The organism is Pseudoalteromonas xiamenensis (assembly GCF_030994125.1).
Taxonomy (GTDB): domain Bacteria; phylum Pseudomonadota; class Gammaproteobacteria; order Enterobacterales; family Alteromonadaceae; genus Pseudoalteromonas; species Pseudoalteromonas xiamenensis_B.
The window spans coordinates 2,300,001-2,357,671 of record NZ_CP099917.1 but is presented as its reverse complement, the minus strand read 5'-3'; the positions used below and the strand labels follow the sequence as shown (position 1 = coordinate 2,357,671).

Below are 57,671 nucleotides of genomic sequence, written 5' to 3'. Positions count from 1 at the left end.
AATCTGCTGCGACGCACGATTGAAGCCTTCAACCCCATTACTAAAAGCATCACCAATTGGCATAGCTCCCCTCCTCACACTTTTACACTGTTTAATTATTACTCAAAACAAGCTCAAATGAAAGGATGAGTTTCATTTTTTATTCCCATCCTCTTTGCTTAATTTTAAAGCATTGATTTCAATATGCTTACAAAATCTTCGCGGTGAGAAATAAAGGGGGCATGAGACGCTTTTGGCAATATTTCTGCACGAAACGCCGGATTGAGCTTATGCAACTCATCCACAACTTTCACGGGTACAAGGGCATCTAATCGACCAAAAATTCCTAAGATAGGCATCTTTAATGCCGCAAATTGGAGGCGTAAATCACATTCTTTAAGGAGGTTTAAGCCACCCGCCAACGCGATAGGAGACGCTGGTGCTTCTTGCGAAAGCCACGTGCGCAAACATTTTATGTCGTCTTTTGCGTGCTCACTCCCCATCGCCTGAATCGCTAAAAATCGCTCCACTGTCTTCGTTGGATTTGTCGTCAATGCTTCCATAAACTGCTGAAGCACGTCAGGCTTAATTCCATTCCATTGAGCAGAACCGAGGAAGAACGGTGATGATCCCACTAAAATAATTTTCGCTACTTTTTGCGGATAACGAGTTGCGATGTCAATCGCGAAAAGACCGGCCATGGACCATGCCACCAAAATTGAATCGTCTTCAAGTTGTTTTGCCAATTCATCCGCTGCCGCCGTTAACGTATAACTATCTTGCTCCCAATCCGCACCACCAAAGCCAGGTAAATTGAGCGCCTTGACGTGTAAATCCGGATTAGATTGCAACGCATCGTTCACTAGCTGCCAAACAGCTTTATTCATGCCCCAGCCATGGAGCAAGACGATATTTTTTTGCATTTAGTCCATCCTCTGTAAAACTTGCCACATGATAACGGCTCTATAACTGGATTCAAGGAATGTATCCACAATGAATTGGATTTCAACTCTCATACCAAACCGCTGTGTGTTGTGCCAACACACGCTGCCAGACGGCTCCGGTATCTGTGCTTACTGTTTACCGACAATAAAGTTATTTGACGTAGCACAATGGCCAAATTTACTCCTTCGGCCAGATATACAACATCAGACACAACTTAGCGACTGCGATGGCTTATTCAGTTGTGCTTGGTATGAAGGAAGTATTGCGACGTGGCTCAGTGCATTTAAATTTCAAAATCAAACCCACTATTTAGCCGCGTTACATACAGTGCTATCCCGACAATACAACCGTTGGCAGATGCTCGATTCTGGACGTGGGATTGATTCGATGCACACTATCCCACTGCATCCCATTCGTTACTTTTTCCGCGGTTACAATCAAACGGCGCAGATTTGGCAACCCGTCATCCCAAAAGCAAAGGCCAGCACAACGTTACATCGCACGCATTACACAAAGCCTCAGACTTCGCTTGGCAAACAGGCTCGTGCACTAAACACCTACGCCGCGTTTACCGTCAAAGGCGATTTAAGAGGAAAGACCGTCGCGATTCTTGATGATGTGATCACCACAGGCGCAACGATGAATGCTGCGGCGCGAGCTTGTAAAGCAGCAGGAGCTAGAACGGTATGGGCGATGAGCTTTGCGCTCACCCCCATTTCACCATGATTTATTCCTTTTCGACACTATTTGGCTTGCGCACTTAATGTATGTCCAAAGAACAAGGCGTTCGCAAGTAATCGACTTGTACCATACCAATAACCACGAAACACAGGGTTGTCGGTCATGCCAATCACAGTGCCACGACCTTTTCGGTGTGCAAGCAACGCGGCACTCTGGCTAATCGTATTGATGTTAATCGGATCAGCATAACCTGCTAAAAGGGGTGAAGCCGTATAGTTTGCTACCGTGACAAATGGACTAGTAGAGGGTTGCAACAACCAAGTCGCGTCTTTGAACATCGGAAGAGTGTCATCCTTCATTCCAAATGTTAAAGGGTGGGTTATATCAAGATGAGTGTTGAAAATGGCCCCCGCTATTCGTTGTTTAGCAGCCAACGCTTCTTGATCCACGTAGCGAAGATTTTGTGTCTCAAATTGAGCGCGCAGCTCGGCTTCACTGATCGCCGTTGCATTCAGCCAATTATTTTCTATTAGTAATTTGGCTCCTCGCTTGTGCCCCCAAATCACCCCGCCTTTGCTCACCCATTCCCCCATGTTTTGTTTAGCCTGCTCATCAAAGCGGTACTGGCCATCTACCAGAATAACATGGGTGTAATCACTTAAGGTCAATTTAGCAAATTGCTCTTGAGTCACTATCGTCGGTGCAATTCGCAGTCGCGTATCTAAAAAGTGCCAAACTTCACCCAATTCGTATTGGCTGATCCCCTGTCCACCAACTAACAACACTTTTGGGAGTTTTGCCACCGCAAACTGCCGTGAACCTAAATCAATTCCAGATTGAGTTAATCCACTGTCTATAGCGCTAATTTGGATAGCAAAGGCCTGCGCAACCGCATTCAACTCACTAAACCAATCCGCACGAGTTTGCAGACCTGCAGGGATCACAACCGCCCCAGCTAAAAACGACTTTTCTCTGCCACTCGATCGAGCTGAAAAACCATCAAGCGCTAACCGCGCTTTTATCCCGCGGGAAAGCAAAGCATTGAGTAACGCGGGCGCTTGGCTATCTTGCCAAGAAAACGCATAAGCGTACGAACCTGATTTTAAATCGAATGACGGAACTGAAGACGTCTGCCATTCCGTCGCCGAAACCTGTGCATCTCGCACACGTTTAAGCTTTTTGAACGGTAAATCAAACGCATGGGCAATGGTCCATCCGGACACATCATAAAAGGTATTATTTTCAAACCGTGTTTGTTCTGAAAATAACGCTTTGATTACTCTATATTGCGGCTGTCCAAGTGGAACATAAACGCTGCTAGCAGCATCGAATTCATGCCCATCAACTGCCGTCGTTTGCGCCAAAGGATAGGCATGGACTTGGTGTTGTTTTAAAATCGCCATAAAAGCATCACCACGTGATTTGTCATTTTCTAAATCAATGACATAACCTGCAAAATCTTCTTTTCTCGCTTCAGCAATCGCGCTGTTGTAAAAGGTCTGCTGATAAGCTTTTAAACTTTGTTGATTCGCCAATAATGCATCGAAAGAAGACAACGTCGTCGTCAGCTGATTTTTAATCGTTGCAGCAAACGATAAGGGACCATTAATCGTCTGTTGTAAATGGCCTCGACTACTCGCTTGCTCAAACAAGATGCCCACAGCACCATTGATGTCTGGGTACGTTGACCCTTTGCCATAGTAGAAATCATCAAAACTTTCTTTGGTGAAATACAATTGTTGTCGTTTATCAAGCGCCGCTGCATGAAAAGTCGCGATTTCTTCGGTTAGTTTCACGTTTTGTTTTGGCGTAATAGGATTCGTACGTGATGGTACGCCAGGCTGAAAGAAGTACGTACTATTCGGACCCATTTCATGAAAGTCCGTCAGCAAATTGGGCTTCCAAGCATGGAATGCGTTCATTCTTGCTCTCGACTCCGGATGCTGAAGCGGTAGCCAATCACGATTTAAATCGAAAAGGTAATGATTCGTTCGGCTTGAAGGCCAAGATTCGTTGTGTTCTCGGTGTTTAGGATCGAGTGATGGAGTTAAACTACGCGTACTGTTTACCCAACTTGCAAACCGATTTAAACCATCTGGATTCAATGACGGGTCGAGCAAAATGATGGTATCGGACAACAATCGTTCAATTCGGGCATCCTCTGCGGCGGCAAGGTAATACGCCACCAATAATGCCGCATTGCTACCGGACGACTCATTACCATGAACGCTGTAACCCATCCATGCAACCGCAGGTAGCTCACTTAGTCCTTCACCATTGGCGATCGCGGTCAGGCGTTGCTGACGAATGTTATCCAGCGATTTGCGTCGAGCGGGAGCACTAAACGAAAGCAACAACAAAGGTCGTTGTTCATACGTACGCCCAATTTCGGTAATGGAAAGCCTATCGCTTTTTTCCGCGAGAAGTTTTAAATAGTCCACCAGCTGGTCGTGGCGTACATGCCAATCACCGACCTCATAGCCAAGCACAGAACTTGGGGTTGGAATTGTTGGGTCAAACTTTACTGCACTTTCAAAATAATAACTCAACGGTGCCGCCATGCTCGCACTGCTGAGCGTAATTGCCGCCAAACTCAACCATTTTCTCATTTCTTCGCCTTGATGCTTTTTCGTTTTTTCTACGCTATCAACCTTACTCTGAGGATTCCAAAAAATTTCGTTCAACACTAGCGACAATAAGATGAGCGGAGTATGATAGCGATTAACCGAGTAATTTAGTCAAGTATAGTCGTCAATATGATCAAGATCTCTGAAACCGCACAAATCCATTTTGGTAAATTGCTTTCAAATCAAGCTGAAGGCACGAATATCCGCGTGTTCGTGGTAAATCCTGGCACATCGAAAGCAGAGTGTGGCGTATCTTACTGCCCTGCTGACGCAGTAGAGCCAACTGACATCCGTTTACCGTTTAATGGTTTTGATGCCGTTGTCGATGAAGAAAGCGCACCGTTTTTAGAAGAAGCAGAAATCGACTTCGTCACCGATAAAATGGGCACGCAACTTACCCTTAAAGCTCCGAATGCCAAAGCGAAAAAATTGGGTGATGATGCGTCTCTAAATGACCGAGTCCAACACATGTTAACGACGGAAGTAAACCCACAATTGGCTAACCACGGTGGCCAAGTGAGTTTAGTCGAGATTACAAAAGACGGTATAGCGGTGCTTCAATTCGGTGGCGGTTGTAACGGCTGTTCAATGATAGATGTCACGCTTAAAGAAGGCATTGAGAAAGAAATGATCGCTAAGTTCCCTGAAATAAGCGGCGTTCGCGATATCACTGAACACGCTCACGGTGAGCATTCTTACTATTAATCGCGAGTCGATTGATGCTGAAAGAATGGATTTTTCGCTTGGGGAGTACCCCCAAGCGAAGCATGACACGATTTTTTATCGGCCTTGCATTATTTGCCTTGGGTGCAAGCCTAATTGCCTTGGGGTATCTGTATTGGCCGTGGTTGCAATTACCAGGTCTTGTCATACTCCTACCGGGAGGAATCTTTGCCGCATGGGGCTACACCGGTATCTTTGCTAATCGGTTTGCACAAGTGCTTGATCGAAAAGCCCTCGACCCATCACTGTTCGATAACGAAGACCCAAAGTAATACCTCTTAGTACCATAAAGCAACTCATCGCAAACCAAAGTGCATGATTTCCGAATGAAGAGGTCAGTATAAATGGTACTGCAAACCCCACCACACCAGAAATAATCATACTGTTACGCATGTCTTTTGCACGCATAAGCCCAACAAAAATCCCATCGAATAGAAAGCAACTGGTTGCAATCAATGGCATCACGACAATCCACGGTAAATATTCAGCGGCATTCGCTTGTATTGTATCCAATGAAGTTAAGCTGGCGACAAACACCGGCCCAAGCATAGCAAACGTGAGCGTATAGCCAAGCGCAAAGACTGCGCCCCAAAAAATCCCACTTTCACCCAACGATGAACGGCGGCTTGAGATTTTTGACCGACCGCTTCTCCAACCTTTGCCTCTAGCGCATAAGCAATACCATCCATCGCAAAACTGATGAGCAATAGGAAGTTTAATAACACAGCATTTGTTGCCAAGGTGATATCACCTAATCGGGCACCGTAGAACGTCATAAAACTAAAACACGCTTGAAGTACCAATGATCGAAAAAAATGTCTCGATTTAAATTCAGCAAATGAGTAATTTGGCGTAGATTGATGGGAAACCATTTCATTGTGATATTGGCCCTAGCCAATGATTTTATGACTAATCCGATAGCCAAAGCACAGGACAAATAGTCCGAGATGCACGTGGCCCAAGCAGCCCCAACTACATTGAGATCAAGACCAACAACAAACCACACGTCTAATACGATATTCAATCCATTACTAAACAGCACCACATAAAATGGCCCTTTGCCATTTTGTAATCCAAGTAACGCGCCTAATAACACCAAATTCATCATTGCTGCGGGTGCACTCAGCAGACGTATCTCAATGTAACGCCCTGCACTTGCCATCACGTCGGGAGAAGCACTGGATAGGTTAGCGACGAGCGCTATGATTGAACCTTGCAACAACAGTAACAACACAGACAAACCGATTGCTATCGCGGCACTCGCATAAAGTTGGCTAAGTAACGCGGCTTCATTGCGTTCGCCAAATCGCTGAGCGACAAGCCCTGTTGTACTCATACGTAAAAAGCCCAACAACCAAAAAATCAAGCTAACGCTACTTGAACCAAGAGCAATAGCCGCGAGAAAATAGGCATTTGAAAGGTGACCTATCACCGCGGTATCAACAAGTCCTAGTAGTGGTACGGAGATGTTTGCTAACATCATAGGCCCACTTAGACGCAGTAACTCAAGGTGTTGTAACTTATGGTTGGTAAAAAACGCGCGCATCTCAGTCTTAGCTTTCTTTTCGGTTTGGCAATGCCTGCTCACAGTGCCGTTATCTTACAGTATCACCATGTAAGTGAAACCCTTCCTCCTGTGACAAGTATTTCGAAAGAGACGTTTAAACAACATTTAGCTTTTTTAAAAAATAATGGGTTTAACGTCATCGGTTTGGATAAGCTATTCGCTTCATTGCAACAGGGTCATTCATTACCGGACAAAACTGTCGCAATCACCTTTGATGATGGCTACGACAACAATTTCGATACAGCTGCGCCTATTCTCAAAGAATATGGTTTTCCCTACACGATTTTTGTAAACCCGCAACTCATCGACGAGCATAAAAGTTACGTGATGACATGGGAGCAATTGCGTAAATTGAGCAAAGAGGGAGCGATAATTGCCAGCCACTCTTCACAACACGACTATCTCCACGAAAAGCGACCTAGTGAAAACGATGAACAGTGGCGAGTTCGCATCCGCGCTGACCTAACTAATGCACAAAACCGCATTGCAGAAGAAATTGGTCACAATTACCCTTGGGTTGCATTTCCTTATGGCGAATACAACAAAGCGTTACAACGCCTCTTAAATGACATGGCAGTAATTGGAATTGGCCAACAATCCGGTGCGGTAGATACAACAACCGATTGGACTGCAGTCCCTCGTTATCCAGCTTCGGGCATTTATGCCAATATCGACACGTTGAAGTACAAACTAACCTCTGCCGCTTTTCCGCTAAAATCGGTCGATTACGAAGATACGGTGACAGATAACAAGGAACCCGTTCTTACTTTAAATTTTAAAGACAAACCGTTTCATCAAAGTCAATTTGCTTGTTATGTGTCAGGTCAAGGCCAAGCAAAAACCGAATGGCTGTCCGAAACCGAAGTAAAGGTGTACACCCCCACGCCACTGTCTAAAGGCAGAAGCCGCTACAACTGCACATCACCAATGAAAGACAACTCAGCTCGCTACTATTGGTATTCTCAGCAGTGGTTAGTACAATAGAAAAACGAGTCTAAGGCTTGGCAGCACTCGCAAGCAGTGTTTCGGCGACATGATGTAAAGGTACTAAACTCAACGCGGCGCCCAGTTCATGCGCCGCCCTTGGCATTCCCCACACAACACTCGTCTTTTCATCTTGAGCGTAGGTAACCGCTCCAGCGTTTTTGAGTGCAAGTAGCCCCCTAGCCCCATCACTGCCCATACCCGTAAGCAAGACCGCACTGACGTTTTTTGGATTGCAATCGATTAGTGACGCAAATAACACATCAACGGCTGGTTTGTGCCGATTAACAGGCTCACCATTATCAAGCACGCACACAAACTGACTACCTTTGCGCATCACTTTAAGATGCTTATCGCCGGGTGCTATATACGCCGTGCCCGGTTTTAATACATCGCCCTCTGCTGCTTCTTTGACAGAGATAGTACAACTTCTGTCCATTCGTAGTGCAAATGACGTACTAAACACCGGTGGAATATGTTGCGTGACGACTATAGGAGGACAATTCGCTGGCATGCGGATCAACACTTCTTTAATTGCTTCTGTACCACCAGTACTTGCTCCTACCGCTAATATCCGTCCGGGCAAGAAATGCTCATATTTGGAAACGACCCCAGAAGCGCCTCCTTGATCAGCGGCTTTGAATGGCCGTAAACGCGCGCGATATGCCGCTCGTACTTTTTGGTGTACCACTTCCATGTAATCGTTTAATTCTTTCGCGACATTCACAGAGGGTTTCGCAATAAAATCAACCGCTCCAAGTTCCAATGCTTCAAGCGTTACAGGCGACCCTTGCTGTGTGAGTGTGGATATCATAATCACAGGCATGGGTCGTAAACGCATAAGATTTTTCAAAAAACTGATCCCATTCATCTTAGGCATTTCAATGTCGAGTGTTAAGACATCAGGGTTAAGCTGTTTTATTTTATCACGTGCTTCATAGGGGTCTTCCGCTACGCCAACAACGGTAATGTCATCAGCCTGCGTGAGGATCTCTGTCAGCAATTTACGAATCAACGGTGAATCATCCACCACCAGCACTTTAATCATGGCATTCTCTTAAAACAGCTCAATATCCGTTTTCTTATCTTGCGCCTCAATTTCGTGCAAGTACCGAACTTCGCGTTTTTCAATTGTGTCGTTGTGCATTTCACGAAGCTTCTTTACTTGCACTTTCCCGGATTGTGGGTTGAATACGATTTTTCGAGGCCACGGCCCACCTACGTCGTGTGAAATAAGCTCCAGCTTCTCTTCTTGAACGTAGTCGTAGGCAAATCGGATATTCCCTATACCAATGTCTGTCATGGAACGTATTATTTTCCCACCGCCAAACAGCTTCACTTTCAAATTTTTGCGAGCTGCACCATTTTTCAACAGCTCATTAATCAGAAACTCCATCGCCCAGTTTCCATACCGACAACTCAGATCATTCGCATGCAAATTGTTCGCATCTTTCACCCCTGGCAACATGAAATGATTCATCCCACCAATGCCCATAACTTCATCATACACACACGCAGAAATACACGAACCAAGCACTGTAGAAATCAGCTCATCATTTTTTGAAATATAAAATTCACCAGGCAACACTTTAGCCACCACTTTATGACGAGTCGAATCCCAAAAACGTTTTACATGCTCAAAGCCATGAATAACTGGTTTAAAATGCTTCATAATTCGCCTTGCGATACATCGTTTTGCCTAAACTTTTGTATTCAACATGCTCTTTGCCCATCGACTCCGAGTGCCCAATAAATAGGTGACCATGACGAGCCAAAATATTGTAGTAGCCTTGAAAAAGTCGGTCTTTCGTCTCTTTATCAAAGTAGATCAAAACATTACGACAAAAAACCACATCAAATGGGCCTTTCATGGGCCAAGGTTCAAGCAGGTTTAAGCGTTTAAAATGCACCATTTGCTGCAATTCCGGTTTGACCTTAAACAAAGTTCCATCATTACTTTTTAGAAAAAACTGCTTCAAATGGCTATCGGACAACCCCGTCACGTTGCTTGCTGTATATTCACCTCGCCGAGCTCTATCTAACACATTGGAGTCTAAGTCGGTCGCTAAAATTTTAACGTCCCAACTCTTTGGAAATTGCCCCGCAATCGTCATTGCTATCGTGTAGGGTTCTTCTCCCGTTGAACAGCCTGCTGACCATATTCGGACGCGCTTAGATTGTTGGTTGTGTTTAAGTAACAAGGGAATCACCTCGTTTTGCAGATAGTCAAAGTGATGTGACTCCCTAAAAAACGACGTGAGGTTTGTGGTAATTGCATTGATAAAAGAACTGAACTCCGCTTCTGGATTGTCTTCAAGATAAGACAAATACTCCTCAAAGGAACTCAGTCCGGTAGCACGAATCCGCCGTGCTAACCGGGAATAAACCATTTCACGTTTGTGGGGGCCTAAAACGATACCGCAAGCCTTGTAAACTTTTTCTGATATCGCCTTAAAATCCGTGTCCGATAATGCAAATTCCTTCATTTAGGCCCCTACTCATTTGTCTAGGTTAGAACTCTTCCCATTCGTCCGCTTCATCCGAAAATTTATTTCCTCCTGCTACAGGTGCAGGTTGTTTAACTCTCGGTTGATGTTCTATTGCCGCCGCTTTTGGTGCATGCCCATTTAACTTCGGCATAGCTAATGGCTCAGCATCCGAACTAACGTTAAAGAAATTCAACAAACGTCGCATGTCTCTGGCTTGCTCCGCCATCGATTCACCCGCTGCGGATGCTTCTTCAACTAACGCCGCGTTTTGCTGTGTCATTTCATCCATTTGTGACACGGCTTTGTTCACTTGCTCGATGCCTGAACTTTGTTCCTGAGAGGCTGACGCGATGTCGGAAATCATTTCTGTCACGCGGCGTACTGAGGCCACAATGTCTTTCAAAGTCATACCCGATTCGTTAACCAACACGGTGCCATCTTCTACTTTACTCACACTGTCTCGGATCAAGTCTTTAATTTCTTTTGCAGCTGCTGCCGAGCGCTGTGCGAGGTTACGCACCTCACCCGCGACAACAGCAAATCCGCGGCCTTGTTCTCCAGCTCTTGCAGCTTCTACCGCCGCGTTTAACGCAAGGAGATTAGTTTGGAAGGCAATTTCATCAATAACACCAATGATATCCGCAATTTTCTTACTCGATTCGTTGATAGCCGACATACTATCAACCGCACGACTAACGACGGCTCCACCCAATTCCGCTTTATCACACGTTTCTGCTGCTAATTGGTTTGCGACGCGTGCATTGTCGGCATTCTGACGAACCGTACTTGTCATTTCTTCCATACTGGAAGCCGTTTCTTCCAAAGACGAAGCCTGCTCTTCAGTACGTTGACTTAAATCCGCGTTACCTTGTGAAATTTCTTCTGCCCCACTAGCAACCAAAGCGGCTGACGTACTAATGCGATTGATCACTTCCGTCAATTTATCCGCGGTGGCATTGGCATCGCGTTTTAGTTGGTCAAACGCCCCTTCATAATCCTTATTCATCCGGCGAGATAAGTCTCCGCCAGCAAGTGCTCCGAGCATTTCGCCCGTATCTTCAATTGCTTCAGCAATATTACTAAGTAAATCGTTAAGGCCGTTTGTTAAGTTCAAGAAGAACCCTTCTTTTCCTTTTTCACTGACACGAACACTGAGTTCACCACTGCTCGCCGAACTGACCAAATGGGCAATTTCTTCTTCCATTTTGACTTCAGCAGTGCGGTCATTCCACTCGACAACGGTACCCACGTATTCTTTACTTTCTGTGAAAATAGGATTTGCTATAAGTGAGAAGGTTCTACCACCCACTTTAATCTGGGTTTTATACGTGTCTTTTAATGTGGCGAGTAAACTACGTTGGTGCGCTGGATTTTTGTGAAATTCATCGATGTTCTTACCAACGAGATTCTTTGCATCAAAGTTAGGTAGATCTTTTCTCAAGTCAGATTCAGCAATACGCATCATTTCTCTGACCGAATTGTTCATATACACAATCACGTTGTTGTTGTCCGCTATCATGGCATTGGCTGCCACATTATCTAGCGCTCGACGAACACGTAAGTTTTCTTCCGCTTGAGCCCGTATCTTTTCTTCTTCAGCTAGCTTTTCGGTCAGATCGTACCATTCCACAACCGTACCCAATCGTTCACCCTCTTTACCAAGCCAAGGTGTTGCAATTAAATCGAACGTCAAACCCGCCAATTTAATACGTGTTTTGTACGCTTGGGTTAACTTATCAAGTAGGCCTCTTTGATGAGCTGGGTTTTTATGGAAAAAATCGACGTTTGTTCCAACAAGTCCATCTACATTGAAATTAGGCAACACCGTTTGAAGCGTTTTTTCATGCGTTTTCAGCATTTTTTCCACTTCACGATTCATAAAGACAATTTCTAAATTCGCATTTGCTATCATCACGTTTGCTTGGCAGATCCGCAAAGCATTGGCCAAATTCGCGTCTTGTTTTGCTATTTCTTCCAACTTTTTGCGTGCTGTAATGTCATTTGCGTACTTTACAACTTTTACAACTCGGCCAGTGTCATCCAATATGGGGGTGTACGTCGCCTGAATCCAAACAACTTTTCCACCTTTGCCGATTCGCTTAAACTCACCAGAATGGAAATCCCCACGACCCAACTTATCCCAAAAGTCCCGGTATACATCACTTTTGGCAAACTCTTCTTCAATGAACATTCGATGATGTTTTCCCACCACTTCAGATTGCTCATACCCCATGACGTTCAAGAAGTTGTTGTTTGCTCTGAGAATCTTGCCTGAAACATCGAACTCAATAGTCGCTTGCGTCCGGTTGATGGCTGTTACCTGCCCTTTAAACTCAGTAATTTCTTGCTTCATCTTCGCGTGGTCAGAACAAAGTGCGATGATTTTTGTGTTTTGTCCCGTATCATTGAGCGCTGGCAAAAATTGCATGCTAACCCAAGTATCAAGACCGCTTGCACTCACTAACAAGAAATCCGCTTGTGTCGCGTTGCCACCCGCAATTTTTGGCCACGCCGTTTGAAATTCTCCCGATTCTCTTGCCGAAGGCGCAAGCAATGAAGAAAAAGGCTGGCCCTTGATGGCATCAGGCATATACCCTAATAAGTTGGAAAAGTTGTGATTTGCAGCAATGATTTGACCTTGTGGTGAAAGTTCCAGTACAGCTTGCGCTCGTTTTAACGCATCCAATACATAATCACCTTCTGTCTTCACTGGTTTCGAACTAGAGAACCACCCCATATTATTCACCTTATCTTCTTGCTATATCTGTAACGTCTTTTGCAAATTCAAAAGCACGACCATTTTTTCACCGACATTAACCAATCCATCGACATACTGAGAACTGGAGGATTCTTGGAAATCAGGCACATCTTTCGCGGTGTCTTCACTAATGCTGTAAACATCCGACACACCGTCAACAACGATCCCCATGGTTTTCGACTGCTCTTTAAAATCCACCTTAACGACTATCACCACAGTTAAAGGGCCATAAGCAATTGGCTCGATACCAAATCGCAGCCGTAAATCGATGATAGGGACAATGGTACCTCGTAGATTGATGGCACCTTTTACAAAACTGGGAGAGTTAGGAATTGCGGTGGCACTGCTCCAGCCTCGGATCTCTTGGACGGATAAAATGTCCACACCGTATTCCTCGCCTGCCATTAAAAACGTTAAGTACTGCTTTTCATCATGCGCTTCACCATGGCCCAAGCGTTGATTTAGCGCAGTTTGTAATGCTGTTTCATTCAACATTAGGATATCGCCTCCGCTAAATTAGGATCTAAGACCAATTCCTGCGAACCGGGTTTACGCAACCCGCTTAGTTTAACTAAACCGCTGATGTCGATAATTAACGAAACTCGTCCATCGCCTAATATCGTTGCACCCGAAATACCATCCACTCGTTTGTAATTGGCTTCTAAACTCTTAATTACGACTTGTTGCTGAGCCAGCAAATCATCAACCAGTAAACCGACTTTTTGATTGTCAGATTCAACAACCACAAGAAGAGACTTGTCTAACTCTTCAATCGCCCCGTCGTGATTGAAAATATCGAATAGTCTTAAGATTGGAATGTATTCATCACGCAGCCGCAAAACGTCTAAGTTTTTGCCGACCCGGCTCACTTTTTTTACATCAATTTGCAAAGACTCAACGATAGAAATGAGTGGAATAATGTAGGTATGCTCAGCCACTTGGACAAGCTGTCCATCGAGGATTGCCAGTGTCAATGGCAGTCGTATCGTGAATGTGCTGCCAACACCTCGAGCAGAGGAAACTTCAACCGAACCATTTAGTGCTTGGATGTTGCGTCTTACTACATCCATGCCGACGCCTCGTCCGGAAATATCACTTACGGTATCTGCAGTGGAAAATCCAGGTCTAAAGATTAATTCGTTTACTTCTTCACTTGAGAGTTCATCGTCTTCGTTAATTAGCCCATTCGCAATGGCTTTTTGTTTAATTTTGTCGGTATTTAAACCCTGCCCATCGTCCATGATTTCAATAACAATATTGCCGCCTTGATGAAACGCATTGAGTGTAAGTGTGCCCACTGGGTCTTTACCCGCAGCAATGCGCTGTTCCGGCGTTTCGATACCATGGTCTAACGAATTTCGAACCAAATGCACCATGGGATCAGAAATTTTCTCCATGACGGTTTTGTCGAGTTCAGTTTGCTCACCTAAGAGTTTCAACTCGACTTGTTTATTGAGTTTTTGAGAAATATCTCGAACTAAACGTGGAAAACGACTGAATACGAAACTAATGGGCAACATGCGAATACGCATCACACTCTCTTGTAGATCTCGCGTATTGTGCGCCAGTTGAGCGAGCCCTTCTTGCAAAGCCGAAATTGTCGAGTCCGTCATATCCTGCTCGCCGAGTTGACTTAGCATAGCTTGAGTGATCACTAACTCGCCGACCATATTAATGAGGGAATCCACTTTATCGATACCCACGCGAATAGAAGTAGAGGTATTATCTTGGGTTTTAGGTGTGCTGGTGCTAGGTTTAGCACTAAGCGCCGGTTGGGCTGCAGCGGTTGCACTTGGTGCCTTTTCTTCTTTTACTTGCGCTGTGATATTTTCCGCTGGCTCATGTTCAATAGTTTCTACACTTTTGGGGGTGTCTTTCGACGAAATTGTTGCCGCAATTTCTTTGTCTAGATCATCGTCGAATTCTTCAAACAAACCACCACATAATTGCACACTGATGTCGGCATCGTCTTCGACCCACTCAAACACTTCGTGAATAGCCGTTTCAGGCGCGGTTGTTGTTAAAAAAAATCGCCATGCCAGATAGCAGTCTTCTGCATTAAACTCATCAAATGGAGGTATGCCATCATGAAACGCCTGCGTTTCTAAATCGCCGAGTTCAGCCAACTCGCCAATCATATAAAGCGGTTCGTTTCCCGTTTTGAACAAATGGGCATGAGGTTTGAAATCGATTTGAAAGGTGAGTTTATCCGGCTCGGCTTCGCTTAATACTTCCTCACCACCAGCCTCAGATTCAATGCCCAATATCGCTTCAAACTGTGCTTTTAGCTTCTGACTTTCTGTTGGGTCGGGCTCTGACTGATTTTGCAACGCAGAAAGCATGGCACGCAAACAGTCCACAGATTGCAATAACAGATTGATGTGCTCAGACGTTAGCTTTCTGCGACCATCACGTATCTGATCCAAGAGAGTTTCAAGTACGTGCGTAAAATCAGATACCGATGTAAAACCAAATGTTCCACTGCCTCCCTTAATGGAATGAGCAGCTCGGAAAATGGTGTTAATCGTCTCCGAGTCTTCTTCACCAGGGCGGAGGTTTAGTAACTCCGCTTCCATCGCATCAAGTCCTTCGAAGCTTTCCTCAAAGAAAACTTCAAAGAATTGGCTCAGATCGATACTCATGGTCGCTCCTTAAATTTAGCGAATCACTTTCTTCAATACAGCCAACAGTTGTTCTGGGTTGAATGGTTTCACAATCCACCCCGTTGCACCCGCAGCTTTGCCCTCAGACTTTTTATCTAATCCAGATTCAGTCGTCAGCATTAACAACGGCGTAAATTTATAGCTAGGGAGTGCTCGGAGCTCTCTGATGAGGGTAATGCCATCCATCACCGGCATGTTTACGTCAGAGATAACCGCGTCATAGCCTTGTTGCTTGGCTAGACTCAATGCTTCACTGCCATCCTTTGCTTCAGTGACATCGAAGCCCGCCTTCTTTAGGGTGAAACTTACCATTTGACGCATAGATGCCGAATCATCCACCGCTAAAATTTTCTTCATACCAACCTCTTAGAGTTCTATTTGCAGGTTTAAGAATTCGCTAAGCCCTAAATCTTTTACTGATTCACTAAGTGCTTCACTTTTCCCATGCCAAACCACTTTATGTCCGACAGAAAGCAACTGTTTTTGTAACGCACAAAGCAATTGAACCGTCGCCGTATCGACTCGAATAACGTCAGAAACATCAACGGTTATATCCCGCACATCGTGAATTTCATGCAAGAGCTGCTGATGTAATTCTTCCACGTGCGAAACTGCTAATTCTGAAGGAAGTTTTAACATGAGTGCTGCACTTTCCTTGTAAAAGTTTTATATAAAATTAGCTTAGACTGAGATCGTAAAATTGCCACAAAAGATCATTGAAAAGCTAAAAACAATTAACGTGTTAGCACAATAATACGCAGTAAATCAGTTAATTTGAGTGAGGAAGATCAATATTGCGAAGAAATGCTGTTAAAATCTTTGACTAATTTAGAATTATCGACCAATGGAACTTGGCCAACAGCGAACTCTGGCTTAAAAATAGCCGTAAGCTCGCCTTTTGGATTGATTAAGGCGATAGATGCACTGTGATCAACAGCGTACTGTTCTTGAGTCGTATCCCCTATAGCGTAAATTAGCCCCAAACTACGCACAAATGGGAATAACACCTCATGCGCCGCCGTAGCAGCGACAATACCTTCACCAAAATATGCTGCATAGTCAGCACGCTTTTGTTGCGTGTCTCGATGTGGATCAACCGACACAAACCAAATTTGTACATTTTTTTCTTTTACTTGTTTTTTAGCTGCCGCTAACTTCGCCAGTGTCATTGGACAGATATCTGGGCAACTTGTATACCCTAAAAATAGCCACGTCCAGTGTCCTTCTAGCTGGGCATTTCCAATCACGTTTCCTTGTTGATCGGTTAAAGAAAATTCAGGGACAACTTTAGGTTGCGAATAGAATAAGGTCGTTTCAGCCAGTTCAGGTTGTACTTTTGTACAAGATGCCAAAACTAATAATAATAACGCCCATATTCCTTTGCTCACAGTCAAACCCATTTATCAACAAACAGAGCAATAAAGAGTACCAGTAAATGAACAATCGAAAAACGGAAAAGTGACATTGCCATCAAATCAGTGCCATTACGGTACAATTCAAATGCTTTAAGTAAAAACATGCCATTTAGAATGCATGCAACGCCCAAATAAACCCCACTAGACATACCGATTAGATAAGGCAAAACACAAACAAGTGTCAGCAATACGGTGTACACAAGAATACACAGTTTGGTGAATTCTACACCGTGAGTCACAGGCAACATAGGAATATTGGCTCGCGCATAGTCGTTTCGTCTAGCTATCGCTAATGCCCAAAAGTGAGGCGGTGTCCAAGTGAAAATAATCATCACCAGTAGCCAAGGTTCAGCCATAAGTTCCCCTGTTTCGCTGAGCCATCCAAGTAATGGGGGCATTGCCCCTGCAAGACCACCAATAACAATGTTTTGAGGCGTCGCACGCTTTAGGTAATAAGTATAAATGACGGCGTAACCCACTAATGAAGCAAGCGTAAACCATGCACATAACCAATTACTAAAGACCACTATCGTCAACGTACCAAGCAACGCTAATATCAATGCGAAAGCGACCGCGTGTGACGCGCTTAAGCGTTCCGTAGCAACCGGTCGATGTCGAGTCCGCGCCATTTGCTTATCAATGTTGCGATCAACAACATGATTTATGGCTGCGGCGGACGCTGATAACGCGCCAATACCAATCAAACTCATGACTTGTTGCAACCAAGTGCGCCCCATATCTGGCGCAAGTGCAATCCCAACCCACGCGGTGATAACTAACATCAATACCACTTTTATTTTGCAGATAGCTAAATAGTCTCGACTACGGTTTATCGCTGGCAGCAAGTAATGATTTACTGAATTAACATACGCCATAAGATCTCCTCACGCTTTACAGCGAGCTAAGTAGCACAACCGCACGGTTGCGATTAGCAGCATGGCTGCCATAAAGTTGTGAAATAAGGTCAAATGCAACGGAAATTGCCAGTGTACTATTGCTGCGCCTACCGATACTTGAGTAATCAACAGAAATAGCACTATTCGACCTGCATTTTTAAATAACTCCGATTTCGCGGCTACAACAACTCGACATGCTGCAAAGCCCAACAAAACCAGCGTAACCATAGCCCACACTCGATGAATAAAATGTATTGATAATCGCGTTTCGAAAGGCAACACACCGTATTCATAGTTTGCAGCCCCTACAGGCAAATGAAATAAACTCTCCAGGGAAAATAATTCGATGTTTTGGCACAGCGGTAATCCAACACAATGAGGCGCCGCGTAGTTTGCCGCAAGCCATCCGCCAAGCGCAATTTGAACAATAAGCGCGCTCAGCGCTATAAATAAAATGCGGGATTGACGTCGGATTTTAGGTTCGTCGATAAACAATAAATGATTGCTCAGTCTCAAATACAATAGGGTCAGCAATGTTAATATCGAGAACCCGCCTAGCAAGTGACCCATCACGATGAAAGGTTGTAAATTCATCGTAACGGTCCACATACCAAGCAGAGCTTGAAATACGACTAAAACTAAAATCGACAGCGCTAACTTAAGTGGAAGTGGCTTTTCAGTTCTCCGACGCAGTGCAAGAAGAGCAATCGAGAGAATGACTAAGCCTAACGTTCCAGCAAAGTAACGGTGGATCATCTCCAACCAAGCTTTACCATGTTCGATCTCACTGTCTGGGAAGGCCTGCAAAGCAGCCGAGATCTCATGATGTTCATCTGGCACCGTCAAAAAACCATAACAGCCAGGCCAATCAGGGCAACCAAGTCCTGCATTATTAAGGCGTGTATACGCACCTAATGTTACAACCACCGCAGCCAGCAAACACGCAAACAAGGTGACATACTTATACTTTCTTTCCATGGTGACTCCTTAGCTGGAACGCGCGTAGTTCAACAGTTTTTTTAAATCGCTCAGTAGTCCTTTTTGAACGAGCCGATTTGTTTCAGGATCGTCGTCAAACGGATACTGGAGTACAACCAACCCTTTGTTATCAACTAAATAGAGATTAGCGGGTGATAGTTGAAGTGAGTTGTCGATATTTGCAAACGGCAAGGTTTTGTCTTCCTTACCTAAAATCGCGATGTCGACGTCTTTTTGCAGCTTCCCAAGCGCTACGAACAGCGCTTCTAATGAGGCCTTTTGCGTAGCACACGCCTGTTGACATGTTTCTGGACTGTTTAAAAGAATAGTCCAGAGTTTGCCATCCCGGTGCTTAAGTTCATCTATGTGAAGGTCGCCTTCAACAAACCGACCGTAGTTTGTCGTACCGGAAGGAAACCAACCCGAATGCAACGCGATATAGGCCGCAAACAACGGCAATCCGCAGCAACCAACAAAAAGCCAAAGCGCTTTATTCTTCATTTATTAAGCTCCTTTGTTGAGAGTTAAACGCAACGAATGCGACGATAAACGCGGCAAAACCAAGCAATAACCATTGCAAGGCATAGGCAAAATGTTTCTGTGCTGGCATCGTCGAAATTTGGAAATGAGGGGTAAGATTCGAATTTAATTGACCCGAGGCATAGGCGACCATTGGCAATATGGGGCGCTTTAACTGGCGTTCAAAAAAAGAAAGATCAATAAACTGAACTAGTTGTGGAAATGTGGGATTCTGAGCAGGTTCATCCGCTAACGTAAACCCCTTGAGATCTTTTGATTTAAGTATCGAGGTGAATACTGTCGTTAAACTAGCTACGCTCGGGAGATCTGATGGCGCTTCACGAAGCCCCTGCGCGGGAACAAAACCCACATTCACTATAATCAACGCGTGATTTGACAACTCAAATGGCAAGAGCAAATCGAATCCCGATTTACTCTGCACGACTTGATTGTCCAATAACCACCAATGCCCTTCTACCCACCGCCCTTCTAGCATGGCCGCTTTACCATGTAGCGATTCGTTATTCACCATAGGTAACGCATTTATATCGAGAACCGCAGCATCAGAGGTCGCCAGCAAAGCTTCCTTTTCAACGCCTCGTCGATATTGCCATATTGCGAGACACAGGCAGGTAATGACAACGCATATAGCTGCCAAAACCATCCAACTTGCACTACGCTTAGAAGAATCAATGTTACTCATGTAGGCACTCTATGATTATTAAAATTATTATCGTGCTCTTGCTCGGCTTCGTATTGTTCAATCTGTTCCGCGCGCTTTTTCTCATGGTCAGTGGAAAAGCGGGTGATAAGCCGATGTCCTATTTTTTGGGAAGACGCGTCCTATTTTCTGCCATTGTGCTTGCTTTTATTTTAATTGCGGCAAAACTGGGGTTGATCCACTTCAACCCCAATCCACACCACGTCAAAGAACGTATACAAACACAAACAAACATAGCCACACCACATCAACAAAATGCCAGTACCAAGCTGCTGCTTGGAACGCAAAATGTTGTTTGCTGTTAAGGTGACCATTGAAAATGCGCAACCACACGACCGTAAGGAGAATTGTCCCGAGCGTCACGTGCATGCCGTGAAATCCTGTTAGCATAAAGAACGTGTTGCCATAGATACCTGATTGCAGCGTCAAACCAAGCTCATGATAAGCATGCATGTATTCTTCAACTTGAAGTGCAAGGAAGCTAATACCAAGCGCAATCGTTAAGCCCATGAATAACTTAACCTGACCGCGCTTATCTTGCTCAAGCGCCTGATGGGCAAAATGGATAGTGACGGACGAAATCAATAACACTAAGGTATTCACCAGTGGTAACCCTTTCCACTCCATCGCTTGTGTCACTTCACCGCCTGGTGTCGTCAGCAGCGGCCAAATTGCCTCGAAGGTCGGCCACAAGACTTCGTTTGTCATCGCATTGTTACTGCTGCCGCCAAGCCATGGCACTGAAAACACGCGAGCGTAGAAAAGCGCACCAAAGAACGCTAAGAAAAACATCACCTCAGAAAAGATAAACCAGCTCATTCCTTGTCGAAACGACTGGTCCATTTGTTTTGAGTAAAGGCCGCCTTGCGATTCCGAAATCACATTTCTGAACCAACCGACCAACATAAAGAGCAAAATTGCTATCCCTGTAAACAGTAAATAATGCCCATTCCCGCCATCGCTGTTGTGTTGCATCACCGTCAGACCGGCACCAGAGGCAATAAAGAACAACGCGACAGCGCCAACAATAGGCCACTGACTTTGTGCAGGTACGTAATAGTGTTGATAATCTGAGTTACTCATCACTGTTCTCCATAGAAAACACCGACTCTATCGGTGATTCTAATACTAGTTGCTGACTTTGCTCGGTTATATCAAACAAGGTGTAAGACAAAGTCAGCTCTTCGATTTCATAAGGCAACGCGGTGTCTAAATAAAACATCAGTTCAAACGTTTGATGTTGGCCTGCTTCCATCGGTTGTTGGTTAAAACAAAAACAGGCCATTTTATGAAGATACTTAGAGGCAATTCCCGGTGATACCGAGGGGATCGCCTGCATTACACGTGCTTCTTGGCTTAGGTTGGTCGCCGAAAAGGCCACTTTGGTAATTTCACCGGGTTGAATGGTGACCTTAAAGTGCTCGGCTTGAACGGAGAAAGGCGCGCCTTGTTGAGCATGCGTAGTAAAGCTGACATCGACAAACCTTTCGATGTCAATTTGTTGACTTGCTTGCGCCACTGCCAGACTCGGTTTTCCATTGAGCCCAGTCACTTGGCAAAACACGTCGTAAAGCGGTACTAACGCAAAAGCAAATGCAAACATACCAAGGCTGGTAAGCACTAACTTTTTCAACAACGCGCCATGCATTACTTGATCTCCGGTGGCGTGCTAAAGGTATGGTACGGTGCTGGAGAAGGGATTTCCCATTCTAACCCTTCAGCTCCATCCCATACTTTGGCTGGCGCGGGCTTGCCACCTCTAGCGCATTTAAAGACAACATAGACAAACAACAATTGCGATAAACCAAAGGCGAAACCACCAAGGCTGATAATGGCATTGAAGTCGGCAAATTGCAGTGCGTAATCCGGAATACGCCTAGGCATCCCTGCAAGTCCAACGAAGTGCATAGGGAAAAACAGCACATTGACACTGACTAGCGATAACCAAAAATGCCACTTGGCCAAGGTTTCGTTGTACATGTGCCCCGTCCATTTCGGAAGCCAATAGTACGCCGCAGCCATTATCGAAAAGATGGCTCCTGTCACCAAGACATAGTGAAAATGCGCAACAACAAAGTAAGTATCATGGTATTGGAAATCAGCCGGTGTGATCGCGAGCATAAGCCCAGAAAAACCACCTAAGGTGAACAACACAATAAAGGCTATTGAAAACAACATCGGCACTTCGAAACTAATCGCACCTCGCCACATTGTCGCAACCCAATTGAATACTTTCACGCCAGTCGGTACAGAGATAAGCATCGTCGCATACATAAAGAAGAGCTCACCTGTCAGCGGCATACCGGTTGTAAACATATGATGGGCCCAGACAATAAACGACAACAGCGCAATGGATGCCGTTGCATACACCATAGAGGCATAACCAAAGAGTTTCTTACGAGAGAAAGTCGGCACTATCGTTGAGATCACACCAAAAGCAGGTAAAATCATGATGTACACTTCAGGATGACCAAAGAACCAGAAGATGTGCTGAAACATCACCGGATCTCCACCACCTGCGGCGTTGAAGAAGCTTGTGCCAAAGTATTTATCGGTTAACACCATCGTTACTGCCCCTGCCAACACAGGCATTACGGCAATCAACAAAAATGCAGTAATCAACCAAGTCCAAACAAATAAAGGCAGCTTCATCCACGTCATACCAGGAGCACGAAGATTAACAATCGTCACGATTACGTTGATAGCACCCATAATTGAACTCATGCCCATGATGTGAACTGCAAACACAAACAATGCCGTGTTGTCATTGCTGTATGTGGTGGAAAGCGGCGCATAGAACGTCCAACCAAATGCCGGACCACCGCCTTCCATAAACAAACTGGCGAGTAGCATGATGAACGCAAAGGGTAAAATCCAAAAACTCCAGTTGTTCATGCGAGGCAGCGCCATATCTGGTGCGCCAATCATCATTGGTACCATCCAGTTTGCAAGACCGGTAAAGGCTGGCATTACAGCACCAAACACCATTATCAGCCCATGTACTGTCGTCATTTGATTGAAGAAATGAGGTTCAACCAATTGCAATCCGGGTTGAAATAACTCAGCGCGGATCACCATGGCCATGGCGCCACCTATGAGAAACATGGTCAACGCAAAAATAAGATAGAGTGTACCGATGTCTTTGTGATTGGTGGTAAAAATCCAACGTTTAAACCCAGATGGCGCGTGGTGATGGTCATCATGCCCATGGTCGTGCGGATTAACGATGCTACTCATTGTCCTGCCTCCTTATCGGCATCCAGTCTCGCTTGTACTTGGCTTGGCTGTACGACATCGCCAGTGTCATTGCCCCAGCTATTTCGCTTGAATGTAACTACCCCTGCAATTTGTTTGATAGAGAGTTGTTTTGCAAAAGATTGCATTGCGGTGCCCGGACGACCATGGAGAAGAACGTCGATGTGATCATTAATAGGACCAAGTACTACTTTACTGCCTTTTAAGGCTGGGAAAACGCCTGGTAATCCCATACCGGTAGGTTGATGACACGCAGCACAGTAAGCCATGTAGACTTTCTCACCCTCCGCCATTAGCTCCTCTTTCGATAAGGTTTGATCAAGCAATGCCGCACTAGCTGCAGCCGCTTGTTGTTTTTCAGCCTTTTGTTCTGAGAGCCACGTATCGAAAGATTCCGGTGACACGGCTTCGACAACAACGGGCATAAAGCCATGATCTTTACCGCACAATTCAGCACATTGGCCACGGTAAGTACCTTCTTCATTAACGCGTGTCCACGCCTCATTGATGAAACCTGGATTGGCATCTTTCTTCACTGCAAAATCAGGTACCCACCAAGAATGGATAACGTCATCAGAGGTCATTAAGAATCGAACTTTTTTTCCAGTTGGGATAACCAGCGGTTTATCTACTTCTAATAGATAGTGTTCACCTTTTTCGGCTTTATCCGCGATTTGGTCCTGAGGTGTGGCGATAACGGAATAATAATCTACCCCTTCGCCCATATATTCGTAGTGCCATTTCCACTGCGATCCGGTTATTTTGATAGTGATGTCTGCTTTAGAGGCATCTTCCATCGCAATCAAAGTTTTTGTTGCGGGAACTGCCATTGCAATTAAGATCACAAAAGGAATCGCGGTCCAAAGAATTTCGACTTTGGTACTTTCATGGAACTGGGCAGGGGTCACCCCTTTTGATTTTCGGTGATGGATAATTGCCCAGAACATCGCAGCAAACACCACCACACCAATGACACAACAAATCAAGAAAATGGTCATGTGTAAGTCATATACTTGCTGACTTATATCCGTAACCCCTTCTCTCATGTTGTAGGCGCTATTCGCTAACGCCACTGTTGGTGCAATCCCTGCAAGCCAACCTACTGCAAACCGATACGCTTTCATATGACGTCTCCTTCAATTGCCTTACGAAGCGCGTTCAGGCAATCGTTATTATTATTGGATGACTGTCATAGTATGAGACCGAGGTCTTATACCAACTGCACGACTATTAACCAATTAGTCAATTTTTGAACAATTAGCAAGTAATGAAGGTTAATATGTTATGAATGGGTAATTTTTTGCGATGACTTGGAAATATATCTGGTAATGAACAAGTTATGTAACGTTATTTGAAAAAACAAAATAAAAAGCCCTTCAAATTTGCTTTGAAGGGCCTAAGATAACTCACACTTTTGGATGGTTTGGCGAAATTACATCCATTGATTATTTCTAATTACGCCAACGGCCAGACCTTCTACCGAAAAACTTTCATGTTCAAGATCAACTTCTATCGGAGAAAAATCTTCATTTTCAGCATGTAAGTACACTTTTTTGCCGATTTTCTCAAACCGCTTAACTGTAACGTCTTCTTCTACGCGAGCTACGACAACCTGTCCATTTTGCGCAACTTGCGTGCGGTGTACTGCGAGCAAATCACCATCTAAAATGCCGATATTCTTCATACTCATACCGTGTACGCGGAGCAAGTAATCCGCCATCGGTTTAAACATTTGCGCGTCAACTTTACAATGGCTTTCGATGTGCTGCTCGGCCAAGATTGGTTCACCTGCAGCAACACGACCGACAAGTGGTAAACCTAATTGTTCAGGTTCATCTTCTTCGACTAAACGAATACCACGGCTGGCACCCGGAACCATTTCAATCACGCCTTTTTTAGCAAGTGCTTTTAAATGCTCTTCTGCTGCGTTGGCGCTTTTAAAACCTAATGAATCTGCAATTTCTGCTCGCGTTGGCGGCATACCCGTATCGCGGATAAAAACCTTAATCAGTTCGAAAATTTGTTCTTGGCGTTTAGTTAACGGTCGCATATCACTGGTTTTCCATACAGTACAATTACCTGTGAGTATATACAGTTATTTAAAAATCGCAAATTTAATACCAAAGAACATAAAACCCATGATGAAAAATAAAAAAGCAGGCTTTACCCTGCTTGTTCGTCGTTTTTTGCTGACTAAAAAGTCATCTCGGGAATGTCTCCATCAACCACGAGTGCGCCTGCCGTTTTACGGACAATTTCCTCGACACTCACGCCCGGTGCTCGTTCGAGCAAATGAAACGCGCCATTCTTTATTTCCAGCAACGCCAAGTCAGTCAGCACTTTGTTTATACAACCAGCGCCAGTTAACGGAAGTGAACAGCGCTCAAGTACCTTGGATTCTCCTGCTTTGTTGGCATGCGTCATTGTACAGATGATGTTTTTTGCGCCGGCGACCAAATCCATGGCACCACCCATGCCTTTCACTAACGTGTTGGGGATCATCCAACTCGCGATATTACCGTGCTGATCAACTTCAAATGCACCAAGTACGGTTAAGTCCACATGCCCGCCACGGATCATCGCAAAACTTTCTGCAGAACTAAAAATTGCCGCACCTGGCACCGTCGTCACAGTTTCTTTGCCTGCATTAATGAGATCCGCGTCGAGTTCTTCATCCAGCGGGTATGGACCCATTCCCAAAAGTCCATTTTCAGATTGCAACATCACGGCTGTATCAGGAGGTACGTAGTTCGCTACCAACGTTGGGATCCCGATACCTAAATTAACGTAGTAGCCATCTTGCAATTCTTTCGCCACACGCATGGCCATTTGTTCTCTTGTTAATCCCATGTCACCCCCTCACCATGCGCTTTTCGATGCGTTTTTCGAAATGTCCTAGGATCACGCGATCAACGTAAATTCCTGGCGTGTGAATTTCACTTGGCGCTATGTCTCCAGGTTCAACTAACTCTTCGACTTCCACAACGGTTATTTTTCCAGCTGTCGCGGCCATTGGATTGAAATTCATCGCGGTGTGGCGGTAAACACAATTGCCAAAACGGTCGGCTTTCCACGCTTTAACAATCGCAAAATCGCCTGTGATGCTTTCTTCCATCACGTATTCACGACCTTGAAACATTTTGTGAGGTTTGCCTTCTGCGACCATTGTGCCAACGCCTGTCGCCGTAAAAAACGCCGGGATCCCAGCGCCGCCTGCACGCATTTTCTCAGCAAGCGTACCTTGTGGTGTCAACTCCACGTCTAAATCACCATTCAACAACTGCTGTTCAAATAACGCATTTTCCCCCACATACGAGGCAATCATCTTCTTGATTTGCTTGTCTTCCAATAACACACCCAAACCAAAACCATCTACACCACAGTTATTCGAGACAACGGTCAGTGCGTTTTTACCTTGTCGCTTTATTTCGGCAATGAGCCCCTCCGGAATTCCGCATAAGCCAAATCCACCCGCTATCACGGTCATGCCATCTTCAAGCCCAGCTAACGCCGCTTCGTAGGAATCAACCACTTTATCAAAACCCGCCATACGTACTCCTATTGCACTGTCCAACCACCGTCAATAACAATGGTTTGCCCTGTGATGTTTCTCGCCAGAGGGGCGACCAAAAATTGCACGCTATGGAAAATCTCTTCCACATCGATAAACGCCTTTTTAGGCATTGGCGCCAGCATGATACGGTCAACCACCTCTTGTTCACTCATGCCATGTTCTTTGGCTTGGGCCGCAATTTGTTTTTCCACCAACGGCGTTTTTACATAGGCGGGGCAAATGGTGTTTATCGTTATGTCGAACTCAGCAGTCTCAAGCGCCATGACTTTTGATAACCCAACCAAACCATGTTTTGCCGCGACATAAGCCGATTTGTATTTTGACGCCACCAGCGCGTGAATAGAGCCGATGTTAATAATGCGGCCGAAGTTCTGTTTGCGCATGTGTGGCAATAACGCCTTGCTTAACATCGCAGGCCCCGTCAACATAACGGCCTGCAACATTTCCCATTTTTCAAGCGGATAATGTTCAAGCGCTTCAACGTGCTGGATACCCGCATTATTAATCAGTACATCAATAGGACCGAGCGTTTGGGTAAGATGCACAAAACGTGCGCTGTCCAACATGTTTAAGCCAATGCCTCGTGCCTTAAACCCTTTCGCAACAATCTCTTGAGCTGTTTCTATCGCTTGGACTTCATTAACATCACTCACCACAACATCAAAATCTAATGCCGCGAGTCGATGCGCAAGGTGCTGGCCGATGCCACTGGCTCCGCCGGTAATCAATACCTTCTTCATCTCATCACTCCGCTAAAAAAGCCGCAATTTCAGCTTGCTTACTGCTGATGGAGAACAACCCATCTAAATGGCCCCACCCTCCATTTATTTCGCTGATAGACACCGATTTATTCATCTGTTTAAGCGTGTCATAGAGCGACCTTACGCCTTCAGGGCGAAGCAATAAGTCACCTGAGGATGGTATGAGCAAGACCTTCGCTTGAATACGAGCAAGCGCGCCTTCTAGGTTTTGGTTCATTCCTGCAGAAAATAACTGTGAAGCGCGGATGAGATACAACACATGATTTGCATCTTGCAATGACGCTCTGACCGCCGCACGCTGAGCCAAGATTTGGTTAATTTTTGGAAGAACACGAATGTCCTTCATGGCCGGCTCATCTAATACCTCAAAATCTTTAAAACTTGCGTTATAAATAACGGGGTGCATAGCATCTTGCGTAATATTCAGCAGGGTCGCCGTGAGTCCAGCGATCGGCTTTTTGCCTTCGTAATAGTCCCCATTGTTCCAGTTAGGATCTAAGCGAATGGGTAAAGCCCATTTTTCCAGTGCAGCCACGGTCCATGCATCCATCGTTGCCGCACCAATAACATGGAGCAATCTTTCCACTTTATTGGGGTAACGGACCGCCCACTCCAACGCTTGAAAAGACCCCATGGAGGCACCTGCAACGGCATACAGCTTGTCAATGCCAAGGCTATCCAAAAGGCGTTTTTGAACTTCCACAAAATCACCAATTGTCACCACTGGAAAGTCTAATCCATACGCTTTGCCTGTTTTCGGATTTAGAGAGGCAGGGCCTGTGGTGATCACATTGGGGTCGTACACATTGGCGTTCACCAAGGTATCACTACTAATAACAAAAAACTTATTGGTATCAATCGCTTTACCTGGGCCAATGATCGCATCCCAATAACCAGGCAAGGGGTCACTTTCCGAATATTTACCTGCCGCATGCGACGTTCCTGAGAAAAAGTGAGTGATGAGGATGGCGTTATCCTTTTTCTCATTAAGCGTACCGTAGCTTTCATACCCTATCACCACCGCTGGTAAAGTAACGCCAGATTCGGTAGTAAAGGCCTTCGTTTCAAATCGTTGTTTTTCAACCAGCAAAGTTTGGGCGTGTGCCGTGAAGCTCAGAATAACAAGCCAAAATACACTGAATAATTGCCTTTTCATCGTTCTTCCTCTTTAAAACCAAATAAACAAGCCTAGTGCCAATGCAACCCCAATCAACGGGATCAGCGCGGTAAGTGCCGCCATTGACCAATAGGCGCGTTGGTGCGTTTCTTTACAAATGGCGCGAATCGTCGTAACCACATAACCATTGTGTGGCAACGTATCGAGTGCCCCCGAACTAATGGCCACAATACGATGTAATTGTTCTGGATTAACACCTGCATCCAGGTAATGCGGTGCAACGAGCGGTAACGCTATCGCTTGCCCGCCGGACGCCGAACCGGTTAACCCCGCAATAACACTCACTGCCATGGCCGCGCCGAGTAATTCATTGCCCGGCATAGCAGTCATTACATCAACAGCGGCATTAAATGCGTCCGTATTCTTAGCAACCGCACCAAACCCCACCACGGCTGCCGTATTGCCAATCGCGACAAGCGCGCCTGTCGTCCCTAAATTGACCGCATTGGTTATTGAGCGAAAACGTTTAAAGTTGATAATCACAATACTCAGAACGCCACCGAGTAACGCGACAATAAGCGCACTTTGTTGCAAAGCTTCATGCAGCGTAAAGGACAGCAGTAACACAACAATAAGCGGGATGACTCCCGTTATGGGATGGGGATAGTCGCGTAAAGCAATGGCAGGATCATCAGGACGAGTGTCAAAACGCTCTCCATTTGCTTTTGCTTTGTTAATCATACGCATGAGCCACCAATAACCGCTGAGTGCCATAAAAATAGCGACGACAAGACTCACTTCCCACGCAGCGTAGGGTGACGTACCTAAATATTTGATTGGGATCCAATTTTGAATTTCGGGGCTGCCCGCAGACGTCATCGTAAACGTCACTGAACCAAACGCTAACGTTGCAGGGATGAAGCGACGTGGTAAGTCGGCATCTTTAAATAAGCCGAGGGCCATGGGATATACGGAAAACGCCACAATAAAAACACTTACGCCACCATAGGTAAGCACAGCACAGGCGATGACCACAGCGAGCACGGCGTGCTTCATTCCCAATTTAGCAACAATGAATCGCGCCACACTGTCGGCGGCTCCACTATCTTCCATAAATTTACCAAACAGTGAACCGAGTAAAAACATGAAAAACCAAGCACTAATGAAACCGGCAAAACCAGACATATAGGTGCTTAAGAAATTCACCTGCTCGCTAAGCGGAAACACCTCCATATTACTCGACAATGCGACGATAAGTGCACACAAGGGTGCAGCCAAGAAAAGATTCACACCTCGTAATGTCATGATTATCAGGAGGATAAGACCACCTAAAAGACCTACCATACTGAGCATATCCAATTCCTTTATTGTTATAGTCATGCACCAAGAGCAACCTCAAAGTGCATTGGAATATAATCAGTCTGAGACGAGTTACACAGAAAATACATAGTACTAAGGTTATAACCAAGCCCACCCCCCGTCGTGGCAGGGCTACAGCACCGATAGTACTAAGGTACTAATTCACTTTTACACACATTCTCCTAGAGTCGGATTAGTTTAAAAACTCGAACAACCCAAAATGACAATAACAGGGGCAACAGGATGAACAGAAAGCCAACTCGTGTTTCATATCTCGCTCTCGCCATCAGCACCGCACTTTCTAGTATGGTGGTCTACGCTGAAGACGGAGCAAAAAAGGCAGAACTTGAACGCATTGAAGTCACGGCTCGTAAAACCGTGGAAAACTTACAGGAAGTACCCGTCGCCGTTACCAGCATTGGCGAATCTGCGCTGATGGAGAACGGCATCTCAGTCATGACTGAAGTACAGCAGTTTTCACCCAATACAACGCTACAGGCTAGCCGGGGGACCAACTCGACGATCACGGCATTCATTCGAGGCGTAGGTCAGCAAGACCCGCTGTGGGGATATGAACCGGGTGTTGGTATATACGTTGATGATGTGTACATCGCCAGACCACAAGGTGCGGTACTCGATTTATTAGATGTACAGCAAATAGAAGTACTACGTGGTCCACAAGGTACGCTGTATGGTAAAAACACCATTGGCGGCGCAATAAAATACGTCACAAAAGAAATGACTGGTGACGCAACCTTAAACATTGATGGCACGGTGGGGAGTTACAATCAACGAGACTTGAAAATAACTGGGCAGCTTCCCATCTCCGATAAGATTTACCTCGGCTACGGTTACGCAAATCTGACGCGCGATGGCTTCGGTGAATTTCTACAAATGTCACAGGCAGGCCAAGACAAAGAAAATTACAACAAAGATGTCAGCGCCATGCGTTTAACGCTTGAAATGCATCCGACTGATAAACTTTTTTTCCGTTTAGCTTGGGATAAAACAGACGACAAATCGAATGCGAAAGGTGGCTACCGATTATTGCCAAGTTTACTGACAAACGCCCCTATTCCGGACAGTGTTTTTGATAGTTACACCAGCATGCCCACTTGGAATAAAGTGGAATTGGAAGGCTACAGCTTAACCAGCCGATGGGATATGGATGATCATACATCCTTCAAATATACCGTCGCAAAACGCGATAGCTATTCACCCACCAACATTGACTTTGATAACACACCTCTCAAAATCTTCGATGTGCCCGCCATTTATGACGACAACCAATTAACCCATGAACTGCAAGTGACCCATCGTGGGGAAAACTATAAAGTCGTTTCTGGCTTATACTACTACGATGCCGAATCCTGCGGGCAATTCCAAGCTATTCTTGAAGTTTTAGGTCAAAGCTTAGGTGCGCCAGGCCTTACCCGTGAAGTCAGCGGTTGCAGCAATTCCACCAGCAAAGCGTTTTATGCACAAGGTAATGTGGATTTGAACGAACAGTGGTCACTCACCCTAGGCGCTCGATATACCAGAGATAGCAAAGAAGCGACGGTTAATAATGGATTAGTGTTTGCCACGGTTTACCCTGAATCCAATTGGATACCGGGTTATGTTCGCCCTGAAGGTGAACTGGTGCCAAATGTGCTTGACGACAACAAAGACTGGTCACGTTTTACGCCTCGAGTGGGTATTGAATACCAGTACTCTGATGACATCATGTTCTTTGCAAGCTACTCACAAGGGTTTAAATCTGGTACTTATAATCCTCGAGCTAGCACGACGGAACCCGCAGCAAATCCTGAAATTGTTGATTCCTTCGAGTTAGGTATGAAAAGCGAATGGAACAAGACGCTACGGGCCAATCTGACACTCTTTGCGCTTGACCACAAAGATCGCCAATACATCTCTGTATTGCCGGGTGCAACGTCAGCTGATTTGAACCAACGACTCGGCAACATTGGTAAATCTTCGGGTAAGGGCGCAGAGTTAGAGCTCACTTACATCGCCACTGAGTCACTCTCCTTTGATGCCGCCATCGGCTACATTGATAGTTCGTTCGACGAAGTATTGGATACCGACCAAGCAACCGGTTTAACCTTTGATAAGTCCGAGCGTTTTAGTATTTCGAATACCCCTGATGTTACGTTTAATGTCGGGGCAAATTACAAAATCTACTCCGAGTTTGGAGATTTTGTTCTCAACGCTAATTATTATTATCGCGGTGATTACGTTCTATTTGAAGAAGACAGCTTGCTCACTCAAGACGGGTATGGACTCTTAAACTTCAACGTGAATTGGTATAGCCAAGACGGTAACTGGCGTGTCGGTCTGCATGCGAAAAACCTGACTGACGAAGAATATATGATTGGTGGCTACCAATTTGTAACACCAGACCCAACGGCACCAAACGATACGAGCAAATACACCCCGGGTCTTGGCGGTGACAATACACTCATTGGTTATTACGGTGACCCTCGCACTATTTCCTTGACGGTTGGTTATCGTTTCTAACACCACTTGACGAGGCAGCAAGCGGATCCCCAGCCACCTTGTTGCCTTGTCTATTTTCTCAAAATACCATATAACTGAGCTAGTTGGAGAGATTGAGGATGACACACGTGCAAGCCATAATTGCCGATGATCACCCGCTTTTTCGCAGTGCATTGCAACAAGCAGCTGCACAAGTGATGAGCAATGAACAAATAAAAGAAGCCAGTACGGTTGACGAGCTCATGATGTTATTGGTCTCACATCCCGAAACGGAACTCGTCTTTTTAGATTTAACCATACCGGGAGCAAAAGGGTTGCAGGGCCTTGCGAACCTTCGCAATCAGTATCCTGATATCTTGGTCGTCATGGTTTCTGCGAATGAAAGCCCGCAAATTATAGAACAAGCCATGGCACTGGGTGCGAGTGCGTATATTCCTAAATCCGCCTCTTTAGAACTGATAGCTGAAGCAATTACCAAAGTCATTGAAGGGGAAAATTGGTTACCAGACCAAACTGAACTTATGGATCAGACTGATTCTGAACAAGCGCAATTTGCTCGCAACTTGGAAAAGCTCACGCCACAACAATATCGTGTGCTCGCCATGATCGCGGACGGCAAACTCAACAAACAAATTGCTTATGCGATGAACATTCAAGAAACCACCATCAAACAGCATGTGTCTGCCATCTTGAAAAAGTTAAATGTTTACAATCGCACACAAGCGGGGATTTTGTTCAACCAATTATCAACGATTGGAGCCGAGTAGTTAACAAGCGAACGTGTTGTATTTTGCTCGCTCCCTTTTGCATAGCGTGAACTACAACGCAGTTGCAATACGCTTTAAAAGTCGCTTAAGGGCGGGCGCTTTGAGCGGCTTATATAAAAGCGGGTAGCCACTGTCGGTGATTCTCTCTCGGATTAACTCATCATGATTCGCTGTATTCAGTATAATCGGCATTGCTTGCAGTGATAACTCAGCAACCACGTCCAACCCTGTAACGCCACTGTCAAGTTGATAATCCGCAATAAGCAAATCAGCCTTGCTCGTCGCCACTAGTACTGCCAACTCCTGTTGGTTTCTCGCGCACTGGATCTCACACCCCCAGTTCGTGAGTAATTGTTTCAACGCCTCTAGAGCATGTTCGTCATTATCCAGTAGCCACACAGAAAGACCTTGTAGCTGGCTATCTCCCGTAGCCTCAATGAGTTCTTGTCCAGATGTTGTGCTTAAGGCGTCTTCACACGGCAGGGTCAAGGTAAACTGTGTGCCTTTCCCTACTTCTGAGCCCATGGAAATATGAATGCCCAGCAAATCACAGATCCGCTTACTGATCGCTAAGCCTAATCCTAACCCTTGCCCGTGAGAACGATCGCCAAGTTGCTTGAACTCTTGAAAGATGAGTGTTTGATCTTGCTGTGCGATACCAATACCGGTGTCTTCAACCATGATGGACAACCGTTGTCCATCTCGCTCTAAACGCAAGCGGACTTCGCCTTGTTTGGTGTAGCGTATGGCGTTACTAAGTAAGTTACTTAACACGCGTTTCAAAAGTGCTTTATCTGTAGTAAGCGAGACCGGACACGGGCTGACGTCAAACGCCAACCCTTTAGCTTTTGCAAGGGCTCGATATTCATTACACAACGGCGTTAATAAAGACGCCAAGTTAAAAGGGGCTATCGAGGTCTTGAACGCGCCAGCCTCCAATTTCGTCAATTCTAAAATGCTTGACAGTAAATCCTCTGCACTGGCCAACGCATCTTTGATGTTCTCTGACAAACCTTGAAGCTCGGAGCCTTGTGCACGCTCACTCATTAAAGCACAAAACAAACTAGCAGCATTGAAAGGCTGCAGTAAGTCATGGCTGGCCGCAGCAAAAAAGCGAGTTTTACTCTCAGTTGCAAGTTCAGCCTGCCGTTTTGCGGTTTCGAGTTGTTGATTGGCATTCGTGAGTTCAACGGTACGGGCCTGAACCTTTTCCTCAAGGTCCGTATTCACTTGCTCCAGCGCTCGTTGCTGGCGTACAAAATCAGAAATGTCCGTATAGGTCGTCACAAAGCCACCTCCGGGTAACGGATTCCCCTGCATTTCAAACACGCGACCATCATTGTGCTGACGACGATACTTGTAGGCACTTCCTTGTTTCAAATACGCGAGTCGTTTTTCAACCTCTTGATATAGATTATTGAATTCAAACAACTGCCGCTGCGCGTTGAGGCGGATCAGTTCTTCAACAGGACGACCGATGTACAAACTCCCTTCGGGGTAAGAAAACATTTCACTGTAGCGTTGGTTCCATGCGACCAGCTTCAACTCACTATCGACTACGCTGATACCCTGTTCTACGTTCTCAATGGTGGCTTGCAGCAAGTCGCGATTAAAGCGTAATACTTGACTGGCTTCATCCACAAACTCCGCAACGTGTTCAATAGATTGCGCTTTTTCATCTTTACTGGCTTGTAATATAAGCCGAGCAGAAGGCCCACCGATGAGGGCTGACATTTCACGCTCAACCAAATCTTCGATGTGACGAGGTGCTGTTTCTTTCCATTTTCCACGCTCTTTCGGAAATTCTTCGTCAATCAGTTGCGCAGTTGAGTCTGGCTCACCAAAACGCAGTAGCAAGTCTGCACAGTCTTGATATGTAAGGGGTGTCAATAATGCTTTTGGCTCTGGTTCACTCAATATAAATTTATTACTTTGCAGACGTTCTGCCAATCGCGCCTGGCTAAACCAAGGCACAACGAGATACACCAGTGTATTGACGAATAACGAAAGCAGCACAGCCTGACTAATGGCATCAAGACCAATACCAAATAAATCTTTTGGAGCAAGCCAAGCAATTCCCCACGGTCCTGCATGCAACCAATTTTCGGGGCCAGACAAACCGGTGATAAGATTGGGCAATAAGAGCGTGTAAAACCAAATCACAGAACCACTGATGATACCCAGCTGTGCACCAAGGCAAGAAGCCTTGCGCCACCATAAACCAATGATCATGGCAGGTGCAAACTGTGCGACTAATGCAAATGACATCAAGCCCATATTCGCCAGCGTATTGCCATCAGCAAAGATACGATGACTCAAATAACTTAAGAGTAAAATGGCGACGATCACGCCGCGTCGAGCGTAAATAAGCCTCTGCTTTGTTAATCCGCGCGTTTTTGCACCTACCTGAGCACGGCGAAGTAAATATTGATTGATAAAATCATTGGTGATCATGATGGCTAAAACGATGGTCGATACAATCACCATACTCGTGGCTGCTGAAAAGCCACCAAGAAACGCCAACATGGTCATCACGGGCGCATTTGCTGCTATGGGTAACGCAAGTACAAAGGTGTCGTAGCCGACATTACCTGATTTGAAAAGTAACAGCCCTGCATACGCAATAGGTAAGGTAAATAGCGTAATCAGCACGAGATACACTGGAAACAACCACCGCGCAGCGACGAGTTGTTTCTCCGAACTGGGCTCAATAAACGCGGTGTGGAATTGCCGAGGTAAACACAATGTGGCTAGTAACCCCAGCAACACATGCACCCAATATACGTAGTTGGGGCTTCTCGTTGTTTCAATTTGCGCCGTAACACCATCTCGATGAGCCTGCTCAAGCAATTGCCAAGGAGTGTCAAAAATGCCAAAACAAACAAATACACCAACCGCGAGAAAGGCGAACAACTTCACTAAAGATTCAAACGCAATTGCGGTCATCAACCCAGGATTATGTTCACTGGGGCGCAAACGCCGAGTACCAAACAACACAGCAAAAAGCGCCAACAGCAACGTAATATAAAAGGTACCGTCTTGCCAAAATGCGATGGTAGCCGTCGATGGTTTGCCCGTGAGTAACGAAATACTGGTGTTTGTCGCGTTGAGCTGTAGCGCAATGTAAGGCACCACCGCAATCACAGATATAAATGAAATCAAACCAGAAAGGCTCGATGATTGCCCATAACGCGTCGCGATAAAATCAGCCATGGAAGTCAGCTTTTGTTGACGACAAACGGTTGCGATTCTTAAATATATTTGCCATCCGAAGATGAACAGCAGAATTGTGCCTAAATAGGTCGGAGCCAACCACCAGCCGTTATTCGCGGCTTGTGCGGTCGTACCAAAAAACGCCCATGAAGTACAATACACTCCCAATGACAACGCATAAACACTTGCACGCGCACGAGGTTTCGGACTCTTATCAGCCACCCACGCAACCGCGAAGAGTACGCCAAGGTAAGCGATGGCAACGAGACTTATTACTCCAATCGAGAACATAAACGGACTTTATTATTTTTTATTCAGCATAACGCGTCTAATGCAAAATAGCAGCCGCACTTTAGTACAGTGTAAGAAAGGAAAAAATAGAAATGACACGCCGCTTTATTTTCGACACAAAAAAAAGCCCCGACCAAGGCCGAGGCTTCTTCTAAACAGACTTAATTAACATTAAGCTTGTTTTGGACGCTCAATTACGTCTACCAAAGTCCAAGACTTAGTCTTAGAAATTGGAGCACACTCACGAATTGAAACTAGGTCACCAGCTAGAGCTGAGTTGTTTTCATCATGTACGTGCAACTTAGTTGTACGTTTGATGAATTTACCGTAGATCGGGTGCTTAACCTGACGCTCGATAGCAACAACGATTGACTTGTCCATTTTGTCGCTAATAACACGACCTTGAAGAGTACGGATTTTATCGCTCATTATGCACCTGCCTTCTGGTTGATAACCGTTTTAACACGCGCGATGTCGCGACGTACTTTTCTCAACTGGTGAGTCTGAGCTAGCTGACCCGTGCTCGCTTGCATGCGCAGGTTAAACTGCTCACGTAGAAGCTCTAAAAGTTCAGCTTGTAGCTCTGCTACACTTTTGTCTTTAAGTTCGCTAGCTTTCATTACATTACCGTCCGAGTTACAAATGTTGTTTTGAAAGGTAATTTACGAGAAGCTAGGTCGAATGCTTCACGAGCAAGCTCTTCAGAAACACCTTCCATCTCGTAAAGTACTTTACCAGGTTGAATTTCTGCAACCCAGTATTCTACTGAACCTTTACCTTTACCCATACGAACTTCTAACGGCTTTTCTGTAATTGGCTTGTCTGGGAACACACGGATCCAGATTTTACCTTGACGCTTGATGTGACGAGTCATAGCACGACGAGCTGCTTCGATTTGACGAGCAGTCATACGGCCACGGGCTGTCGCTTTCAAGCCGAAAGAACCGAAGCTAACTTTGTTACCGCTTGTCGCAACACCGCGGTTACGACCTTTTTGTACTTTGCGGAATTTGGTACGTTTTGGCTGTAACATTTATCGCTACCTCTTACTTAGCACTTTTTTTGGCTTTCTTCGGTGCACGCTTATTCGCAGCTGGTTTTTCTTGCTCTTGAACTAGTGGAAGACCACCAATTACTTCGCCTTTGAAAATCCAAACTTTAACACCGATGATACCGTAAGTGGTTAACGCTTCAGAAGTTGCGTAGTCAATGTCCGCACGTAGTGTATGTAGAGGTACACGACCTTCACGATACCACTCAGAACGAGCAATTTCAGCACCGCCAAGACGGCCGCTAACTTCAACTTTGATACCCTTCGCACCTAGTTTCATTGCGTTTTGTACAGCGCGCTTCATAGCACGACGGAACATAACACGACGCTCTAGTTGTGAAGAGATGCTGTCTGCTACAAGCTTAGCATCAAGCTCTGGCTTACGAACTTCTGCAATGTTGATTTGCGCTGGTACGCCAGTAAGCTTCGTTACAGCTTGACGTAGCTTCTCTACGTCTTCACCTTTTTTACCGATAACAATACCAGGACGAGCCGTGTGAATTGTTACGCGGATTGATTTAGCTGGACGCTCGATAACGATTTTAGACACAGAAGCTGCTTTCAATTCCTTAGTAAGGTATTGACGCACTTTGTGATCGCCAAAAAGCTGTTCAGAGAAATCTTTTGTATTCGCATACCAAGTAGATACCCAAGGTTTAGAGATACCTAGGCGAATACCAGTAGGATGAACTTTTTGTCCCATTACTTATATCTCCTAGCGATCCGAAACCACAACAGTGATGTGGCTTGTACGCTTAAGGATGCGGTCAGCGCGTCCTTTAGCACGTGGCATGATGCGTTTCATTGTTGGACCTTCGTCAACAAACACTTTAGCCACTTTAAGCTCATCAATGTCGGCACCTTCGTTGTGCTCCGCGTTAGCGATAGCAGACTCAAGTACTTTCTTAACCAATGCAGCCGCTTTTTTCGGGCTGTAAGCTAGAATATCTAGAGCGCGAGCTACTGGTAGACCGCGAATTTGATCAGCCACTAGACGTGCTTTCTGCGCCGAACCAGAGGCGTATTTATGTTTAGCTAATGCTTCCATCATATTCCCCTATTAACGCTTCTTAGCTTTCTTATCCGCAGCGTGACCGCGGTAAGTACGTGTAGGTGCAAATTCACCCAATTTGTGACCGATCATTTCGTCTGTAACGAATACAGGTACGTGCTGACGACCATTATGGACAGCGATGGTCAATCCGATCATATTTGGAATGATCATTGAACGACGGCTCCAAGTTTTGATTGGCTTCTTGTCACCGCTTTCCAACGCTTTCTCTACCTTCTTCAGCAAGTGTAGGTCAATAAATGGACCCTTCTTGAGAGAACGTGGCATGGCAATTCCTCAACTATTATTTAGAACGACGACGTACGATAAACTTATCAGTACGCTTGTTGCTACGTGTCTTCTTACCTTTAGTCGGTACACCCCATGGAGTTACAGGATGACGACCACCTGAAGTACGACCTTCACCACCACCGTGTGGGTGGTCTACTGGGTTCATGGCAACACCACGAACTGTAGGACGTACACCGCGCCAACGCATCGCACCAGCTTTACCTAGTGAACGAAGCATGTGCTCAGAGTTACCTACTTCACCAAGTGTAGCGCGACAGTCAGCTAGAACTTTACGAACTTCGCCTGAACGAAGACGTAGAGTTACGTATTGACCTTCACGAGCTAGGATCTGTACGTATGCACCCGCTGAACGAGCGATTTGTGCACCTTTACCAGGCTTAAGTTCAACGTTGTGAACTGTAGAACCTACAGGCATGTTACGCATTGGCAACGCGTTACCAGCTTTGATTGGTGCATCAACACCAGACTGGATTTGATCACCAGCTTTCAAGCCTTTAGGAGCGATAATGTAACGACGCTCACCGTCTTTGTATAATACAAGAGCGATGTTTGCGCTACGGTTTGGATCGTACTCTAGACGCTCAACGATAGCTGGAATGCCATCTTTGTTACGTTTAAAGTCTACTACACGATAGTGATGCTTGTGACCACCACCGATGTGACGAACCGTGATACGACCGTTGTTGTTACGACCACCTGACTTAGAGTTTTTCTCTAAAAGTGGTGCGTATGGCTTACCCTTATGTAGATCAGAGTTAACCACTTTAACTACGTGACGACGACCCGCAGAAGTTGGTTTACACTTTTGAAGTGCCATAATTCTAACTCCCCTTATTACTCAGCGCCGCCGACGAAGTCTAGCTCACTGCCTTCTTTAAGAGTAACGTAAGCTTTTTTCCAATCGCTACGACGACCGAAACGCATACCTGTACGCTTTGTCTTACCCTTAACAACTAGAGTGCGAACACCAGTTACCTCAACTTCGAAAAGCTTCTCTACAGCTGCTTTAACTTCAGCTTTAGTAGCGTCTTTAGCTACTTTGAAAACGATCGTGTTGTTCGTTTCAGCAGAGATTGTGCTCTTCTCAGAGATATGAGGAGCAAGGATTACTTTTAAAAGACGTTCTTCACGGATCATGCTAGCGCCTCCTCAAGTTGCTTAACAGCACCTGCAGTAATAAGTACCTTATCGAAAGCGATTAGGCTTACTGGGTCGATACCAGCAACGTCACGTGTGTCAACTTTGTACAAGTTGCGCGCAGAAAGGAATAGATTCTCATCTACTTCTTCAGTCACGATTAACACGTCTTTAAGCTCAAGTTCTTTCAACTTAGCTACTAGCGACTTAGTCTTTGGAGCTTCAAGTGTGAAGTTCTCAACTACCACTAGACGCTCTTGACGAACTAGTTCAGAAAGAATGCTCTTAATCGCACCGCGATACATCTTACGGTTAACTTTTTGGCTGTGATCTTGCGGCTTAGCTGCAAATGTCACACCACCCGAGCGCCAGATTGGGCTGCGGAATGAACCAGCACGAGCACGGCCAGTACCTTTTTGGCGGAACGGCTTCATACCAGTACCGCTTACTTCAGAACGTGTCTTCTGAGCACGAGTACCCTGACGAGCACCTGCTGCGTAAGCAACAACTACTTGGTGTACTAATGCTTCGTTAAACTCACGTCCAAAAGTAGCTTCGGAAACTTCAAGCGCACCAGCGCCTTTAATTGCTAATTCCATCACTAAATCTCCAGGACTTATGCTTTAACAGCAGGTTTAACGATTACGTCGCCGCCGATAGCGCCAGGTACTGCACCTTTAACTAAAAGCAGGTTACGCTCAGCGTCAACACGCACTAGCTCAAGATTCTGAGTAGTCACACGCTCTGCACCCATGTGGCCAGCCATTTTCTTACCTTTGAAAACGCGACCAGGTGTTTGGTTTTGACCGATTGAACCAGGAGCACGGTGAGATAGAGAGTTACCGTGTGTAGCGTCTTGCGTGCGGAAATTCCAGCGCTTAACACCACCTTGGAAACCTTTACCTTTTGAAGTGCCAGTTACGTCTACTAGAGAAACTTCAGAGAAGATTTCAACAGTAAGAGCTGAACCAACTTCAAACTCACCTTCACCGCCATTAAGACGGAATTCCCACAGGCCACGACCCGCTTCAACACCAGCTTTAGCGAAGTGACCCGCTTCTGGTTTGTTGACACGGCTTGCTTTTTTCTCGCCTGCAGTAACTTGAAGCGCGTTATAACCGTCTGTTGCTTCAGATTTGATCTGAGTAACACGGTTAGGCGTCGCTTCGATAACTGTCACAGGGATAGATACACCATCTTCAGTGAAGATACGTGTCATACCCACTTTACGACCGACTAGACCTAATGCCATTTTCCTAAAACCTCTCTAATCTTCCGATTAACCCAGGCTGATTTGAACATCAACGCCAGCTGCAAGGTCAAGACGCATAAGCGCATCAACAGTCTTGTCAGTTGGTTCTACGATGTCGATCAGACGTTTGTGGGTGCGGATTTCGTATTGATCACGCGCGTCTTTGTTAACGTGAGGAGAGATCAATACAGTGAAACGTTCAAAGCGCGTTGGTAGTGGGATTGGACCACGTACTTGAGCACCAGTGCGTTTCGCAGTTTCCACGATTTCCGCCGTTGATTGGTCAATCAAACGGTGGTCAAAAGCTTTTAGGCGAATACGAATGCGTTGATTTGACATTCTTAAACCTCAATTAAAAGAGCATTTAAAAAGAGCATAAAAAAACCGCTGAACCAATCTTATTTACTAAGAGGTCAGTGTCCTTTTATTTCTGCGTTGAACTCCAAATCGGAGCTCCTGTTTGTAGGTCTGAAATCCAGACTCTATTTAATCTTTCTGTTTCGGGAGACCCTACTTTAGAAAGTCCGCACATTATAATGATGTTGGTGATAAATGCAACAACTAATGCTAAGTTATTTTTAAAATGGACTTGGTTATTCGCAACAAACTCTTTGCTGAGTTACAATGGTCTGTCCAGTTGCAATTTCAGTTACGCAGTAAGGTAGGTACATGCGCATATTTTCTGGTGTTATGTTGGCGTTAGCCAAGTTCGGCAACGCGTTATTCGTAAAAACAAAACTGTTGCCCGAGAACCCTCTCGAACAATTTGGGCTTGATCCAAATTTGCCTACCTTTTATGTCGCAAGATTGAATGCGCACTCGGACATCGCTGCATTAGACTCTGTGTGTAAGAAACTCGGTCTACCAAAAGCAAGCGGTTCAGAAAAGGTTGGCAGTGCGGTATTGCCAAGATTTGTTGGTATCCAAAACCCGACTCCACTGTTTTCAAATACCCCCAAAGAAAGTGTGGCACTCAAACAAGGCCAAGCTATCTTTCAAGCACTCAGAGCAAACCCAGGGACGAAAATCCAAATCATTCCTGCAACAATTTTGTGGGGACGCGATCCTGGTAAAGAAAAGCCTGGTCTAGGCACACTTCTCAGCAGCTCACTGACACCAAGTTGGTTTAGAAAATGTTTTGTGGTGCTCTTTTCTGGGCGAAATAATTTCGTACGTCTGAGTAAACCCATTGATTTGTCGCAACTTATCACTGATAAAGCGGACGTCGATGAGCTACCGCACAAATTACTGCGTGTAGCACGCGTACATTTTCGTCGTCAAAAATTGGCCGCAACAGGGCCTAAATTGCCTTCACGCGAACAACTGTTCAGCAGTCTTTTAGCTTCCCCTAGTATCAAACATGCGATTGCTCAAGAAGCTAAAAGTAAAGGCTTAAGCCAGGAAGAAGCTCGTCGTGAAGCATTAAAAATGCTTGAAGAGATCGCGGCAAATTATTCTGACGCAATGGTTCGCGTCGCAGAACGCATTCTGACCTGGCTTTGGACAAAACTGTACAATGGTATCGACGTGAAAAACGTTGACCGAGTCCACGCACTTGCAGACAAAGGTCATGAAATTCTCTTCGTTCCGTGTCATCGCAGTCACATGGACTATCTTTTACTGACCTACGTGATTTATCACCAAGGGCTAGTACCTCCACATATCGCAGCAGGGGTAAACCTTAACTTCTTTCCTGCCGGCGGGATCTTCCGTCGTTCGGGGGCTTTCTTTATTCGCCGATCATTTGCGGGGAATAAGCTGTACGCAGCGGTCTTCAATGAATATCTGAGCCAACTCTTTATAAAAGGGTATTCCGTCAAGTTTTATACCGAAGGTGGTCGGAGCCGAACTGGTCGCTTGTTACCACCTAAAACCGGTATGTTAGCCATGTCGTTGCAGGCTATGTTGCGTGGTATTGACCGCCCTATTTCTATCGTACCCGTGTACATCGGCTATGAGCATGTAATGGAAATCAATACCTATCTTAAAGAACTCGCGGGCGATCATAAGAAAAACGAGTCCATCCTTGGCGTATTTAAAGCCATTAAGAATCTAAAGAATTATGGCCGTGGCTATTTGAATTTTGGTGAGCCAATTAACATCAATCAGTTTTTAACTGAGCAACAACCCAACTGGCGTGAAGCTATCCATCCAACCGAAGCTCAGAAGCCAAGCTGGTTAGCCCCGCAAGTGGCCGAACTTGCCGACAAGATCATGACAAACATCAATAGCACGGCGGCACTCAATGCCGTGAATTTGATTTCGCTCATCTTGTTAAGTGCCGAGCAATTTGCACTTAGCAAAAGTAAACTACTCTCCCAACTAGAGTTCTACTTGTCTTTGCAACACACCGCGCCATATCATTTAGATGTGACCATGCCGGATGAAAACGCAGAAAGTCTGCTCGCTCACGCGCTTACATTAAATAAGTTCGAGGTGCATCAAGACAGCTTTGGCGACATCATTAGTATCAGCGAACGTGAGCAAACGCTCGTTAACTATTACAAAAACAACATTCTACATCTGTTCGCAGTACCTGCGGTGATTGCACAATTCCTACTGTATAAAGATGCGGTGACCGTCGAAGCCTGCAAAACACACTTACACAAACTGTATCCACTTTTTGCAAAAGAATGGTTCTTGACGCCACTTCGTGAAGACTACATTCAAGAGGTATTAACAAGTTTCAAAGCACAAGGTCTTGTTACGCGAAATGACGAGCTTTGGACGATGAACACGGACAGCCAAACTCGAAGCCAATTGGAAATACTTGGCAAGTCAATCCAACTCACCCTCGAGCGCTATGCAATTCTATCCGCGCTAGTCCTTGGAACACCAGATTATGATAAAGCACAGCTAGAACAAGATTACCAAACGCTAGCGGGAAGACTGGGCCGCTTACATGGTATTAAGAGCCCTGAATTTTTCGATGCAAAAGTGTTGGCTTCACTTCTAAACTCAATGAAAGAGCAAGGCTATGTAGAACAAGGCGCTCAGAATCGCTTGTGCGGTAATCAACAACTGGATGCACTACAACAAACGCTCGTGACTTTGCTTCCAGCTAGGGTCTGGCAATCCATCGCGGATACCGTCACCAGTCACTCAGAATAAAAGAAGCGAGGCTCAGCCTCGCTTCTTAATTCTATGTTCGCAACTTAATAGCATGCTCAAAGACAGGATCTATCTGCCCACCGGCTGCAACTAGCGCTGACGCATAACACCTTCTTGAATGGTCGAGGCCACCAGCTCACCACTGCGATTAAAGAATTGTCCACGCACTAAGCCTCGTCCGTTGCTTGCACTTGGGCTATCAACGCTGTAAAGCATCCATTCGTCCATTCTAAATGGACGATGAAACCACATCGCGTGGTCAATGGTCGCGACTTGCATCGTTGGATGCATAAACGACAGACCATGCGGTTGCAGCGCCGTCGGTAAAAATTCAAAGTCCGACGCGTACGCTAATAAATAGTTATGAATGCGACGATCGTCTGGCATCGAGCCATTTGCCTTAAACCAAACATGCCGAACCGGCTCCGTCACCTGTGGTAAAAATGGATTCTGGAAATTGACTGGACGCATTTCAATCGGCATTTCACGGGTAAACTTACTGCGAATACTTTCAGGGATCTGCGCGGCGTGTTCTTGATAGAACTCTAGCGACGATTTTAATTCTTCCGGAGCAGGCACATCAGGCATTGCCGACTGATGCGACACCCCCTCCTCATCGCCTTGAAACGATGCCGTCATATAAAAAATTGGCTTACCATACTGAATGGCGCTGATACGACGCGTTGAAAAGCTTTTACCATCGCGGATCGTTTCGACATCATAAACGATTGGTTTGGACGCATCACCGGGTCGAAGAAAGTATGAATGCAATGAGTTTACAAAGCGCCCTTCTGGCAACGTTTGCTTCGCGGCCGATAGAGCTTGCCCCATCACTTGACCACCAAACACTTGGCGAAATCCCAAGTCTTGGCTTTGACCACGGTAGATCCCTTGTTCGATTTCTTCTAACGTCAGTAGGTTTAGCAGTTCTTGTAATACTTGGCTCATGCCTTACTCCCTAGAGATGTTTGGATTTTTGCCTTATAAACAATAATAATACACGAAAACTCAATCCTGTAATTGAGTAAACACTCTTATTATTAAGGAATTATCATGGCCTATTGGTTGTTTAAAACCGAACCAGATACCTTTTCAATTGATACACTAGCCAAGGCACCGCAGCAAAGCACGTTCTGGGAAGGGATCCGCAATTATCAAGCGCGAAATTTTTTGCGAGACCAAGCACAGGTTGGCGACTTAGTCTTCATTTATCATTCTAGCTGCAAAGTCCCTGCGATTGTTGGCATTGCACAAATCACCGAAGGTGCAAAGACGGATCCGCACCAATTTAACCCTGAAAGCCCGTATTTTGATCCCAAGTCAGACCCGGAAAAACCGCGCTGGATTGGCCTGACCATACAATACCGCCAACATTTACCGAAGCCAGTAACGCTTCAGGCAATTAAAGCCGACGATGCAATACAAGAGTTGGCATTAAAAAAAGCGGGACGTTTATCGGTCATGCCAGTCAATGAACAAGAATGGCATTACTTGTTGGCTAAGTCTGGCGTTACGCGCTAGCCCGCTTGCGCAGACGCTTTGGCGTTTGTTTGTGATGAGACGGTACAACGGTGACGTAAAGCAGGAGGGCAACCCATGAAAAAATAAGGGTTGCCATAAGCCAAATGTTTTTTTCGTGGCCGCGGGTGCGTTTGCTGTTGGCAATCACACCTAATGGGATCAAATAAGCACATATTGTTGTGACAAGTAACAGTACGGCCAACATGCTCTTCCCCTTTGATACTCACTGATTAATTAGACGCTAATTTCGTCCAATCGACTTCGGTCACTAAGACCCGCTCTGGCGCGATGTAGTGCAATATATCGCCACTTTGAATGCGATAATCCAATGGCGGGTTTAAATCCATATCGCTCGCGCTTAAGTCATGGGCGACCCCTAGCACAATCGCATTGTATTGCGCTTTAAACTTTTGAAATACGTCACCAAAACTGAACGTCGCAACACCTTCTGGTACTTCCAAACAAAACTGCGTATCACCATGCAACGTTGACAATAATTCCTCTTGGACGCGACTTGAACCAGGATCCTGCATTGACCGCACCAAAATCTCAGCCGATTTGCTACTTGAACATTCCACGTTACGACAATGCATCAGCAATAACGAGACTTTGCTCTCGTCTTCAAAATGCGCGCTGATGTGGCAAGTCGGTTTAACCATCGGGCTAATTTTTAATGCGGTTGTGAACGTTTGGTCATCGTCTTTTCCGTCTATGATCACCTTATCGGCCGACATCAACGCAACTCGAGTTAATTCTGAATCATCCGTAAAGGTCATCAACTTGGCGAAATCAACTTCAGGGTAATGGAGAAAGGGATGTTCCATTTCATCGGTCACGACGAGCAAAATTCGACGTGCCTTTCGCTTCGTGTCTGCGAGAATGTAATCAATCATTTTTTTTGTGCGAACCGAATGCCATCCAAAAATAATGATGTGATCGGTCATATGTGAAAAGTCTTTATTTCCTGTCATCGCTCGTCTTATCCAAAATGTCGCCAATTGACCCACTTTACCTAAAATAATCCCAAACAGCGCCAATCCAAAGGGTATTTGCCATAACGCCACAACCCAACGACCCAATTCACTGCTTGCGCTAAAATCGCCGTAGCCGACCGTTGATGTCGTCACGATGTAGTAATACACAAACGTGTTGAGTCCCAATAAGGCCGTTTCATTCGCGGCATAAAGGGCAATCCACGTCAGCCCCATGTGAGCAAATGTAACCAAGCTCAGCATTTGCCAACTCGCTTTGTCGACATGCTGCACTATCATGGCGATGAATCGCTTAAAAATCACAGGCATATTTAATGTTATTGAGAGTCCTTAAAGCTGCACCTTACTTGATGACAAGTCGATTGAAAAGAGGGCTTGGGCAAAGACTCGCATTCTTGTTAATTTTGGGTATATACTGGTTACAATTAACAAGATAGGCACAAGAAGTTTATGGCTGGCGTACTCGCATCGGTAGATCAACGAACCCAACTCGTCGGTGAAAACCGTTTGGAATTGTTGCTGTTTCATTTACACAGCCGCCAGCTGTTTGCACTCAACGTATTTAAAGTTAAAGAAGTCGTCAAACTTCCACACTTGAATAAAATGCCAAATGCCCATCCAAAAGTAGTGGGTGTTACAAATATTCGTGGCGAATCCATTCCGGTCATCGATTTACGTCTAGCGATTGCTATGCCTTCATGTCCCCGTGACGATAAAGAGTGTAACTTGGTGATCACGGAATACAACCGTACAGTCCAAGCCTTCTTGGTCGGCAAGGTAGACCAAATCGTTAACACCACCTGGAGCGATATTATGCCTCCTCCACGTTCTGTTGGCCGTAATCACTACCTCACGGCGTTAACCAAAATTCGCCGTGGTGATGTGGAGCATTTGGTCGAAATTATCGACGTGGAAAAAGTATTAGCGGAAATTGTGGAATACGACGTAGAAATCCCTGAAGGCATTCTCGACAAAGCCATCATTGATGAGTTTCATGGCCGTAAAATACTGCACGCCGACGATTCTGCGACGGCTAGACGCCAAGTCTCTGATACGCTTGCACAACTAGGAATCGAGATTATCCCAACCACTGACGGGCATGAAGCGTTAAATCTCCTTAAAGGATGGGCCGATGAAGGGATAGACGTCACCAAAGAGTTTTTGGCGGTGATCACCGACGCAGAGATGCCTGTAATGGATGGTTATCGCCTAACCTATGAAATTCGCAACGACCCTCGATTGCGCGATTTGTACGTGATCTTAAATACATCGCTCAGTGGCAGTTTCAATAATGCGATGGTTGAAAAAGTGGGTTGTAATGTATTCCTCTCAAAATTCCAGCCAGACTTATTGGTCTCTGAAGTACAAAAACGCTTGAAAGAAGTTTTAAATCAAGATTAATACTGGTTTAATATACAGTATTAAATTTCAACAGCGTGTTTTGATGACCGAACGTTCGCGAAAAGCGTTAATTCCATACCGCTTTCGTGACATTGTGATGTTTGCTGTTTGCGTATAACAAAAACACTTGTGTTATACGCAAACTTAAACTGAAGCAAACCTTGATCAACAATAAGTCATGTTAACCTTCAGCGTTCAACACGCTATACTGCGCGCTTGCTAGTTAAACAGGTAAAAAGATGGACGTATCAGAACTTCTCGATGGGTTAAATGACAAACAACGTGAAGCCGTTGCTGCACCGCTGCAAAACATGTTGGTGCTTGCAGGCGCAGGTTCAGGTAAAACACGTGTGCTTGTACACCGAATTGCCTGGTTAATGCAGGTTGAGCAAAGTTCTCCCTACAGCATCTTGGCCGTAACGTTCACCAACAAAGCCGCCAAAGAAATGCGTAGTCGCGTAGAGGCTACTTTACAAGGCCCAGTGTCAGGTATGTGGATTGGTACGTTTCACGGCTTATCACATCGAATTTTACGTCAACATCATAAAGAAGCAAACTTACCTGAGTCTTTCCAAGTATTAGACAGTGATGACCAAGTCCGCATGATCCGTCGTTTGCTAAAAGCCATGAACATCGATGAGAAAAAGTGGCCAGCCAAACAATTTGCGTGGTACATCGGCGCTCAGAAAGACGAAGGTCGTCGACCGAAAGACATTCAAGCGTTTGACCTCAATGAGCAACTGATGCTCAAAGTTTATGCCGCATACCAGGATGCATGTGATAGAGCTGGCTTAGTCGATTTTGCCGAGATTTTGCTGCGCAGCTACGAGTTACTTGCAACACAACCAACGTTATTACGTCATTACCAAAATCGATTTGCGCATATGTTGGTGGATGAGTTCCAAGACACCAACCGCATCCAATATTTATGGCTTCGTTTGCTCGCCGGTGGCAGTAGATCCGTCATGATTGTTGGTGATGACGACCAAAGTATTTATGGTTGGCGAGGTGCGCGCGTCGAAAATATTCGTCAATTCTTAGAGGATTTTGACGCACACACCATTCGTCTCGAACAAAATTACCGTTCCACCGCAACCATTTTGAAAGCGTCTAACGCGCTGATTTCCAATAACGCCGAGCGAATGGGCAAAAGCCTGTGGACGGATGGTGTTGATGGCGAACCAATTTCAATTTATGCCGCATTTAACGAGTTGGATGAAGCCCGTTTTGTTGTTGGAAAAATCAAAACGTGGTTGCAAGGTGGGAATGCGTTGCAAGAGTGCGCGGTGCTATATCGCAGCAATGCGCAATCACGTATTTTAGAAGAAGCCTTCTTACAAGAAGGACTAAAATATCGCATCTACGGTGGAATGCGTTTCTTCGAACGTCAAGAGATCAAAGATGCTTTGTGTTACCTTCGACTTATTACAAATCGCAATGACGATGCCGCCTTTGAACGCATTATCAATACGCCCGTACGTGGCATTGGTGACAAAACTTTAAGCCATATACGTGATTGCGCACGAAACACCGCACAACCGCTGTGGTATGCAGCCAAATCGGTTATCGCGGAAAAGCATTTATCCGGTCGTGCGGCAAACGCGGTAAACCAGTTCCTAGAGCTTGTTGAATCTTTGGAACAAACCATTGATGAATTAAATTTAGAACAACAAGCCAAACTGACCATTGAGCGTTCAGGCTTGATGGCCATGTACCAAGCAGAAAAAGGGGAAAAAGGCCGTGCGCGTGTAGAAAACTTAGAAGAACTAATAAACGCCTGTGGCCAGTATGAACCGCCTGTGGAAGAAGAATTCTCTACGCCGTTACAAGGCTTTTTAGCGTACACCTCGCTTGAAGCCGGCGACGGCCAAGCTGAAGAACACGAAGACGCGGTACAAATGATGACGCTGCATTCGGCCAAAGGTCTTGAGTTTCCATTGGTCTTTATGGTCGGTGTTGAAGAAGGTATGTTCCCTTCGCAACAGAGCCATGAAGAATCTGGTCGACTCGAAGAAGAACGACGACTTTGCTACGTGGGCATGACGCGTGCGATGACAAAACTTTATATTTGTCATGCAGAAAGCCGCCGGTTGTACGGACAAGAGAAATACCATAGCCCCTCTCGTTTTATACGTGAACTGCCAACGGACTGTGTAGAAGAGATCCGAATCAAAACCCAAGTAACGCGCCCAACATCGGCTGGCAGATTCAGCGCTACCGTCACGCATGCGGTATTTGAGGATAGTGGTTTTACGTTGGGTCAACGAGTTTTACATGCCAAATTTGGTGCTGGCACGGTATTAAATTATGAAGGCAGCGGTGCACAATCACGAATTCAAGTGAATTTTGATGATGTCGGTTCTAAATGGTTAGTCACCGCTTATGCGCGACTTCAGCCACTTTAAATCGTTAATCGATAGAGCACGAGTTACGCTGTCGACGGCTTACCATCGACAGCTTTTGGTCATTTCAGGCTCGGCTGATTTTTGCTATGCCGCGTCTAATTCTCTATTTGAACGTGAAGGATGTTGCGTCCTCAGTCAGTCTGACGAGCTCACTGACGCAAGATGGCCTGAACACTTACACCAAATTTTAGGGCAGGAATGGCCAATAGCCATATATGATGGCTATTCAGGAGTGATCCCGAACAAACTGTCCGCCCTCAGCGGAACGGTAAAAGCAGGGGGATTACTGGTTTTATTATTACCTGAGTTAGAACAACTTGGGACTTTCCACGATCCCGCGCTTGAAAAATGGTGCTCTGCAGAATGTGACATTGTTCAAAGTCATTTTCTCCTTCGATTAGCCGCTAAACTTAAAGACACAAATCAGTGGCGTCTCTCTGAGCAATATGGTTTACATTTGACTCAATGCACAACGGCTAAAACGCCTGAATTTCCTGATTTTTCACAGCAAAACTCAGCAATAAACCAAATCGTACATGCTCTCAAAACCAAACGGACATTACCGGTGGTCTTAAGTGCTGACAGAGGTCGCGGGAAATCGAGCAGTTTGGGGCTTATCGCCAAAGCGATGCCAAATAAAACGTTTATTTTATGTGCTCCACATCGACACTCAACCACACCAACGTTCCGCCATTTAGGGGCGGGTGAGGATGCGCTAAGTGACTTAACTCAGTATAAAAATCTCCAGTTTTTGCCTCCGGACCAAATACTGCGCGAGCGGCCTAAATGTGATGTGCTATTCGTCGATGAAGCAGCAGCTATTCCAGTGCCTATGCTGCTCGATTTGTTAAAACAGTATCCATGCTGCGTGTTTTCCAGCACGCTAATTGGCTACGAAGGTAATGGCCGAGGTTACACATTAAAGTTCTTGAAAAAACTGCGTAAACTTGCGCCTCAATGTTTATCAATCCACCTAGATAACCCGCTTCGATTTGCTCCAGCGGATCCGCTGGAACTGCGCATTAATCAGTTGTTTGCCCTAGATTGCCACTATGAAGATGTAGTCGATGTAGACCAAATCGAGTTTGCAACCATCGAATCTGCATCGTTAGTAAATGACGACCTCTTATTGCAAGAAATCTTTAGTTTATTCGTGCTTTCTCACTATCAAACGTCGGTCAATGATCTTCGGCAATTGCTCGATACACCAAATCAATCCGTTTATGTCTTGCGCACCAAGGGCAAAATCATCGCCGCATGCCTTGTCGCAATTGAAGGTGGTCTCTCTAGTGAATTAAGTCGTGCAATTGTCGAGGGGTCACGCCGACCTAGAGGTCATTTACTGGCACAGCAACTTGCTCAACTTAGCCAAAATCCGGATTGGTGTACGCAACGTTTGGCGCGCATTGTAAGAATTGCCGTTGCACCTGGAATTCAATACGCCGGTTTAGGTTCACAACTTCTAAGTGAAATTGAACAATGCCTCGCTTCAGATATTACTTATATCGGCAGTAGTTTTGGCGCAAACCATGAGCTGCTGTCTTTTTGGTTTAAGAATAAGTTCCGTATAGTTAAATTGGGGTACAAACTCGATAAGGTCAGCGGCGAACATGCTGCACTGGTCTTGAAAACAAGACAGCCCGCGCTCGATAGCCACGTCATGACATTAAGTCGGGTATTCTTTCGCCAATTACCTTACCAATTATTGACGTACTTCAAACTACTCGACGCCCAATTGGTGCTAAGCTTATGGGCAGAGAGCGACAATATTTTGCTGAAAAAATTGGAGAAAACAGTATTTTTGCCGATAACTCGTCGAAGTATGGCAGAACTACAACCTGTGATATGGCAATGGCTTGTTGACCATCCAATGTCACTTACACTCCTTTGCGAATCACAGCAAATCAGAATCATTCGCCATGTGTTGCAAGGCTGGTTACTCTCTGAGTCGCTTAACGATCTGCCCAAATTGAGTAAGAAGCAAATAGAGCAAGAGCTGAATGACGTCGTGCAAATTTTTATTTCAAACACAGAGTAACCTCTCATCTGCAGCCTTAATAGGGCTGTCCTCGTTATTATTTTCTACAGAAGCCATGTCCGAATCCGCAGAATATAAACTAGGTATGTCTGCTGCGTTTGAAGGCCCAGCGCGGCAGATCGGTATCCAGCTAAGCGAAGGTGCGTTACTGCATTTTGATGACTTGAACACACGCGGCGGAGTTCATCAGCACAAACTGAAATTGATAAAGCTTGATGATGGTTATGAGCCACCAAAAACAGTAGAAAACACCAAACGACTGATCGAAGAATACAAAGTGGATGCGTTATTTACCTACATGGGGACGCCCACCTCATGGGCGATCAAACCACTTCTCGAACGCAGTCAGTTACCCTTTATTACTCCCTTTACGGGTGCTGACTTTTTACGCTCAGCGAATACATTTCATGTGTTTAACTTACGGGCAAGCTATCAGCAAGAAGCGTATGAGCAAATCCAATTTCTGACCCAAGAAAAGCAGCTCAAAAAAGTTGCTTTGCTCATCCAAGCAGATGAATTTGGTTTAACACTTGAAAAAAGCTTAGTGAAAGCGTTAAAAGACGTGAACCTCACCGCCATCACTATCGCTCGTTTTCGCCGCAATACCCAAGACATCGACAAAGCTTTGACACGCATTGCTGCGAGTGGTGCAGAAGCCGTAGCAATGGTGGGCACGTATGACCCACTCGCCGAGTTTATTAAAAAAGCCGAAGCATCAAAAAGCGCTTTTATCTATTCAACCGTCTCATTCGCCTTTAGTAATGCTCTTTATGCTCGGTTGACTAAACCCGCAACCATCATGACAACGGAAGTTGTGCCTGATCCTTTGGATTGTGATATTGAGCTTTGTGAGGAGTTCAAACGACTTGCGAAACACAACCACATAACGGTAAGTCGCCTAGCATTTGAAGGCTATTTAAACGCCTATGTGACAACTCAGGCGTTAAACCGATGTAAACCACCATTTGATAAAACATGCCTTATGGCGCAACTGGAAGACGTGCGTATTGAAGACCATAAGCTTCAAGCATTATTTAATCATCCACAGCGAAATAAGTACGTTGTTTTTCGCTCATATTATCAATAATGTACTATTCTTAGAGCATTCAGCTAGCAGGGGACGATATGGACTTAATCAACTTTAAAGTAGGGCATAAAACAATCTCTTTAAAAATCTTGGATATCCTACTAACCGAACGCTATGATGGCAATCTCACTTCATTGCCGAATAAAAACCCCAGCTTCCTCGGTATCAAAGACTATATGGGAACCCCAACACCTATCTTTGATATGGGTATTATTTTGAATGACCAATCCTCATTTGAAATCATCAAGAGTCTGACTCATCTCCTTAAAGAGCGCGAACAAGATCATATTGCGTGGCTTTCAGCGTTAGAACAAAGCATTCTTTCAGGCGCAGCCTTTACTAAAGCCAAAGATCCACATCAATGTGAGTTTGGTCGTTGGTACTATAGCTTCAAAACGGACAATGAAGATTTGAAAGCGCTTTTAAGTCGGTTTGAAGAACCACATACGCGTTTGCATGCACTTGCCGATACTTTGCTCAACATGTGTGACAAAGGGGACAAAGAAGGCGCAATAAAATTGCTGGAAAAAGAGCGTGTTACAACCTACGTTAAACTCATTCGCTTATTTGAATCTGCACGAGAACAAATCGATCTAGATCACAAGCCGATTATTGTGTTCACCACGTTAGATGGTCGTACCCCACATGTAGGCTTATTAGTTGATCAAGTAGAAGACAATGTCCGCTGTGATGAAAGCGAGGTGAAGTCGTTGCATGAATTAACCAATGTTGGATTTGATATCGACCCTCAAACTAAACGCATGATGAAAGGATTAATCAAACGCGGCGATAAACACTCCGTAATTATCGACCCATCCGCCATCTTCCGCCCTGAGCACCTGTCAGAATATGAACCGGAAGAAACGGAAAGCTATGGTTTGTTCTAGCCCTTCACCATCCAGCTACATTGCAAATTGAAAGGCCTATCTGTGGGCCTTTCTTTATTGTATCTCGCTCTCAGTCTATAATTTCGCAGCAGTATCAAATAAGCAGGCTACACAATGGAAACAAAAACAGCTCGATTTACCGTATTGCTCGATCCGCGCAAGAAAAAGGCCTTTGAGCAACTGTGTGCTGAACAAGACAGAACTCCCTCTCAAGTCGTGCGTCAGCTTATTCGGACGTACCTAGAGCAACACGATGTTGACTTCACTAAGCTAGAGTTGGAAAACGAAGAAAAGAATTAAAGACGTATAATTGCACACAAAACCTGACTGGGGATTATAATTTTATTATAATGCGATTATCATAAATTAATGCTTCGGCATTCAAAGATCCATGACAGAGGTTCACATGAGCTCAGCTTTACCACCATGCCCTAAATGCAGTTCAGAATACGTTTACGAAGACCAAGCTAATTTAGTTTGTCCTGAATGTGCGCATGAATGGAATCCAAACGAAGTGACCGTTGATGAAGATGCACTCATCATTAAAGATTCAAATGGTACTCAGCTTGCCGATGGCGACAAAGTAACCTTGATTAAAGACCTAAAGGTGAAAGGTTCATCTTTAGTCTTAAAAATTGGTACTAAGGCTACCATCAAACGCCTCGTCGATGGCGACCACGATCTTGATTGTAAAGTGGATGGTAACGGCGACATGATGTTGAAATCAGAGTTTGTTAAAAAAGCCTAAATATGTCGCGCTACCGCGGCCCTTTTGACGTAGGTAGCGCACTTTCACATCAAGACTCACAATAACGGATTCAACGCGCCCTTTAATACAGCTACGGCATCCTCTGCCATTTCGAAACCAACGCATCCCACTGCGGTTAATAGCGTATCGGCTATCCCCTCGGATACGGTGCTCCCTCACTATTTTAAAACTGTTCTTCAAGTTCAACCACTATCGATTCGTATCACATTCACCCTAAATGGCAATCAGCATACCCAACAGCATGACTAGGGTGCGTCTTTCGAATAAAGCTAACAAGACATATAACTAAAGAAACAGCATGAGCACTGCGTGCTGCTTTAACGTTAGAGGACTAAAGGTACGCTTTGTTTTATGACTAACTGGTCATAAATCAGAATAGGCCGCTTACGAAAGCTGCTTACAGATAAGTAATGTGAGGTGTAGGTCAGAATTTACCGAGGTACGATGCTACAGGAGCCATTCCAACACCGAACTTCGTTTTTTTGGGATCGTTTCTCGAATTGGTCTGAATTTTCTAGAAAAAAATAAAGCAAAAAAGCCCGACTCTTTCGGATCGGGCTTTCTTTAATTAAGAGTCGGGGGCGCCCAGCCTCGCGATGTCCGGTCTGCGGCCAGAGGCCTTCGACGTTCAAAGCCGGTGAAGCAAAACTGTTTGCTTCCCTAATCGACTTTTCACCCTACTTTCACGTAGCACATCCCTAAACACGTAATAAATAAAAAGGCCTCTTCTTTCGAAGAGGCCTTTTTATTTAATTAGAGCCTGGCGATGTCCTACTTTCACATGGCAGCTGCCACACTATCATCGGCGCTGTTGCGTTTCACTTCTGAGTTCGGCATGGGGTCAGGTGGGTCCACAACGCTATTGTCACCAAGCATAAGCTGGTCGTCTACTCGCTACCGCAAGTAAACTAAATCTGGAACGCTAATATTAATGTCTTTTACTTCGTCGTTGTCTACTTTAGTCAATACTTAACTTCTAACAACTAAACCACTTTGGCGTTGTATGGTTAAGCCTCACGGGTAATTAGTACAGGTTAGCTTCACGCCTCACAGCGCTTCCACACCCTGCCTATCAACGTTGTAGTCTCCAACGGCCCTTTAGTGGAGTTAAACTCCAAGTGAGAACTCATCTCGAGGCTCGCTTCCCGCTTAGATGCTTTCAGCGGTTATCGATTCCGAACGTAGCTACCGGGCAATGCCATTGGCATGACAACCCGAACACCAGCGGTTCGTCCACTCCGGTCCTCTCGTACTAGGAGCAGCCCCTCTCAATTCTCAAACGCCCACGGCAGATAGGGACCGAACTGTCTCACGACGTTCTAAACCCAGCTCGCGTACCACTTTAAATGGCGAACAGCCATACCCTTGGGACCGACTTCAGCCCCAGGATGTGATGAGCCGACATCGAGGTGCCAAACACCGCCGTCGATATGAACTCTTGGGCGGTATCAGCCTGTTATCCCCGGAGTACCTTTTATCCGTTGAGCGATGGCCCTTCCATTCAGAACCACCGGATCACTATGACCTACTTTCGTACCTGCTCGACGTGTCTGTCTCGCAGTTAAGCTTGCTTCTACCATTACACTAACCGAGCGATGTCCGACCGCTCTTAGCAAACCTTCGTGCTCCTCCGTTACTCTTTGGGAGGAGACCGCCCCAGTCAAACTACCCACCAGGCACTGTCCGTAACCCCGATTAGGGGCCAACGTTAGAACATCAAACATACAAGGGTGGTATTTCAAGGACGGCTCCACAAGAACTAGCGTTCTTGCTTCAAAGCCTCCCACCTATCCTACACATGTAGGTTCAATGTTCAGTGCCAAGCTATAGTAAAGGTTCACGGGGTCTTTCCGTCTAGCCGCGGGTACACAGCATC

At 45.4% G+C, this 57,671-nt stretch carries 55 protein-coding genes, 2 rRNA genes and 1 pseudogene (2 of these 58 cut by a window edge); 15 read left to right on the top strand and 43 right to left on the bottom strand.

The window, feature by feature from the left end:
• Both NI389_RS10950 and bioH read right to left on the bottom strand, forming a co-directional pair.
• Positions 1–63, bottom strand: the start of a protein-coding gene (locus NI389_RS10950; protein WP_308359940.1) for a hypothetical protein. Its footprint begins 246 nt before the window's first position; 63 of the gene's 309 nt are visible here — the first part of the coding sequence; it begins with the start codon at positions 61–63; its stop codon lies beyond the left edge, outside the window.
• Positions 64–164: 101 nt separating this feature from the next.
• Complete coding sequence (gene bioH, locus NI389_RS10945; RefSeq protein WP_308359939.1) at positions 165–902, bottom strand: pimeloyl-ACP methyl ester esterase BioH; 738 nt, start codon at positions 900–902, stop codon at positions 165–167.
• A gap of 70 nt (positions 903–972) precedes the next feature.
• Between bioH and NI389_RS10940 the strand changes: the two genes are divergently transcribed.
• Positions 973–1,650 carry a ComF family protein gene (locus NI389_RS10940; protein WP_308359937.1) on the top strand — a complete coding sequence of 226 codons (678 nt, stop codon included), beginning with the start codon at positions 973–975 and terminating at the stop codon, positions 1,648–1,650.
• 17 nt (positions 1,651–1,667) lie between these two features.
• On the opposite strand, the gene NI389_RS10935 is transcribed toward NI389_RS10940, so the two are convergent.
• Positions 1,668–4,214, bottom strand: a complete 2,547-nt coding sequence (locus NI389_RS10935; protein ID WP_308359936.1) for a M14 metallopeptidase family protein — start codon at positions 4,212–4,214, stop codon at positions 1,668–1,670.
• A gap of 147 nt (positions 4,215–4,361) precedes the next feature.
• Here NI389_RS10935 and nfuA point away from each other — a divergent pair, with 147 nt between their 5' ends.
• A complete protein-coding gene (gene nfuA, locus NI389_RS10930; RefSeq protein WP_308359934.1) occupies positions 4,362–4,937 on the top strand; it encodes a Fe-S biogenesis protein NfuA in 576 nt (191 codons plus the stop codon).
• A gap of 216 nt (positions 4,938–5,153) precedes the next feature.
• Here the strand turns inward: nfuA and NI389_RS10920 are convergent.
• Positions 5,154–6,438: pseudogene (locus NI389_RS10920) on the bottom strand (MATE family efflux transporter).
• A gap of 39 nt (positions 6,439–6,477) precedes the next feature.
• Between NI389_RS10920 and NI389_RS10915 the strand changes: the two are divergent.
• Entirely contained in the window at positions 6,478–7,506 is a 1,029-nt protein-coding gene (locus tag NI389_RS10915) for a polysaccharide deacetylase family protein (protein WP_308359931.1), read from the top strand.
• Positions 7,507–7,516: 10 nt separating this feature from the next.
• Here NI389_RS10915 and NI389_RS10910 read toward each other — a convergent pair whose 3' ends face one another.
• From NI389_RS10910 to NI389_RS10850, 13 genes are all read right to left on the bottom strand, one after another.
• Positions 7,517–8,554 (bottom strand): protein-glutamate methylesterase/protein-glutamine glutaminase, encoded by a 1,038-nt coding sequence (locus tag NI389_RS10910; RefSeq protein WP_308359930.1) that lies wholly within the window; start codon positions 8,552–8,554, stop codon positions 7,517–7,519.
• A gap of 9 nt (positions 8,555–8,563) precedes the next feature.
• Positions 8,564–9,178, bottom strand: coding sequence for a chemoreceptor glutamine deamidase CheD (gene cheD / locus NI389_RS10905; protein ID WP_308359928.1), 615 nt, complete (start codon positions 9,176–9,178; stop codon positions 8,564–8,566).
• A complete protein-coding gene (locus NI389_RS10900; protein WP_308359927.1) occupies positions 9,165–9,992 on the bottom strand; it encodes a CheR family methyltransferase in 828 nt (275 codons plus the stop codon). Before NI389_RS10900 ends, cheD begins: the two co-directional genes overlap by 14 nt.
• A gap of 25 nt (positions 9,993–10,017) precedes the next feature.
• Entirely contained in the window at positions 10,018–12,732 is a 2,715-nt protein-coding gene (locus NI389_RS10895) for a methyl-accepting chemotaxis protein (protein ID WP_308359925.1), read from the bottom strand.
• Between the two features lie 21 nt (positions 12,733–12,753).
• Positions 12,754–13,248, bottom strand: a complete 495-nt coding sequence (locus NI389_RS10890; RefSeq protein WP_208842072.1) for a chemotaxis protein CheW — start codon at positions 13,246–13,248, stop codon at positions 12,754–12,756.
• Positions 13,248–15,395 carry a chemotaxis protein CheA gene (locus NI389_RS10885; RefSeq protein ID WP_308359924.1) on the bottom strand — a complete coding sequence of 716 codons (2,148 nt, stop codon included), beginning with the start codon at positions 15,393–15,395 and terminating at the stop codon, positions 13,248–13,250. Before NI389_RS10885 ends, NI389_RS10890 begins: the two co-directional genes overlap by 1 nt.
• Before the next feature lie 15 nt (positions 15,396–15,410).
• Positions 15,411–15,773, bottom strand: coding sequence for a response regulator (locus tag NI389_RS10880; protein ID WP_308359923.1), 363 nt, complete (start codon positions 15,771–15,773; stop codon positions 15,411–15,413).
• Positions 15,774–15,782: 9 nt separating this feature from the next.
• On the bottom strand, positions 15,783–16,055 hold the full coding sequence (locus tag NI389_RS10875) for an STAS domain-containing protein (RefSeq protein WP_208842071.1): 273 nt from the start codon (positions 16,053–16,055) through the stop codon (positions 15,783–15,785).
• 149 nt (positions 16,056–16,204) lie between these two features.
• The gene (locus tag NI389_RS10870; RefSeq protein WP_308359921.1) at positions 16,205–16,804 is read right to left on the bottom strand and encodes an SCO family protein; all 600 of its coding nucleotides are present in this window, start codon (positions 16,802–16,804) and stop codon (positions 16,205–16,207) included.
• A gap of 2 nt (positions 16,805–16,806) precedes the next feature.
• Positions 16,807–17,706 (bottom strand): heme o synthase, encoded by a 900-nt coding sequence (cyoE, locus tag NI389_RS10865; RefSeq protein ID WP_308359920.1) that lies wholly within the window; start codon positions 17,704–17,706, stop codon positions 16,807–16,809.
• 9 nt (positions 17,707–17,715) lie between these two features.
• Positions 17,716–18,705, bottom strand: coding sequence for a COX15/CtaA family protein (locus NI389_RS10860; protein ID WP_308359918.1), 990 nt, complete (start codon positions 18,703–18,705; stop codon positions 17,716–17,718).
• Positions 18,706–18,714: 9 nt separating this feature from the next.
• Complete coding sequence (locus NI389_RS10855) at positions 18,715–19,206, bottom strand: transmembrane cytochrome oxidase associated protein (RefSeq protein ID WP_308359916.1); 492 nt, start codon at positions 19,204–19,206, stop codon at positions 18,715–18,717.
• Positions 19,196–19,927: an SURF1 family protein gene (locus tag NI389_RS10850; protein WP_308359915.1), complete on the bottom strand. Its 732-nt coding sequence runs from the start codon at positions 19,925–19,927 to the stop codon at positions 19,196–19,198. The genes NI389_RS10855 and NI389_RS10850 overlap by 11 nt, the downstream gene beginning before the upstream one ends.
• 11 nt (positions 19,928–19,938) lie before the next feature.
• Between NI389_RS10850 and NI389_RS10845 the strand changes: the two genes are divergently transcribed.
• Positions 19,939–20,250 carry a DUF2909 domain-containing protein gene (locus tag NI389_RS10845; protein WP_308359913.1) on the top strand — a complete coding sequence of 104 codons (312 nt, stop codon included), beginning with the start codon at positions 19,939–19,941 and terminating at the stop codon, positions 20,248–20,250.
• On the opposite strand, the gene NI389_RS10840 is transcribed toward NI389_RS10845, so the two are convergent.
• From NI389_RS10840 to NI389_RS10795, 10 genes are all read right to left on the bottom strand, one after another.
• Positions 20,150–21,028: a cytochrome c oxidase subunit 3 gene (locus tag NI389_RS10840; protein ID WP_308359911.1), complete on the bottom strand. Its 879-nt coding sequence runs from the start codon at positions 21,026–21,028 to the stop codon at positions 20,150–20,152. The genes NI389_RS10845 and NI389_RS10840 overlap by 101 nt on opposite strands.
• On the bottom strand, positions 21,021–21,593 hold the full coding sequence (locus tag NI389_RS10835) for a cytochrome c oxidase assembly protein (protein ID WP_308359908.1): 573 nt from the start codon (positions 21,591–21,593) through the stop codon (positions 21,021–21,023). Before NI389_RS10835 ends, NI389_RS10840 begins: the two co-directional genes overlap by 8 nt.
• Complete coding sequence (gene ctaD, locus NI389_RS10830; protein ID WP_308359907.1) at positions 21,593–23,182, bottom strand: cytochrome c oxidase subunit I; 1,590 nt, start codon at positions 23,180–23,182, stop codon at positions 21,593–21,595. Before ctaD ends, NI389_RS10835 begins: the two co-directional genes overlap by 1 nt.
• The gene (coxB, locus tag NI389_RS10825) at positions 23,179–24,324 is read right to left on the bottom strand and encodes a cytochrome c oxidase subunit II (protein WP_308359905.1); all 1,146 of its coding nucleotides are present in this window, start codon (positions 24,322–24,324) and stop codon (positions 23,179–23,181) included. Before coxB ends, ctaD begins: the two co-directional genes overlap by 4 nt.
• Before the next feature lie 308 nt (positions 24,325–24,632).
• Entirely contained in the window at positions 24,633–25,250 is a 618-nt protein-coding gene (gene lexA / locus NI389_RS10820) for a transcriptional repressor LexA (protein ID WP_208842061.1), read from the bottom strand.
• Between the two features lie 143 nt (positions 25,251–25,393).
• Positions 25,394–26,050 (bottom strand): 3-oxoacid CoA-transferase subunit B, encoded by a 657-nt coding sequence (locus tag NI389_RS10815; protein ID WP_308359903.1) that lies wholly within the window; start codon positions 26,048–26,050, stop codon positions 25,394–25,396.
• A gap of 1 nt (position 26,051) precedes the next feature.
• Positions 26,052–26,750, bottom strand: a complete 699-nt coding sequence (locus NI389_RS10810) for a CoA transferase subunit A (protein ID WP_308359902.1) — start codon at positions 26,748–26,750, stop codon at positions 26,052–26,054.
• A gap of 8 nt (positions 26,751–26,758) precedes the next feature.
• The gene (locus NI389_RS10805) at positions 26,759–27,514 is read right to left on the bottom strand and encodes a 3-hydroxybutyrate dehydrogenase (protein WP_308359900.1); all 756 of its coding nucleotides are present in this window, start codon (positions 27,512–27,514) and stop codon (positions 26,759–26,761) included.
• Positions 27,515–27,518: 4 nt separating this feature from the next.
• Complete coding sequence (locus NI389_RS10800) at positions 27,519–28,691, bottom strand: E22 family MetX-like putative esterase (protein WP_308359899.1); 1,173 nt, start codon at positions 28,689–28,691, stop codon at positions 27,519–27,521.
• A gap of 12 nt (positions 28,692–28,703) precedes the next feature.
• On the bottom strand, positions 28,704–30,005 hold the full coding sequence (locus NI389_RS10795; RefSeq protein WP_308359897.1) for a GntP family permease: 1,302 nt from the start codon (positions 30,003–30,005) through the stop codon (positions 28,704–28,706).
• A 249-nt stretch (positions 30,006–30,254) separates the two neighbouring features.
• On the opposite strand from NI389_RS10795, the gene NI389_RS10790 reads away from it, so the two are divergent.
• Positions 30,255–32,531 carry a TonB-dependent receptor gene (locus NI389_RS10790; RefSeq protein ID WP_308359896.1) on the top strand — a complete coding sequence of 759 codons (2,277 nt, stop codon included), beginning with the start codon at positions 30,255–30,257 and terminating at the stop codon, positions 32,529–32,531.
• Between the two features lie 98 nt (positions 32,532–32,629).
• Positions 32,630–33,277 carry a response regulator transcription factor gene (locus NI389_RS10785; RefSeq protein WP_308359894.1) on the top strand — a complete coding sequence of 216 codons (648 nt, stop codon included), beginning with the start codon at positions 32,630–32,632 and terminating at the stop codon, positions 33,275–33,277.
• Between the two features lie 51 nt (positions 33,278–33,328).
• On the opposite strand, the gene NI389_RS10780 is transcribed toward NI389_RS10785, so the two are convergent.
• From NI389_RS10780 to rpsJ, 12 genes are all read right to left on the bottom strand, one after another.
• The gene (locus NI389_RS10780) at positions 33,329–36,781 is read right to left on the bottom strand and encodes a PAS domain-containing hybrid sensor histidine kinase/response regulator (RefSeq protein ID WP_308359892.1); all 3,453 of its coding nucleotides are present in this window, start codon (positions 36,779–36,781) and stop codon (positions 33,329–33,331) included.
• A 171-nt stretch (positions 36,782–36,952) separates the two neighbouring features.
• Entirely contained in the window at positions 36,953–37,210 is a 258-nt protein-coding gene (gene rpsQ, locus NI389_RS10775) for a 30S ribosomal protein S17 (protein ID WP_208842053.1), read from the bottom strand.
• A complete protein-coding gene (gene rpmC / locus NI389_RS10770) occupies positions 37,210–37,401 on the bottom strand; it encodes a 50S ribosomal protein L29 (protein ID WP_005495359.1) in 192 nt (63 codons plus the stop codon). Before rpmC ends, rpsQ begins: the two co-directional genes overlap by 1 nt.
• Positions 37,401–37,814 carry a 50S ribosomal protein L16 gene (rplP, locus tag NI389_RS10765; protein WP_208842052.1) on the bottom strand — a complete coding sequence of 138 codons (414 nt, stop codon included), beginning with the start codon at positions 37,812–37,814 and terminating at the stop codon, positions 37,401–37,403. The genes rpmC and rplP overlap by 1 nt, the downstream gene beginning before the upstream one ends.
• A gap of 13 nt (positions 37,815–37,827) precedes the next feature.
• On the bottom strand, positions 37,828–38,535 hold the full coding sequence (gene rpsC / locus NI389_RS10760; protein WP_005495357.1) for a 30S ribosomal protein S3: 708 nt from the start codon (positions 38,533–38,535) through the stop codon (positions 37,828–37,830).
• A 12-nt stretch (positions 38,536–38,547) separates the two neighbouring features.
• A complete protein-coding gene (gene rplV, locus NI389_RS10755) occupies positions 38,548–38,880 on the bottom strand; it encodes a 50S ribosomal protein L22 (protein WP_208844514.1) in 333 nt (110 codons plus the stop codon).
• 12 nt (positions 38,881–38,892) lie between these two features.
• Complete coding sequence (gene rpsS / locus NI389_RS10750) at positions 38,893–39,171, bottom strand: 30S ribosomal protein S19 (protein ID WP_010367084.1); 279 nt, start codon at positions 39,169–39,171, stop codon at positions 38,893–38,895.
• A 16-nt stretch (positions 39,172–39,187) separates the two neighbouring features.
• Positions 39,188–40,012, bottom strand: coding sequence for a 50S ribosomal protein L2 (gene rplB / locus NI389_RS10745; RefSeq protein ID WP_208842050.1), 825 nt, complete (start codon positions 40,010–40,012; stop codon positions 39,188–39,190).
• A 17-nt stretch (positions 40,013–40,029) separates the two neighbouring features.
• The gene (rplW, locus tag NI389_RS10740; RefSeq protein ID WP_005495352.1) at positions 40,030–40,332 is read right to left on the bottom strand and encodes a 50S ribosomal protein L23; all 303 of its coding nucleotides are present in this window, start codon (positions 40,330–40,332) and stop codon (positions 40,030–40,032) included.
• Entirely contained in the window at positions 40,329–40,931 is a 603-nt protein-coding gene (rplD, locus tag NI389_RS10735; RefSeq protein ID WP_005495351.1) for a 50S ribosomal protein L4, read from the bottom strand. Before rplD ends, rplW begins: the two co-directional genes overlap by 4 nt.
• A 17-nt stretch (positions 40,932–40,948) precedes the next feature.
• The gene (gene rplC, locus NI389_RS10730; RefSeq protein ID WP_208842049.1) at positions 40,949–41,584 is read right to left on the bottom strand and encodes a 50S ribosomal protein L3; all 636 of its coding nucleotides are present in this window, start codon (positions 41,582–41,584) and stop codon (positions 40,949–40,951) included.
• Positions 41,585–41,611: 27 nt separating this feature from the next.
• Positions 41,612–41,923, bottom strand: coding sequence for a 30S ribosomal protein S10 (gene rpsJ, locus NI389_RS10725; RefSeq protein WP_005495349.1), 312 nt, complete (start codon positions 41,921–41,923; stop codon positions 41,612–41,614).
• A gap of 330 nt (positions 41,924–42,253) precedes the next feature.
• Here rpsJ and plsB point away from each other — a divergent pair, with 330 nt between their 5' ends.
• Positions 42,254–44,695 carry a glycerol-3-phosphate 1-O-acyltransferase PlsB gene (gene plsB, locus NI389_RS10720; protein WP_308359871.1) on the top strand — a complete coding sequence of 814 codons (2,442 nt, stop codon included), beginning with the start codon at positions 42,254–42,256 and terminating at the stop codon, positions 44,693–44,695.
• 90 nt (positions 44,696–44,785) lie between these two features.
• Here the strand turns inward: plsB and tesB are convergent, their stop codons facing one another.
• Complete coding sequence (gene tesB / locus NI389_RS10715; RefSeq protein WP_308359869.1) at positions 44,786–45,643, bottom strand: acyl-CoA thioesterase II; 858 nt, start codon at positions 45,641–45,643, stop codon at positions 44,786–44,788.
• A gap of 105 nt (positions 45,644–45,748) precedes the next feature.
• Between tesB and NI389_RS10710 the strand changes: the two genes are divergently transcribed.
• Entirely contained in the window at positions 45,749–46,216 is a 468-nt protein-coding gene (locus NI389_RS10710; RefSeq protein WP_308359867.1) for an EVE domain-containing protein, read from the top strand.
• 230 nt (positions 46,217–46,446) lie between these two features.
• Here NI389_RS10710 and NI389_RS10705 read toward each other — a convergent pair whose 3' ends face one another.
• Entirely contained in the window at positions 46,447–47,517 is a 1,071-nt protein-coding gene (locus NI389_RS10705; RefSeq protein WP_308359866.1) for a potassium channel family protein, read from the bottom strand.
• Between the two features lie 141 nt (positions 47,518–47,658).
• On the opposite strand from NI389_RS10705, the gene NI389_RS10700 reads away from it, so the two are divergent.
• The 7 genes from NI389_RS10700 (at position 47,659) to NI389_RS10670 (ending at position 55,774) form a co-directional block, all read left to right on the top strand.
• Positions 47,659–48,609, top strand: coding sequence for a chemotaxis protein CheV (locus NI389_RS10700; protein WP_308359865.1), 951 nt, complete (start codon positions 47,659–47,661; stop codon positions 48,607–48,609).
• A 239-nt stretch (positions 48,610–48,848) separates the two neighbouring features.
• A complete protein-coding gene (uvrD, locus tag NI389_RS10695; RefSeq protein WP_308359863.1) occupies positions 48,849–51,014 on the top strand; it encodes a DNA helicase II in 2,166 nt (721 codons plus the stop codon).
• Complete coding sequence (locus NI389_RS10690) at positions 50,992–53,052, top strand: GNAT family N-acetyltransferase (protein WP_308359861.1); 2,061 nt, start codon at positions 50,992–50,994, stop codon at positions 53,050–53,052. Before uvrD ends, NI389_RS10690 begins: the two co-directional genes overlap by 23 nt.
• Positions 53,053–53,107: 55 nt before the next feature.
• Positions 53,108–54,139, top strand: a complete 1,032-nt coding sequence (locus NI389_RS10685; protein ID WP_308359859.1) for an ABC transporter substrate-binding protein — start codon at positions 53,108–53,110, stop codon at positions 54,137–54,139.
• A gap of 38 nt (positions 54,140–54,177) precedes the next feature.
• A complete protein-coding gene (locus NI389_RS10680; protein ID WP_308359857.1) occupies positions 54,178–55,026 on the top strand; it encodes a CZB domain-containing protein in 849 nt (282 codons plus the stop codon).
• Positions 55,027–55,140: 114 nt separating this feature from the next.
• Complete coding sequence (locus NI389_RS10675; RefSeq protein ID WP_208842041.1) at positions 55,141–55,326, top strand: ribbon-helix-helix protein, CopG family; 186 nt, start codon at positions 55,141–55,143, stop codon at positions 55,324–55,326.
• A gap of 106 nt (positions 55,327–55,432) precedes the next feature.
• Positions 55,433–55,774 (top strand): zinc ribbon domain-containing protein YjdM, encoded by a 342-nt coding sequence (locus NI389_RS10670; RefSeq protein WP_308359855.1) that lies wholly within the window; start codon positions 55,433–55,435, stop codon positions 55,772–55,774.
• Between the two features lie 779 nt (positions 55,775–56,553).
• Here the strand turns inward: NI389_RS10670 and rrf are convergent.
• Positions 56,554–56,668: ribosomal RNA gene (gene rrf, locus NI389_RS10665) — 5S ribosomal RNA — on the bottom strand.
• A gap of 130 nt (positions 56,669–56,798) precedes the next feature.
• A 23S ribosomal RNA gene (locus tag NI389_RS10660) occupies positions 56,799–57,671 on the bottom strand; it runs 2,011 nt beyond the window's last position.

Coding starts and splice junctions, on each gene's coding strand:
- bioH (WP_308359939.1), bottom strand. CDS start 902: ATGCAAAAAAATATCGTCTTGCTCCATGGCTGGGGCATGAATAAAGCT.
- NI389_RS10940 (WP_308359937.1), top strand. CDS start 973: ATGAATTGGATTTCAACTCTCATACCAAACCGCTGTGTGTTGTGCCAA.
- NI389_RS10935 (WP_308359936.1), bottom strand. CDS start 4,214: ATGAGAAAATGGTTGAGTTTGGCGGCAATTACGCTCAGCAGTGCGAGC.
- nfuA (WP_308359934.1), top strand. CDS start 4,362: ATGATCAAGATCTCTGAAACCGCACAAATCCATTTTGGTAAATTGCTT.
- NI389_RS10915 (WP_308359931.1), top strand. CDS start 6,478: ATGGTTGGTAAAAAACGCGCGCATCTCAGTCTTAGCTTTCTTTTCGGT.
- NI389_RS10910 (WP_308359930.1), bottom strand. CDS start 8,554: ATGATTAAAGTGCTGGTGGTGGATGATTCACCGTTGATTCGTAAATTG.
- cheD (WP_308359928.1), bottom strand. CDS start 9,178: ATGAAGCATTTTAAACCAGTTATTCATGGCTTTGAGCATGTAAAACGT.
- NI389_RS10900 (WP_308359927.1), bottom strand. CDS start 9,992: ATGAAGGAATTTGCATTATCGGACACGGATTTTAAGGCGATATCAGAA.
- NI389_RS10895 (WP_308359925.1), bottom strand. CDS start 12,732: ATGGGGTGGTTCTCTAGTTCGAAACCAGTGAAGACAGAAGGTGATTAT.
- NI389_RS10890 (WP_208842072.1), bottom strand. CDS start 13,248: ATGTTGAATGAAACAGCATTACAAACTGCGCTAAATCAACGCTTGGGC.
- NI389_RS10885 (WP_308359924.1), bottom strand. CDS start 15,395: ATGAGTATCGATCTGAGCCAATTCTTTGAAGTTTTCTTTGAGGAAAGC.
- NI389_RS10880 (WP_308359923.1), bottom strand. CDS start 15,773: ATGAAGAAAATTTTAGCGGTGGATGATTCGGCATCTATGCGTCAAATG.
- NI389_RS10875 (WP_208842071.1), bottom strand. CDS start 16,055: ATGTTAAAACTTCCTTCAGAATTAGCAGTTTCGCACGTGGAAGAATTA.
- cyoE (WP_308359920.1), bottom strand. CDS start 17,706: ATGGCGTATGTTAATTCAGTAAATCATTACTTGCTGCCAGCGATAAAC.
- NI389_RS10860 (WP_308359918.1), bottom strand. CDS start 18,705: ATGGAAAGAAAGTATAAGTATGTCACCTTGTTTGCGTGTTTGCTGGCT.
- NI389_RS10855 (WP_308359916.1), bottom strand. CDS start 19,206: ATGAAGAATAAAGCGCTTTGGCTTTTTGTTGGTTGCTGCGGATTGCCG.
- NI389_RS10850 (WP_308359915.1), bottom strand. CDS start 19,927: ATGAGTAACATTGATTCTTCTAAGCGTAGTGCAAGTTGGATGGTTTTG.
- NI389_RS10845 (WP_308359913.1), top strand. CDS start 19,939: ATGATTATTAAAATTATTATCGTGCTCTTGCTCGGCTTCGTATTGTTC.
- NI389_RS10840 (WP_308359911.1), bottom strand. CDS start 21,028: ATGAGTAACTCAGATTATCAACACTATTACGTACCTGCACAAAGTCAG.
- NI389_RS10835 (WP_308359908.1), bottom strand. CDS start 21,593: ATGCATGGCGCGTTGTTGAAAAAGTTAGTGCTTACCAGCCTTGGTATG.
- ctaD (WP_308359907.1), bottom strand. CDS start 23,182: ATGAGTAGCATCGTTAATCCGCACGACCATGGGCATGATGACCATCAC.
- coxB (WP_308359905.1), bottom strand. CDS start 24,324: ATGAAAGCGTATCGGTTTGCAGTAGGTTGGCTTGCAGGGATTGCACCA.
- lexA (WP_208842061.1), bottom strand. CDS start 25,250: ATGCGACCGTTAACTAAACGCCAAGAACAAATTTTCGAACTGATTAAG.
- NI389_RS10815 (WP_308359903.1), bottom strand. CDS start 26,050: ATGGGATTAACAAGAGAACAAATGGCCATGCGTGTGGCGAAAGAATTG.
- NI389_RS10810 (WP_308359902.1), bottom strand. CDS start 26,750: ATGGCGGGTTTTGATAAAGTGGTTGATTCCTACGAAGCGGCGTTAGCT.
- NI389_RS10805 (WP_308359900.1), bottom strand. CDS start 27,514: ATGAAGAAGGTATTGATTACCGGCGGAGCCAGTGGCATCGGCCAGCAC.
- NI389_RS10800 (WP_308359899.1), bottom strand. CDS start 28,691: ATGAAAAGGCAATTATTCAGTGTATTTTGGCTTGTTATTCTGAGCTTC.
- NI389_RS10795 (WP_308359897.1), bottom strand. CDS start 30,005: ATGCTCAGTATGGTAGGTCTTTTAGGTGGTCTTATCCTCCTGATAATC.
- NI389_RS10790 (WP_308359896.1), top strand. CDS start 30,255: ATGAACAGAAAGCCAACTCGTGTTTCATATCTCGCTCTCGCCATCAGC.
- NI389_RS10785 (WP_308359894.1), top strand. CDS start 32,630: ATGACACACGTGCAAGCCATAATTGCCGATGATCACCCGCTTTTTCGC.
- NI389_RS10780 (WP_308359892.1), bottom strand. CDS start 36,781: ATGTTCTCGATTGGAGTAATAAGTCTCGTTGCCATCGCTTACCTTGGC.
- rpsQ (WP_208842053.1), bottom strand. CDS start 37,210: ATGAGCGATAAAATCCGTACTCTTCAAGGTCGTGTTATTAGCGACAAA.
- rpmC (WP_005495359.1), bottom strand. CDS start 37,401: ATGAAAGCTAGCGAACTTAAAGACAAAAGTGTAGCAGAGCTACAAGCT.
- rplP (WP_208842052.1), bottom strand. CDS start 37,814: ATGTTACAGCCAAAACGTACCAAATTCCGCAAAGTACAAAAAGGTCGT.
- rpsC (WP_005495357.1), bottom strand. CDS start 38,535: ATGGGACAAAAAGTTCATCCTACTGGTATTCGCCTAGGTATCTCTAAA.
- rplV (WP_208844514.1), bottom strand. CDS start 38,880: ATGGAAGCATTAGCTAAACATAAATACGCCTCTGGTTCGGCGCAGAAA.
- rpsS (WP_010367084.1), bottom strand. CDS start 39,171: ATGCCACGTTCTCTCAAGAAGGGTCCATTTATTGACCTACACTTGCTG.
- rplB (WP_208842050.1), bottom strand. CDS start 40,012: ATGGCACTTCAAAAGTGTAAACCAACTTCTGCGGGTCGTCGTCACGTA.
- rplW (WP_005495352.1), bottom strand. CDS start 40,332: ATGATCCGTGAAGAACGTCTTTTAAAAGTAATCCTTGCTCCTCATATC.
- rplD (WP_005495351.1), bottom strand. CDS start 40,931: ATGGAATTAGCAATTAAAGGCGCTGGTGCGCTTGAAGTTTCCGAAGCT.
- rplC (WP_208842049.1), bottom strand. CDS start 41,584: ATGGCATTAGGTCTAGTCGGTCGTAAAGTGGGTATGACACGTATCTTC.
- rpsJ (WP_005495349.1), bottom strand. CDS start 41,923: ATGTCAAATCAACGCATTCGTATTCGCCTAAAAGCTTTTGACCACCGT.
- plsB (WP_308359871.1), top strand. CDS start 42,254: ATGCGCATATTTTCTGGTGTTATGTTGGCGTTAGCCAAGTTCGGCAAC.
- tesB (WP_308359869.1), bottom strand. CDS start 45,643: ATGAGCCAAGTATTACAAGAACTGCTAAACCTACTGACGTTAGAAGAA.
- NI389_RS10710 (WP_308359867.1), top strand. CDS start 45,749: ATGGCCTATTGGTTGTTTAAAACCGAACCAGATACCTTTTCAATTGAT.
- NI389_RS10705 (WP_308359866.1), bottom strand. CDS start 47,517: ATGCCTGTGATTTTTAAGCGATTCATCGCCATGATAGTGCAGCATGTC.
- NI389_RS10700 (WP_308359865.1), top strand. CDS start 47,659: ATGGCTGGCGTACTCGCATCGGTAGATCAACGAACCCAACTCGTCGGT.
- uvrD (WP_308359863.1), top strand. CDS start 48,849: ATGGACGTATCAGAACTTCTCGATGGGTTAAATGACAAACAACGTGAA.
- NI389_RS10690 (WP_308359861.1), top strand. CDS start 50,992: ATGCGCGACTTCAGCCACTTTAAATCGTTAATCGATAGAGCACGAGTT.
- NI389_RS10685 (WP_308359859.1), top strand. CDS start 53,108: ATGTCCGAATCCGCAGAATATAAACTAGGTATGTCTGCTGCGTTTGAA.
- NI389_RS10680 (WP_308359857.1), top strand. CDS start 54,178: ATGGACTTAATCAACTTTAAAGTAGGGCATAAAACAATCTCTTTAAAA.
- NI389_RS10675 (WP_208842041.1), top strand. CDS start 55,141: ATGGAAACAAAAACAGCTCGATTTACCGTATTGCTCGATCCGCGCAAG.
- NI389_RS10670 (WP_308359855.1), top strand. CDS start 55,433: ATGAGCTCAGCTTTACCACCATGCCCTAAATGCAGTTCAGAATACGTT.